General features: G+C 62.5%; 58 protein-coding genes (2 of these 58 running past the window's edge). 30 read left to right on the top strand and 28 right to left on the bottom strand.

The features are described 5' to 3' along the window. The 5 genes from AMC88_RS23320 to AMC88_RS23300 form a co-directional block, all read right to left on the bottom strand. A protein-coding gene (locus tag AMC88_RS23320; protein WP_016736966.1) for a bifunctional sugar phosphate isomerase/epimerase/4-hydroxyphenylpyruvate dioxygenase family protein crosses the window boundary here: on the bottom strand, positions 1-1,422 show its 5' portion. 468 nt of this gene lie to the left of the window's left edge; the window shows 1,422 of its 1,890 coding nt (coding positions 1-1,422); it begins with the start codon at positions 1,420-1,422; the stop codon falls past the left edge of the window. 27 nt (positions 1,423-1,449) lie between these two features. Next, positions 1,450-2,310: a shikimate dehydrogenase gene (locus AMC88_RS23315; protein ID WP_016736967.1), complete on the bottom strand. Its 861-nt coding sequence runs from the start codon at positions 2,308-2,310 to the stop codon at positions 1,450-1,452. Positions 2,311-2,375: 65 nt separating this feature from the next. After that, a complete protein-coding gene (locus tag AMC88_RS23310; RefSeq protein WP_064823414.1) occupies positions 2,376-3,392 on the bottom strand; it encodes a TRAP transporter substrate-binding protein in 1,017 nt (338 codons plus the stop codon). A gap of 65 nt (positions 3,393-3,457) precedes the next feature. Continuing rightward, positions 3,458-4,738 (bottom strand): TRAP transporter large permease subunit, encoded by a 1,281-nt coding sequence (locus AMC88_RS23305; protein WP_064826086.1) that lies wholly within the window; start codon positions 4,736-4,738, stop codon positions 3,458-3,460. A gap of 10 nt (positions 4,739-4,748) precedes the next feature. Continuing rightward, positions 4,749-5,312: a TRAP transporter small permease gene (locus AMC88_RS23300; RefSeq protein WP_016736970.1), complete on the bottom strand. Its 564-nt coding sequence runs from the start codon at positions 5,310-5,312 to the stop codon at positions 4,749-4,751. Positions 5,313-5,591: 279 nt separating this feature from the next. On the opposite strand from AMC88_RS23300, the gene AMC88_RS23295 reads away from it, so the two are divergent. Continuing rightward, a complete protein-coding gene (locus tag AMC88_RS23295; protein ID WP_004670949.1) occupies positions 5,592-6,230 on the top strand; it encodes a TetR/AcrR family transcriptional regulator in 639 nt (212 codons plus the stop codon). Positions 6,231-6,247: 17 nt separating this feature from the next. Here AMC88_RS23295 and AMC88_RS23290 read toward each other — a convergent pair whose 3' ends face one another. The 5 genes from AMC88_RS23290 to rapA2 form a co-directional block, all read right to left on the bottom strand. After that, complete coding sequence (locus AMC88_RS23290) at positions 6,248-7,270, bottom strand: sensor histidine kinase (RefSeq protein ID WP_064826085.1); 1,023 nt, start codon at positions 7,268-7,270, stop codon at positions 6,248-6,250. Beyond that, positions 7,270-7,974 (bottom strand): response regulator, encoded by a 705-nt coding sequence (locus AMC88_RS23285; protein WP_064826084.1) that lies wholly within the window; start codon positions 7,972-7,974, stop codon positions 7,270-7,272. Before AMC88_RS23285 ends, AMC88_RS23290 begins: the two co-directional genes overlap by 1 nt. 47 nt (positions 7,975-8,021) lie before the next feature. Then, the gene (locus tag AMC88_RS23280) at positions 8,022-9,512 is read right to left on the bottom strand and encodes a DUF4153 domain-containing protein (RefSeq protein WP_064826083.1); all 1,491 of its coding nucleotides are present in this window, start codon (positions 9,510-9,512) and stop codon (positions 8,022-8,024) included. Between the two features lie 374 nt (positions 9,513-9,886). Then, complete coding sequence (locus AMC88_RS23275; RefSeq protein ID WP_016736975.1) at positions 9,887-10,075, bottom strand: hypothetical protein; 189 nt, start codon at positions 10,073-10,075, stop codon at positions 9,887-9,889. Positions 10,076-10,242: 167 nt separating this feature from the next. After that, positions 10,243-10,959, bottom strand: coding sequence for a calcium-binding lectin RapA2 (rapA2, locus tag AMC88_RS23270; protein WP_016736976.1), 717 nt, complete (start codon positions 10,957-10,959; stop codon positions 10,243-10,245). Between the two features lie 637 nt (positions 10,960-11,596). Between rapA2 and rpsU the strand changes: the two genes are divergently transcribed. The 4 genes from rpsU (at position 11,597) to AMC88_RS23250 (ending at position 13,172) form a co-directional block, all read left to right on the top strand. Continuing rightward, positions 11,597-11,830 carry a 30S ribosomal protein S21 gene (gene rpsU, locus AMC88_RS23265; RefSeq protein WP_004670929.1) on the top strand — a complete coding sequence of 78 codons (234 nt, stop codon included), beginning with the start codon at positions 11,597-11,599 and terminating at the stop codon, positions 11,828-11,830. Between the two features lie 23 nt (positions 11,831-11,853). Beyond that, positions 11,854-12,048 carry a hypothetical protein gene (locus AMC88_RS23260; RefSeq protein WP_016736977.1) on the top strand — a complete coding sequence of 65 codons (195 nt, stop codon included), beginning with the start codon at positions 11,854-11,856 and terminating at the stop codon, positions 12,046-12,048. A 7-nt stretch (positions 12,049-12,055) separates the two neighbouring features. Further along, positions 12,056-12,631 carry an alpha-ketoglutarate-dependent dioxygenase AlkB gene (locus AMC88_RS23255; protein WP_064826082.1) on the top strand — a complete coding sequence of 192 codons (576 nt, stop codon included), beginning with the start codon at positions 12,056-12,058 and terminating at the stop codon, positions 12,629-12,631. 61 nt (positions 12,632-12,692) lie between these two features. Further along, entirely contained in the window at positions 12,693-13,172 is a 480-nt protein-coding gene (locus AMC88_RS23250) for a pyridoxamine 5'-phosphate oxidase family protein (RefSeq protein ID WP_064826081.1), read from the top strand. 120 nt (positions 13,173-13,292) lie between these two features. Here the strand turns inward: AMC88_RS23250 and AMC88_RS23245 are convergent, their stop codons facing one another. Next, a complete protein-coding gene (locus AMC88_RS23245) occupies positions 13,293-14,204 on the bottom strand; it encodes a LysR family transcriptional regulator (protein ID WP_064826080.1) in 912 nt (303 codons plus the stop codon). Between the two features lie 97 nt (positions 14,205-14,301). Between AMC88_RS23245 and AMC88_RS23240 the strand changes: the two genes are divergently transcribed. Further along, positions 14,302-15,177, top strand: coding sequence for an aldo/keto reductase family oxidoreductase (locus AMC88_RS23240; RefSeq protein ID WP_064826079.1), 876 nt, complete (start codon positions 14,302-14,304; stop codon positions 15,175-15,177). Between the two features lie 127 nt (positions 15,178-15,304). On the opposite strand, the gene ppk2 is transcribed toward AMC88_RS23240, so the two are convergent. The 7 genes from ppk2 to AMC88_RS23205 form a co-directional block, all read right to left on the bottom strand. After that, positions 15,305-16,219 carry a polyphosphate kinase 2 gene (ppk2, locus tag AMC88_RS23235; protein ID WP_004670916.1) on the bottom strand — a complete coding sequence of 305 codons (915 nt, stop codon included), beginning with the start codon at positions 16,217-16,219 and terminating at the stop codon, positions 15,305-15,307. A 108-nt stretch (positions 16,220-16,327) separates the two neighbouring features. Further along, positions 16,328-17,980, bottom strand: coding sequence for a GMC oxidoreductase (locus tag AMC88_RS23230; RefSeq protein ID WP_064826078.1), 1,653 nt, complete (start codon positions 17,978-17,980; stop codon positions 16,328-16,330). Between the two features lie 81 nt (positions 17,981-18,061). Then, the gene (locus AMC88_RS23225; RefSeq protein WP_064826077.1) at positions 18,062-19,141 is read right to left on the bottom strand and encodes an ABC transporter ATP-binding protein; all 1,080 of its coding nucleotides are present in this window, start codon (positions 19,139-19,141) and stop codon (positions 18,062-18,064) included. Between the two features lie 7 nt (positions 19,142-19,148). Next, a complete protein-coding gene (locus tag AMC88_RS23220) occupies positions 19,149-20,033 on the bottom strand; it encodes a carbohydrate ABC transporter permease (protein WP_064826076.1) in 885 nt (294 codons plus the stop codon). Then, positions 20,033-20,920 carry a carbohydrate ABC transporter permease gene (locus tag AMC88_RS23215; protein ID WP_064826075.1) on the bottom strand — a complete coding sequence of 296 codons (888 nt, stop codon included), beginning with the start codon at positions 20,918-20,920 and terminating at the stop codon, positions 20,033-20,035. Before AMC88_RS23215 ends, AMC88_RS23220 begins: the two co-directional genes overlap by 1 nt. A gap of 98 nt (positions 20,921-21,018) precedes the next feature. Then, positions 21,019-22,251 (bottom strand): ABC transporter substrate-binding protein, encoded by a 1,233-nt coding sequence (locus AMC88_RS23210; protein WP_064826074.1) that lies wholly within the window; start codon positions 22,249-22,251, stop codon positions 21,019-21,021. 53 nt (positions 22,252-22,304) lie between these two features. After that, on the bottom strand, positions 22,305-23,258 hold the full coding sequence (locus AMC88_RS23205; protein WP_064826073.1) for a sugar phosphate isomerase/epimerase family protein: 954 nt from the start codon (positions 23,256-23,258) through the stop codon (positions 22,305-22,307). Between the two features lie 223 nt (positions 23,259-23,481). Here AMC88_RS23205 and AMC88_RS23200 point away from each other — a divergent pair, with 223 nt between their 5' ends. From AMC88_RS23200 to AMC88_RS23160, 9 genes are all read left to right on the top strand, one after another. Next, complete coding sequence (locus tag AMC88_RS23200) at positions 23,482-24,552, top strand: LacI family DNA-binding transcriptional regulator (RefSeq protein WP_064826072.1); 1,071 nt, start codon at positions 23,482-23,484, stop codon at positions 24,550-24,552. 95 nt (positions 24,553-24,647) lie between these two features. After that, positions 24,648-24,965, top strand: a complete 318-nt coding sequence (locus tag AMC88_RS23195; RefSeq protein WP_064826071.1) for a CopG family ribbon-helix-helix protein — start codon at positions 24,648-24,650, stop codon at positions 24,963-24,965. A gap of 138 nt (positions 24,966-25,103) precedes the next feature. Then, positions 25,104-25,535, top strand: a complete 432-nt coding sequence (locus AMC88_RS23190; protein ID WP_064826070.1) for an acetyl-CoA carboxylase biotin carboxyl carrier protein — start codon at positions 25,104-25,106, stop codon at positions 25,533-25,535. Next, positions 25,535-26,929, top strand: coding sequence for an acetyl-CoA carboxylase biotin carboxylase subunit (gene accC, locus AMC88_RS23185; protein ID WP_064826069.1), 1,395 nt, complete (start codon positions 25,535-25,537; stop codon positions 26,927-26,929). The genes AMC88_RS23190 and accC overlap by 1 nt, the downstream gene beginning before the upstream one ends. Next, positions 26,926-27,351: an acetyl-CoA carboxylase biotin carboxyl carrier protein gene (locus AMC88_RS23180; RefSeq protein WP_016736993.1), complete on the top strand. Its 426-nt coding sequence runs from the start codon at positions 26,926-26,928 to the stop codon at positions 27,349-27,351. Before accC ends, AMC88_RS23180 begins: the two co-directional genes overlap by 4 nt. Then, complete coding sequence (pxpB, locus tag AMC88_RS23175; RefSeq protein ID WP_064826068.1) at positions 27,348-28,055, top strand: 5-oxoprolinase subunit PxpB; 708 nt, start codon at positions 27,348-27,350, stop codon at positions 28,053-28,055. Before AMC88_RS23180 ends, pxpB begins: the two co-directional genes overlap by 4 nt. Beyond that, positions 28,052-29,041: a 5-oxoprolinase subunit C family protein gene (locus tag AMC88_RS23170; protein ID WP_064826067.1), complete on the top strand. Its 990-nt coding sequence runs from the start codon at positions 28,052-28,054 to the stop codon at positions 29,039-29,041. The genes pxpB and AMC88_RS23170 overlap by 4 nt, the downstream gene beginning before the upstream one ends. A gap of 21 nt (positions 29,042-29,062) precedes the next feature. Further along, complete coding sequence (locus AMC88_RS23165; protein WP_064826066.1) at positions 29,063-29,830, top strand: 5-oxoprolinase subunit PxpA; 768 nt, start codon at positions 29,063-29,065, stop codon at positions 29,828-29,830. Positions 29,831-29,889: 59 nt separating this feature from the next. Beyond that, a complete protein-coding gene (locus AMC88_RS23160) occupies positions 29,890-31,092 on the top strand; it encodes a pyridoxal phosphate-dependent aminotransferase (protein WP_064826103.1) in 1,203 nt (400 codons plus the stop codon). A 6-nt stretch (positions 31,093-31,098) separates the two neighbouring features. Here AMC88_RS23160 and nac read toward each other — a convergent pair whose 3' ends face one another. After that, positions 31,099-32,004, bottom strand: coding sequence for a nitrogen assimilation transcriptional regulator NAC (nac, locus tag AMC88_RS23155; RefSeq protein ID WP_016736998.1), 906 nt, complete (start codon positions 32,002-32,004; stop codon positions 31,099-31,101). Positions 32,005-32,236: 232 nt separating this feature from the next. On the opposite strand from nac, the gene AMC88_RS23150 reads away from it, so the two are divergent. The 6 genes from AMC88_RS23150 (at position 32,237) to AMC88_RS23125 (ending at position 36,861) form a co-directional block, all read left to right on the top strand. Next, positions 32,237-33,010 (top strand): SDR family oxidoreductase, encoded by a 774-nt coding sequence (locus tag AMC88_RS23150; protein WP_016736999.1) that lies wholly within the window; start codon positions 32,237-32,239, stop codon positions 33,008-33,010. Beyond that, positions 33,007-33,714, top strand: a complete 708-nt coding sequence (locus tag AMC88_RS23145) for an amino acid ABC transporter permease (protein WP_010021593.1) — start codon at positions 33,007-33,009, stop codon at positions 33,712-33,714. The genes AMC88_RS23150 and AMC88_RS23145 overlap by 4 nt, the downstream gene beginning before the upstream one ends. After that, positions 33,711-34,469 (top strand): amino acid ABC transporter permease, encoded by a 759-nt coding sequence (locus AMC88_RS23140; protein ID WP_064826065.1) that lies wholly within the window; start codon positions 33,711-33,713, stop codon positions 34,467-34,469. The genes AMC88_RS23145 and AMC88_RS23140 overlap by 4 nt, the downstream gene beginning before the upstream one ends. Further along, a complete protein-coding gene (locus AMC88_RS23135) occupies positions 34,466-35,230 on the top strand; it encodes an amino acid ABC transporter ATP-binding protein (protein ID WP_064826064.1) in 765 nt (254 codons plus the stop codon). The genes AMC88_RS23140 and AMC88_RS23135 overlap by 4 nt, the downstream gene beginning before the upstream one ends. A 31-nt stretch (positions 35,231-35,261) precedes the next feature. Then, positions 35,262-36,098, top strand: a complete 837-nt coding sequence (locus AMC88_RS23130) for an ABC transporter substrate-binding protein (protein WP_016737003.1) — start codon at positions 35,262-35,264, stop codon at positions 36,096-36,098. Positions 36,099-36,186: 88 nt separating this feature from the next. After that, positions 36,187-36,861, top strand: coding sequence for a 4-carboxy-4-hydroxy-2-oxoadipate aldolase/oxaloacetate decarboxylase (locus tag AMC88_RS23125; protein WP_064826063.1), 675 nt, complete (start codon positions 36,187-36,189; stop codon positions 36,859-36,861). A 59-nt stretch (positions 36,862-36,920) separates the two neighbouring features. Here the strand turns inward: AMC88_RS23125 and AMC88_RS23120 are convergent, their stop codons facing one another. Then, complete coding sequence (locus AMC88_RS23120; RefSeq protein ID WP_016737005.1) at positions 36,921-37,955, bottom strand: LacI family DNA-binding transcriptional regulator; 1,035 nt, start codon at positions 37,953-37,955, stop codon at positions 36,921-36,923. A 160-nt stretch (positions 37,956-38,115) separates the two neighbouring features. Between AMC88_RS23120 and AMC88_RS23115 the strand changes: the two genes are divergently transcribed. From AMC88_RS23115 to AMC88_RS23075, 9 genes are all read left to right on the top strand, one after another. After that, positions 38,116-39,090 carry a sugar ABC transporter substrate-binding protein gene (locus AMC88_RS23115; protein WP_016737006.1) on the top strand — a complete coding sequence of 325 codons (975 nt, stop codon included), beginning with the start codon at positions 38,116-38,118 and terminating at the stop codon, positions 39,088-39,090. Between the two features lie 105 nt (positions 39,091-39,195). Continuing rightward, complete coding sequence (locus AMC88_RS23110; RefSeq protein ID WP_016737007.1) at positions 39,196-40,242, top strand: ABC transporter permease; 1,047 nt, start codon at positions 39,196-39,198, stop codon at positions 40,240-40,242. Between the two features lie 10 nt (positions 40,243-40,252). Then, positions 40,253-41,251 (top strand): ABC transporter permease, encoded by a 999-nt coding sequence (locus AMC88_RS23105; RefSeq protein WP_064826062.1) that lies wholly within the window; start codon positions 40,253-40,255, stop codon positions 41,249-41,251. A gap of 9 nt (positions 41,252-41,260) precedes the next feature. Then, positions 41,261-42,082 (top strand): ATP-binding cassette domain-containing protein, encoded by an 822-nt coding sequence (locus tag AMC88_RS23100; RefSeq protein WP_064826061.1) that lies wholly within the window; start codon positions 41,261-41,263, stop codon positions 42,080-42,082. 107 nt (positions 42,083-42,189) lie between these two features. Next, positions 42,190-43,095 carry a sugar phosphate isomerase/epimerase family protein gene (locus AMC88_RS23095; RefSeq protein WP_064826060.1) on the top strand — a complete coding sequence of 302 codons (906 nt, stop codon included), beginning with the start codon at positions 42,190-42,192 and terminating at the stop codon, positions 43,093-43,095. Continuing rightward, on the top strand, positions 43,092-44,117 hold the full coding sequence (locus tag AMC88_RS23090; protein ID WP_016737011.1) for a Gfo/Idh/MocA family oxidoreductase: 1,026 nt from the start codon (positions 43,092-43,094) through the stop codon (positions 44,115-44,117). The genes AMC88_RS23095 and AMC88_RS23090 overlap by 4 nt, the downstream gene beginning before the upstream one ends. 31 nt (positions 44,118-44,148) lie before the next feature. Beyond that, the gene (locus AMC88_RS23085) at positions 44,149-45,321 is read left to right on the top strand and encodes a Gfo/Idh/MocA family protein (RefSeq protein ID WP_064826059.1); all 1,173 of its coding nucleotides are present in this window, start codon (positions 44,149-44,151) and stop codon (positions 45,319-45,321) included. 80 nt (positions 45,322-45,401) lie between these two features. Then, the gene (locus AMC88_RS23080) at positions 45,402-46,343 is read left to right on the top strand and encodes a sugar phosphate isomerase/epimerase family protein (RefSeq protein ID WP_064826058.1); all 942 of its coding nucleotides are present in this window, start codon (positions 45,402-45,404) and stop codon (positions 46,341-46,343) included. A 106-nt stretch (positions 46,344-46,449) separates the two neighbouring features. Continuing rightward, positions 46,450-47,634, top strand: coding sequence for a hypothetical protein (locus AMC88_RS23075; protein ID WP_064826057.1), 1,185 nt, complete (start codon positions 46,450-46,452; stop codon positions 47,632-47,634). Here the strand turns inward: AMC88_RS23075 and AMC88_RS23070 are convergent. The 8 genes in view from AMC88_RS23070 to AMC88_RS23035 are tightly spaced (at most 35 nt apart) and all read right to left on the bottom strand, a layout consistent with a single transcriptional unit that may run on beyond the window. Then, positions 47,631-48,644, bottom strand: coding sequence for a succinylglutamate desuccinylase/aspartoacylase family protein (locus tag AMC88_RS23070; RefSeq protein WP_064826056.1), 1,014 nt, complete (start codon positions 48,642-48,644; stop codon positions 47,631-47,633). The two genes, AMC88_RS23075 and AMC88_RS23070, sit on opposite strands and share 4 nt — an antisense overlap. A 31-nt stretch (positions 48,645-48,675) precedes the next feature. Next, positions 48,676-49,020: a RidA family protein gene (locus AMC88_RS23065; protein ID WP_020922890.1), complete on the bottom strand. Its 345-nt coding sequence runs from the start codon at positions 49,018-49,020 to the stop codon at positions 48,676-48,678. A gap of 35 nt (positions 49,021-49,055) precedes the next feature. Then, a complete protein-coding gene (locus AMC88_RS23060; protein WP_064826055.1) occupies positions 49,056-50,366 on the bottom strand; it encodes an alanine racemase in 1,311 nt (436 codons plus the stop codon). Beyond that, positions 50,359-51,315 carry an amidohydrolase family protein gene (locus tag AMC88_RS23055; protein ID WP_064826054.1) on the bottom strand — a complete coding sequence of 319 codons (957 nt, stop codon included), beginning with the start codon at positions 51,313-51,315 and terminating at the stop codon, positions 50,359-50,361. Before AMC88_RS23055 ends, AMC88_RS23060 begins: the two co-directional genes overlap by 8 nt. Continuing rightward, a complete protein-coding gene (locus tag AMC88_RS23050) occupies positions 51,312-52,253 on the bottom strand; it encodes an ABC transporter permease (RefSeq protein WP_016737019.1) in 942 nt (313 codons plus the stop codon). Before AMC88_RS23050 ends, AMC88_RS23055 begins: the two co-directional genes overlap by 4 nt. After that, positions 52,250-53,212 (bottom strand): ABC transporter permease, encoded by a 963-nt coding sequence (locus AMC88_RS23045; RefSeq protein WP_064826053.1) that lies wholly within the window; start codon positions 53,210-53,212, stop codon positions 52,250-52,252. The genes AMC88_RS23050 and AMC88_RS23045 overlap by 4 nt, the downstream gene beginning before the upstream one ends. Beyond that, positions 53,209-54,723: a sugar ABC transporter ATP-binding protein gene (locus AMC88_RS23040; protein WP_064826052.1), complete on the bottom strand. Its 1,515-nt coding sequence runs from the start codon at positions 54,721-54,723 to the stop codon at positions 53,209-53,211. The genes AMC88_RS23045 and AMC88_RS23040 overlap by 4 nt, the downstream gene beginning before the upstream one ends. A 21-nt stretch (positions 54,724-54,744) precedes the next feature. Then, positions 54,745-55,379, bottom strand: partial view of an ABC transporter substrate-binding protein gene (locus tag AMC88_RS23035; RefSeq protein ID WP_064826102.1) — the 3' portion only. Its footprint extends 439 nt past the window's final position; 635 of the gene's 1,074 nt are visible here — the last part of the coding sequence; the start codon falls outside the window, past its right edge — the gene reads right to left on this strand; the stop codon is at positions 54,745-54,747.

The raw sequence follows: 55,379 nt of genomic DNA, 5'->3' as shown, positions 1-55,379 counted from the left end.
GGGATCGACGATATCGATCATCGGCGTCTTCTCGGCCTCGACCAGCGCGGTGTAGAACAGCAGCCAGGTCAAAAGCTCCTCATATTTCATCGTCTGCGCCATATGGTCGATCGCTTGCAGCCCGGCTGACTGCGGCGGCATCGCGTCGTCGATCGCGTCGAATTCGATCTCCCAGATGCGGCCGAGTTGGCTCTGGCGGTCGAGGAAATAGAGGATGCCGCCGCCGACGCCGCGCACCGCCGGCATCTCGATCTCGCCGGCATCGAGGGCTTGTTCGAAGCGTTCGGCGCCGAGCGCGACGGCCCGCTGCAACGCCGCCCTGGCATCGTCGACCATCAGCCCGGCGGCATAGGCCGAGGCGCCGTGCACGGCATAGGAGGCGCTGGCGAAGCCCTTGCGTTCGGTGTTGACGACGAGGTTGATGGCACCCTGGCGAAACACCGTCACCCGCTTGCTCTTATGTCTGGCCGCCTTATGGAAGCCGAGGCTTGCAAACAGCGCCTCGAGTGCTGCCGCCTCGTCCTCGTCGGCGGTGAACTCGATGAAGGCGATGCCTTCGACCTTGGCGCGCGGCGGCATCACCGGCACCGGCAGCGCGCTCTCCGGCAGCTGGCGCTTGACCTGATCGCCGAGATAGATCAGCGAACGGCGGCCGTCGACGGCAATGGCACTGGCCGATCCGCCGCGGAACTGATCGTTGAAGATCTCCAGCGACAGATAGCCGTCATAACCGGTGGCGGCGACCGCCTTCATGAAGTCGAGCACCGGCAGGTCGCCTTCGCCGGGCATGTTGCGGAAGTGACGGCTCCAGTAGAGCAGATCCATGTCGATCAGCGGCGCATCGGCAAGCTGGATGATGAAGATCTTCTCCTTCGGGATAGAGCGGATCGAATTGACGTCGATCTTGCGCGACAGCGTATGAAAGCTGTCGAGGATCAGGCCGATATTCGGATGATCGGCCCGCCGGACGATCTCCCAGGCATCGCGATGATCATGGATGTGACGGCCCCAGGCGAGCGCCTCGTAGCCGACGCGCAGGCCGCGCCTGGCGGCGCGCTCGCCGAGGTCATGAAAATCGGCCGCCGCCCGGTCGAGACCGCCAAGCGCAGCGGGCGAGACGTTCGAGCAGACCAGCACCAGGTCGGTGCCCATCTCCTGCATCAGATCGAACTTGCGCTCGGCCCGGTCGAAGGTGCGGCTGCGCAGCGGCTCCGGCATGCCTTCGAAATCCCGGAACGGCTGGAACAGCGTGATCTCCATGCCGAGATCGCGCACCATGCGGCCGACCTCCCTCGGGCTCTCGTCGAAGATCAGCAAGTCGTTCTCGAAAATCTCCACCCCGTCGAAGCCGGCCTTGGCGATCGCCTCCAGCTTGTCGCTGAGGTCGCCGCTCAGCGAAACGGTCGCTATCGATGTCTTCATCGCAGTGGTCCTTCCGACTAGCGGTGTTTATGTTGTCATCGTCTTGAAATGCATCAGCATGCGGCTGGCATCAGGCTCCCTGGCGGTGATCAGACGAAAGGCGCCGACGGCCTGGAAGACCGCCATGCCGCCGCCATCGAGCGTTCGGCAACCGCGCGTTCTTGCTTGCCGCAGTAGTTCGGTTTCCAGGGGGAAATAGACGATCTCGGCGAGCCAATGCCGCGATTCCAGGAGTTCCGGTGGAAGCGGCACGCCAGGGTATTTCGCCATGCCCGTCGGCGTCGCGTGGATCAACCCGGACGCGCCCTGCATCGCGACGGCAAGGTCGCGGCCGGCAGCAATCGCCGCGCCGGGAAAGAGCGCGGACATCGCTTCTGCCAGATCGACGGCGCGCTCATGCTCGCGATCGAAGACGGTCAGACGCTCAAGGCCGAGTGTCAGGATCGCATAGGCGGTCGCGACACCCGCTCCGCCGGCACCGAGTTGCACGGCAGCGGAAAGGTCGGCCTGCGGCAGCCCGCGCCGAAAACTTTCGGCAAAACCCCACCAGTCGGTATTGTGGCCGAAACGCCGGCCGCCCTTCAGGACGACGGTATTGACGGCGCCGAGCGCGCGGGCCTCGGGCGACAAGTCGTCGAGCAGGGGAATGACGAGCTGCTTGCAGGGATGGGTAATGTTGAGGCCGGCAAGGCCGCGCGCCTCGGCATCCTCGATGAGCCTTGAAAGATCGGCCGGCGACGCGTTCAGCCTGGTGAGGTCGATCAGTTCATAGGCATAGTCCAGCCCCTGCGCCGCACCTTCCTGCATATGCATGGCAGGCGTCAACGAGGCCTGGATGTCGGCGCCGATCAGCCCGGCCTTCAATGGTTTCAGCAGTGTCTCGGCCATAGACCATTTCCCATTTCTTGTCGTGCTGGGAAGGCCCGCAGGGTCGCTGCGGGCCCGCGATTTGCCTACTTGCCGCGAACCGTGTCGAGCTCCTTGAAGAGCTGCGTGACGGTCTCTGCGCCAATCTGGCCGGCGAACTTGTCGATCAGTGGCTTGACGGCGTCGCGCAGTTTCTGCGTTTCTTCGGGGCTGAGTTCGGCAACCTCCATGCCGGTTTTCTTGATCTCCTCGATCGCCTTGGCATCGAGCTCCCTGGAAACCTTGCGCTGATAGTCGCGGGCTTCCGTCGCGGCCGACTGGAAGACAGCCTTTTCCTCATCATTCAGGCCGTCCCAGAACTTCTTGCTGATGAGCACGATCTGCGGATTGTACTGGTGACGGGTCACCGTCATGTACTTCTGCACCTCGAAGAACTTCGCGTTGATGATGTTGGCGGCCGGGTTCTCCTGACCATCGACGGTGCCGGTCTCGAGCGCGGTATAGAGCTCGGTGTAGGGGAGGGGTACTGCATTGGCGCCGAGGCTGTTGAAGAGCTCGATCGGGATCGGCGACTGGATCGTGCGAATCTTCAGGCCCTTGATATCCTCGAGTTTGGTGACGGGATGACGGTTGTTGGTCAGGTTGCGAAAACCGAGCTCCCAATAAGCGAGGCCGACGAGACCGGTATCGGGCAGCAGCTTCATCAGGCCGGTGCCGAAGGCGCCGTCCATCACCTTGTCGGCCTCTTCGCCGCTGTTGAAGAGGAAGGGCAGATCGACGGCACCGAACTGCTTGACGTTGCTAGAGAGAATGCCGGCATTGAGCACCGTCATCTCGATGACGCCACCCTGCAGAGCCGATACCGTCTGGACGTCGCCGCCGAGCACGCCGCCCGGAAACAGCTTGACCTCGATCTTGCCGCCGCTCTTTTCCTTCACCAGCTCGGCGAATTTCTCCATGCCCATGACCTGGGGATGGCCCTTGTTGTTGGCGGCGGCGAATTTGAGGCTGTGCTCGCGGATTTCGGCCATAGCAGGGCCGCCTGTCAGCAAGGCGATCGGCAGGGCCAGTCCCAGCGCCAGTTTCGTCAATCTATTCAGCATGTTTTCCTCCCAGGATTAGGCCGGCGTCTCCCTCCGGCCGTGTTTCATCGCCGTTATCGGCGAAGTCAGTGTCCGAACCAGGCGACCGGAGCGGTCACGAGCTCAGGAAAAAGGACGAGCAGAAACAGAACGACCAGCTCGGCGATCATGAAGGGGATCACGCCCTTCATCAGCTCTTCCATCGATAGCTTCGACACGCCGCAGATGACGTTGAGAACCGTGCCGACTGGCGGCGTGATCAGCCCGATCGAATTGTTGATGATGAACAGCACGCCGAAATAGACCGGGTCGATGCCGGCCTGCTTGATGATCGGCATCAGCACCGGCGTCATCACCAGGATCGTCGGCGTCATGTCCATGGCGGTGCCGACGACGACGATGAGCACCATGATGGCAAGCAGCAGCAGCGTCTGGTTGCCCATCAACGGTTCGACGAGGCCGGCGAGTTCACCGGGCACATCGGCAACGGTGATCAACCAGGCGGAAACGGCGGCGCAGGCCACCAGGAACATCACCACCGAGGTGATTTTGGCCGCGGCGACGAAGACCTCGAACAGCCGCGACGGCGGCAGTTCGCGATAGACGACCATCGACACGAAGAGCGAATAGACCGCGGCGACGACGCCGGCTTCCGTCGGCGTGAACACGCCGAATTTCAGGCCGACGATGATGATGACGGGAAGCATCAGCGCCCAGATGCTGTCGACGAAAGCCTTCATCCGCACCGCGCCGCTTTGCTTCGGCGGCAGGGCGAACTGCTCCTTGCGCGCCACGATCAGCCAGGTGATGCAAAGGGCAGCACCGATCAATAGGCCCGGGAAAATGCCGGCCAGGAACAGCTTGGTGATCGAAACGCCGCCGATGACGCCATAGAGGATGAAGCCGATCGACGGCGGGATGATCGGGCCGATGATCGAGGCCGAGGCGAGCAGGCCGCCGGCGCGGGCCGGATCGTGGCCGGATTTCAGCATCATCGGAAAGAGCAGGGCGCCAAGCGCCGCTGCATCGGCGACCGCGGAACCGGAAAGGCTGGAGAGTATGCAGGCCGCGAAAATTGCGACGAAGCCGAGACCGCCCCTGATATGGCCGACCATGGCCATGGCGAGATTGACGATGCGGCGCGAAAGGCCGCCGGTGTTCATCACCTCACCGGCCAGCAGGAAGAAGGGCACGGCCATCAGCGGGAAGCTGTCGGCCCCGTTCAGTACATTCTGCGCGACGATCTGCGCATCGAACACGCCGAGATACATCATCAGCGCCACGCCGGTGATGATGAGAGCAAAGGCGATCGGCACGCCGAGCGCCATCGGACCGAGAAGAGCGCCGAGGAAGATGGTGACGGTCATGACGGCGGCCTCAGTGCTTTGGCTTCAGAACGGAAAAGGCGGTCTGCGCGGGATCTTCGAGTGCGGCCTGTTCCTCGCTGTCACGTACGAGTGCGGCGGTCGTCACATCGATGCGATCGGTCGCGATCGCATAGGCGTCCCAGAGCAGGATGAAAAAGGCCGGCACGCCGAAGGCGAGCCCCGCGCCGTAGAAGACGCCCATCGAAATGCCGGTCGCCGGCGCCGAGACGTGAAGATTGATCAGCGTCTGGGCCCAGCTGCCGCTGATCATCAGCCAAGTGGCGACCAGCATCATGCCGTAACCCAAGAGCACCGCGAGCTTGGCGACAGGTTTCGGCAGGCGGGTGATGAGGGAGTCGACCCCGAGATGGGCGTGCTCACGCATCGCCACGACGGCGCCGAGGAAAGTCAGCCAGATGAAGAAGATGCGCGACAGCTCCTCGGACGAGGTGATGCCCTGATTGAAGGCGTAACGAAGCACGACATTGCCGAAAACGAGCACGACCATCCCCGCCAGCAGCAGAGCGATCGTCACCTTCAGCGCGTAGAAATAAAAATCGATGATACGGGTCATTCGCTCCTCCCAAGCGTGGCCTTTGCTGCACAGGCCATCGACCGTCACCGGACAAGCTCTTGCATGTCCGACCAAGATATTGCGCCGCGATCAACTCCCTTACCGCTGCCCATTAAAAATGTACTAACTAGTTCGTATGTCAAGCGCCATCTATTGAAACCTGCCGCCAACGTGAATAAGACTGGTGAGCAGTGAGACCGGAGCATCTGCTTCGAATGCCTCTGAAGGCCGAAATTCCGACGGCGAAACAAAAGTTTAGAAGGGCTGGCGACCAGGCTTATGGCGGAACGGGGCGAGAACGGCCGGAAGAATGATCCGCAGCAGACGAGGGAAGACATCCTCCTTGTCGCGACTGAGGAATTCTCGACCCATGGGCTCGCCGGCGCCCGTGTCGACTCGATCGCGGAAAAGACGCGCACGTCGAAGCGGATGATCTATTATTATTTCGGCAGCAAGGAGGGGCTCTACCTTGCCGTCCTGGAGCAGTCCTATCGCAAGATTCGCTCGCTGGAAGCCGATCTGCATCTGTCCAATCTCGAACCGGAAGAGGCGTTGCGGACTCTGATCTCAACGACCTTCGATCATGATGAGGCCAATCCGGATTTCGTCCGCTTGGTCAGCATCGAGAACATTCATCACGCCGCGCATATGCTTCGTTCGGAGGCGATTCGCGATCTCAATGTTTCGGTCATCGAAACCATCGCCGGCATATTGGAGCGTGGCTTCGACCGCGGAGTCTTCCGGCGCAAGGCCGACCCGATCGACATTCACATGATGATCAGCGCCTTCTGCTTCTTCCGCGTTTCCAACCGGTATACGTTCGGCACGATCTTCAGGCGCAATCTCTCGGACGGCGATACCATCGAGCGCCATCGCGGCATGATTGCCGACGCTGTCGTCAGCTATCTGAAAAGCTGAGGGCAGAAAGTTCCACCTCAACAGCGCCGCGATGGCACGGGCAGCGTGATTTCGAACTCGGCGCCGGCGCCAACCGTCGGTCGTAGGTGGATCTTGCCGCCATGAGCACTCAGCATGGCGCGGATGATACCGAGACCCATGCCTGTGCCGCCCTGTTCGCGGCGGGTCGAGAAGAACGGTTGAAAGATGCGTTCGCGATTTGCCTCGGAAATACCGCTGCCGTCGTCCCGGACGAGAAAGACGACATTGCGGTCGTCGGCCGATATCGCGAATTCCAACAGCGTGGCGCCGTGCTGTAAGGCGTTTTCGGCCAGGTTGGCGAAGACAATGACGGCTGCTTCATTTGGGAGCGCGATCGATATTTCCGCATCTCCGGCCGCCGAAATATCAAGGGCGGGAAAGCGCGTGCGCAGTGAAGTCATGATGCTGGCAACACTGCTTCTGCCCTCGTTCACAGGCGTTTCCGCCTGCGCCAGTTCCCGCAGCCGCTGCAGTAATGCGTCGAGCCGGACAGCGTCGGCGACGATATTGTCGAGAAAATGCAAGCGCTGCGCTGTCGTCATCGGCGTCTCGGCATCGTCATCGCGCAGAAGTTCCGCCGCCCCCCGGATGGCGGTCAGCGGCGATTTCAACTCGTGGGAGACATGGGCGGCAAAGGAGCGGACATAGTCCGTGCGGTCGACCAGTTTTCCGGCAAGATCGAGGAAGCTTTGCGACAGCACCGCGATCTCCCGTGTACCATAGCTGTCGAGCGGACGGATTGCCGCCTTGCCGCCGCGAGCGATCTCTTCCGTGCGGGCGATCAGGGCCTCGATCGGCCCGGTGATGGTGCGCGTCAGCACATAGGCAATGCCGAGCGTCAGGATTGCGACAATGGCAAGCGCTCCGATTTCCGCCGGCGCCATCCGGTCGGAACTCGCCTCGACGGCGCGAAACCAGACGACGATCAGGATCGGCAGCGCCATCACGGCGAGCAGCACGGCATAGACGATCAGCGCCAGCCTCGGCCGCCATTTCACCCTGACTTTCATCGCCGGCATCAGGCCTTCCTCCCGATTTCACCGCTTAGCTTGAAGCCGATGCCGTGAACAGTCGCGATGATCCCGGTACCGCCGACCGCCGTGAATTTGGCTCTGATGTTGCGGATATGGCTGTCGATCGTCCGGTCGGCGACGTAGGTGCCTGCGCCATAGGCCGCTTGCATCAATTGTTCGCGGCTGAAGACCATACCGGGACGCGACAGCAACGCTTCCAGGATCGCGAATTCCAAGGCCGTCATCGCGAGGGCGCTGTCGCCGAACATGACGGTCCGGCCGTGGCGATCCAGGCTGATCTCGCCGGCGACAAGGGCGGCATGGCGTCTGTCGGGCGCCGCCCCGTTGCCGCTTCGCTTCAATATCGCCTTGACCCTCGCGATGAGTTCACGCGGGCTGAAAGGCTTGGTGACATAGTCGTCGCCACCGATTTCGAGCCCCAATATCCTGTCGATCTCCTCGTCGCGGGCGGACAGAAACAGGATCGGCAATCCCGATGTCTTGCGGATCTGGCGGCAAACCTCCAGACCATCCATATCGGGCATGCCGATATCGAGAATGATCAGATCGATATTGCCGCGGCGGAAGACCGCCATCGCCTCGGAGCCGCTGCGAACGGCCGTCGGTGTCAGACCAGCGCGCTCAACAGCAAAACAGATCACATCGCGAATGTGAGGTTCATCATCGACGACAAGAATGCGGGGCGCCATCACCGGTCCTGTGTTGGTTTGTCGTGCCTGTTGTCGTCGTTCTCGTCCTATCTTGCAATGGTCGCAGAAGACAGGAGATAGCTCTCCAGCCGTGCGGAACGGAAGGTCCAGTTCCGCCAGTCGCGCCGGCGGATCTCAAAATTCCTGGAGAGACGGTAACGAACAGTCATCGCTTCGCTCTTCTTGTCGATCAGGTGATCCGGCAGCATCTGGATATAGCGATCGAGCGCCGGAATGACGGAAGGGCCGAGCGAAGAGAGATAGGCAAGATCGAGCGGCGGGCCTTCCTGGCTGACCTCCTGGCTATGGGCGACATTGAAGCGGGCGATGAAAGCCGGAAAATCGATGAAGGAACTGATGTAGAGAGCGATAAGGAGCGAGGCGAGGTTCGTGGCGATCAGCCACGCGTTGGAACGGTTGAACAGAATCCGCAGCAGGATCAAGACAAGGCCGATGGCGACGAGGCCCATCCAGAGACCGGCAGCGACACGCAGTTCCGTTAGCGAATAGACCTCGACGTAAAGCCCGAGCCGCAGCATCGACGACAGGCAGAGCAGAACATTCTGGCCGATCCAGGCATGGACGAGGCCGCGGATCAGTGCGCTATGATCGCCGGGGCCGCCGCGGCGCATGGCGACGAGCACGAAACCGGCAGCGAGAAGTGCTGTGGCAATCAGCGGATAGGCACCGCGATGCGCATATTCGGCGTGACTCATATGCTCGGGCAGATCGGCGCCGCCCCAGAGATAGACGAGATCGAGAAGCGTCTGCACGGCAAAAATTGCGTTGAACAAGATGAGCGATCGCAACAGCGAAGCTTGGCCGAGCGGCGCATACCTGGTGGGTACGATCATGAAAGATCTGCCGGCTTGCGATCTTGCAACGCGACGCTTCAGGCGCGGCCGCAGCATCGCCCAGACCACCATAGCGGTCATCGTCCAGAAGCCGATCCGCCAAAGATCGAGGAACTGCAGCAAAACGGCAAAATTGATGCTGCGCAGCGCGATCTCGATCAGCGGATTGGCCGCAGCAAAGAGAGATACGAAGATCGCAGCGAGAACGAGCGGCATGATCCAGAGGCCGACGCCTTGTCGGACCACGGCAAAAGAAAATCGTTTGGCCGGGGTGGTAAAATATTTTCCGATACTCTCGGCAAGCCGTAGGGGAATGACGAGGGCGAAGCGCAAAGACACCAGGGGCAGGCCCGTAAGGCGGCGAGGCATCAATCTGGCGCGGACGAGAGCAACCGACATCAGTGCGCAGAAGCAGAGGACGAGGCCCGTGAGCGAGGCCGCTTCCACAAGGGGCGCCGACGACAGGACCAAAAGACCGAACAGGAAAGCCGCCATTGAAAACTGCGGACCCCGCCTGGCCGAAAACAGAATGCCGGCGCAGACGGCGAGCGCAAATAGGAAGAGGTTTATCCCGAGCTCCTGGCCAAAGATCAGAAAATCCGCAAGCGCCACCAGCGCAAGCAGCGTCACGGTCCGGCCGCTGCCGCGGGTCATCGGCTCTGTCAAAATATCGGCTGTATCCATTGCTGCTCCTTTTGCAAAGGCCGCGTTCTGATCACGATCAGCTGGGTGTCCGTCGCGGCAGGGGTGTGTTGAGATTCTTCCGTCAGCCACCATCCGTCATTGCGGAGGCGATCCGGCAAAGCGGGGAGTGCGGGGCGGGGCGGGCTGGCGTTCTTGCTCATGGCGGGAAGATGCCGCGCCGGCTTGCAGATTTTGTGCAGAAAGCGAGGAGCAATTCAGGAAATTGCCGCAAAGCGCCGCGCGTCTGTTCAGACGCGCGGAACACACTGCAACATTAGGCAGTCGCCCGCGAACGCACGGTCAGAGCCCAACCCCGGGCGTATGTCGGAACCGTTCCTCTTCGGCAGAGAAGAGCGAGGGAAGAATAGAGGATTTTATCTGAATCGCTGAGCACGTCTGGCATTGTGCAGCAGTTCGCAGGCGGTCGCGAACGGCCCGAAAAGTTTGAGCAGCTGCGCCTGTTCCTCGGTATCGATATGGTGACGAGCGCAGAACTCGGTGACGGACCAGACTTTCGTCAGGTCGTCCGTTTCGATTTGGCTGGGTTCGATGTGTTCGGTCAACGGCGTGTCCTCCGAACATCAAGACTACGCCCCCGAGGATTTTATAAGAACTAGCTAAAAAGGATTACGAGCAACTATATGCAGAAAGCATGTGTCAAGAAAGCGGATGCGAAGACGCCCGCCGATTGTGCGGCGGGCGTCTTGTCTCACTGATCTATTGCTTCGGATTAAACACCGACGCCGTCGGGATGAGCGTCCGTGCCGAGGATGTTGAGCGTCACCTTGGCAGTGTCCGTATGGCCTTCGCCGTCGGAGATCTTGTAGTAACGAAGAACTTCCGTGTAGGTCACGCCTGCATCCAGATCGGCCGTCAGGTCGTAGGTGAACGTGCCATCCGACTTGACATGGAACGTGCCATAGGTGCCGGCAACGTCGGTTACGGCGTCCGCAGCGGCGTCTACCTTGGTGCTCAGGAACTGGCGCAGGAACATCTTGCCGTTGTCGCCGGCAATGTCGTTGTCCAGAACGTTGCCGCCGATGGCATGGCCTTCGGTGAAGCTGTAGGTGTCATCGACCGCGACCGGCTTGATCTGGGTCACGCCCTGGATGTTCAGGGTGAACAGGCCGAAGTCGGTGTGGCCGGCGCCGTCGGAGATCTTGTAGGAAACCTTTTCCACCAGCGTCTCACCATTGGTGAAACCGATCTTGGCAGCGTCGCTCAGAACATAGGTATAGCTGCCGTCGGCCTTGACGAAGAACGTGCCGTAATCGCCATGGATTTCGGTGATCTGACCGGCCTGCTTGGCACCGACTGTCTGCTGGTCAAAAGCGCGCAGGAACAGGTGACCGTTGTCGGAGGAATCGTTGGAAAGAAGATTGCCGGAAATTACGTCGGTTTCTTGAAAAGTTGCACTATCGTCAGTTGCGTGAATCGGGGAAGCCATTAGTTTCTCCTAAAATTGTTTATCAGTGGGTCATTTTGACCTTCGCGAGCGGCTTCTTTAACAACTTATTAATCATGCAAGTCAATGGGGTATTTAGCGCAAGGTTAACATTCATCCATAACGTGTATGCGCGCTCATAAAGCGACCAATACGTTATCTGCACCAATCAAATTTGAAGAAATTTCGACCAATTTACACCCGGTAAACTTGAAAGAACCTGCCCCGTGACTATGTTGCCGACGCTCTTCTGACGCTTGCTTCTATGCCGGCTGCACGGCATTGCAATCCGTGACACCGGCACCTACCTTAAGGCCGCAGCCGATCTGACCGGACCCTCAAAGCGGTGCCGACAGGTGAATGAACGCAATAGGATCGGCGGCATGCGCCATCCGGGCGGCCCATGGACAATCCCAGCAGCGAGCTGATTCCGCCGACCGCCGTCAGAGGATTTCTTTGAACCACGAAAATTGCGACTGCGGTTGCGGCCGCTGATCGGCCGGCGCAAGGGTCGGGATCCCGTCCGAGACTGCTCGAGCGTGAAAGGTATTTCCCTTTTTAGCCGCCATGAATGCAGGTCTGATTTACCTGATAACGCGGCTGACGGAGATCGACCCACCATCCAACAAGGAGAATGCGAATGCAGGTACTCGTCAGAGACAACAACGTCGATCAAGCCCTGAGGGCGCTGAAAAAGAAAATGCAGCGCGAAGGTCTGTTCCGCGAAATGAAGGAACGACGCGCCTATGAGAAGCCGTCCGAACGCCGCGTCAGAGAAAAAGCCCAGGCGATCAGCCGGCAGCGCAAGGCCGCACGCAAGAAGATGCAGCGCGAAGGACTGCTGACCGGGCGCAAGCAGACGGCAACACGTTAATAGCTTTCCCGAAAGGATAGACAATGGACGAATTGAATAGTCTTGCCGTTTCAGAAGAACGCCTCGAGGATTGCCGTGACGTGGTCGAGCCGGATCTGCAGGACCTGATCCAACGTGCGCTGACCTCCGGCTTTTCACGGGAGGAAATCCTCATAGCCGTCAGCGAACTGGTCGCAGAAGACTTCGCAATGGTCATGGAAACGCCAAGCGTGCATTGAGGAACGAATGGTGACGGCGCAACAGGATCTCTTTGGTGTGGCCGACGACCGCTTTCCGGAGGGGTTCCGATATTCCCCTGATATCGTTCTCCCGGATCTGCAGCGCGTCGTTCTCGAAGCGATACCCGCCCTGCCGTTCAAAGCCTTCGACTTCCATGGGTTCGAAGGCAAGCGCAGGACGGTTTCCTTCGGGTGGAAATACGACTTCGACAGTCAGAGCATCAGGAAAACAGAACCGATACCGTCATTGCTGCTTCCCATTCGTGAGGTCGCCGCAGGTTTCGCTGGAATCGCCGCGGAGGCGCTCGAGCAGGCTCTCGTGACCGAATACACACCCGGCGCTCCAATTGGCTGGCACAGAGACAAATCCGTGTTCGGCCGGGTCGTTGGCATTTCGCTGCTTTCGTCCTGCACCTTCAGGCTGAGACGCCGGACCGGCGACAAATGGCAGCGGCAGTCGTTCGTGCTTGATCCCGGCTCAGCCTATCTTCTGGCCGGCGCGTCAAGAAAGCTCTGGGAACATTCGATCCCGCCCGTCGACCGTCTGCGTTATTCGGTCACCTTCCGAGAGTTACCGCAGTAAGCCACGGGAACATCGACGCCAGCAGATGGTTACTCCGTCTTTTGTACAGATGGAGATAATAATGGTCGAGCATGACGATGTAACGCGCGTGTGGGAATTGATCGACAGGATCGGCTTCTGCATGCTGACAACCCGCAACGGCGACGGCCTGCGCGCCCGCCCGATGTCAGCCTATAGCGCACAGCTTGAAAACGCGGTCTATTTTCTGACCGATCTTGCCAGCCACAAGGACGATGAGATCGCCCGCTGGCCCAACGTCTGCCTGGCCTTCGCCGACACCAAGGGACAGAAATATGTCTCCGTATCGGGAACGGCCGAGGTACAGAACGATCGCGAGAAGATCAGGGATTTGTGGTCGACACCGGCAAAGGCATGGTGGGATAACCCTGACGACCCCTCCATCCGTATTCTAAAGATTACCCCGTCTTCGGCCGAATATTGGGACAGCCCAGGCACGATTGTCAGCTACATCAAAATGGCGGCCGCAGCGGTCTCCAACAGCAAACCGGACATGGGCGACAACGTCGAGGTCAAGCTCTAAAGCATGCCGGGCAAAAGTGTGCAGCGGTTTTGCCTCAACGACATGCGAGAAAATAAAGAACTAACGCGCAAGGAGCGTGCCTGAAAGATCGCGACGCGGTTTAACGCCGGGCAACTTCGTTCAAGCCGGACTGGCTGACGCCTTGACGAAGTCGATGAAGGCGCGGAGCGGTGCGGGCACCAGGCGCCGTCCGGGATAATAGAGAAACGGCCCGGAAAAGCGCTGCCACCAGGGCTCGAGAATTGGCTCGAGAACGCCGCTGTCAAAATACGGGCGCAGCCAGTCTTCGAAAATGCTGATTACGCCCGTGCCCGCTATGGCGGCGTCGACAGACAGATCGGTCGCCCCGCCGACTTTGACGATCAATGGTCCCGATGGTTCGACCCGCACCACTTCGCCGTCCCGCTCATACTCCCAGGGCGTCGTCAGCGCACCGCTGTCAAAACGTCCCAGCAGGCAGGCATGGTCGAGGAGTTCGCTCGGATGTTGCGGCCGGCCATGACGGTCGAGATAGGCCGGCGACGCGGCAGTGGCAAAACGCTGCCGGCGCGGCCCGATCGGTATCGCGATCATATCCTGCTCCAGCCGCTCGTCATAACGGATGCCGGCATCGCATCCGGCAGCAAGCACGTCGACGAAGCTCTCCTCGGCGACGATCTCGAGGCGAATATCGGGATAGGCGGCGAGGAATGGCGGAATGATAGCTGGCAGCACCAGGCGCGCCGCGCTGACCGGTACATTGAGCCGCAGCGAACCGGCCGGCCTGTCGCGAAATCCGTTGACCACGTCGAGCGCGGCCTCCACCTCAGTCAAGGCAGGGCCAAGCCGTTCCAGCAGGCCCTTGCCTGCTTCCGTTGGAACGACGCTGCGCGTCGTGCGGTTCAGCAGTCTGACCCCGAGCTCAGCCTCGAGGCGACGCACCGCCTCGCTCAAGAAGGAGGCGCTGCTGCCGCTGCCCCGCGCCGCCTCGCGAAAACCGCCGGCCCGCGCCACGGCGACAAAGGCATTGAGATCGCTCAAATCTGCTTTCACTGTTCGCCACTCCGCACGGCCTGTACTGATTGTAGCCGATTATCATACGACCCGCCAAGGCGTAGTCTTGGCCGCATCTCTTGAAAGGAGTGAGATCATGTCCATTATCGATCAGGCCGGCAGCTTCAATCTCGGCGACCGCAACGTCAAGCGGCTCGGCTATGGCGCCATGCAGCTTGCCGGGCCCGGAGTGTTCGGCCCGCCCCGGGATCATGGCGCGGCCTTGGCCGTGCTGCGCGAGGCGGTTGAGAGCGGCGTAAACCACATCGACACGAGCGATTTCTACGGCCCGCACGTCACCAACCGGATAATCCGCGAAGCGCTCCATCCCTATCGCGACGACCTCGTCATCGTCACCAAGATCGGCGCGCGGCGCGGCGCCGACGGATCCTGGATTCCGGCCTTCTCGCGGGAAGAGCTGACGCAAGCCGTACACGACAACCTCCGCAACCTCGGCCTGGATGTGCTTGACGTCGTCAACCTCAGAATCATGTTCGACGTTCATGGCCCGGCCGAAGGCTCGATAGAAGCACCCCTGACGGTACTTGCCGACCTTCAGCAGCAGGGTTTGGTCCGTCACGTGGGTCTAAGCAACGCCACATCGAAGCAGATCGCCGAAGGGCGCGGGGTCACCGAGATCATCTGCGTGCAGAACCAGTATAATCTAGCTCATCGGGCCGACGATCGCCTGATCGACGAGCTCGCCCGAGACGGCACCGCCTATGTGCCCTTCTTCCCGCTCGGCGGCTTCAGCCCGCTGCAGTCATCCACCCTGTCCGATGTCGCCGCACGCCTTGATGCGACGCCCATGCAGGTGGCGCTCGCCTGGCTGCTGCGCCGAACGCCGAACATCCTGCTGATCCCCGGCACCTCGTCCGCCGGCCATCTCAAGGAGAACCTTGCCGCTGCCGCGCTTGTTTTGCCGGATGAGGTTATCGACGAGCTCAATCAGATCGGAAACATTGCCGCCTGATCGCATTCAAAGGCCAAGAGCTATTGCTAAACGACGCTCACACGTGGTGTAGCAATAGCCGAAACCACCAGCGAAGTTTGCGTCCGCTCGTCATCTGCGGCCGTGAAAGTCCGTTGCGGCTATTGCTTCAATAACGCTCCGGGACGCACATTTCAGGCGGCACCGGCGCCCTGGTGTAGTCGGCGTGGCGGATGCGGTCCGGCAGCTGGATTTCCGGTTTCGGAACATCCTCGTAGGGAATCTGCTCGAGAAGATGGGCGATGCAGTTCAGCCGCGCCCGTTTCTTGTCCACGGCCTGCACCACCCACCAAGGCGCTTCCTTGGTGTGCGTGCGCGCCAGCATTTCTTCCTTGGCCTTGGTATACTCTTCCCAATGGACGCGGCTTTCCATGTCCATCGGTGAAAGCTTCCACTGCTTCAGCGGATCGTGGATACGCATCTTGAAGCGAAATTCCTGCTCTTCGTCGGTGATCGAGAACCAGTATTTGATCAGCACGATGCCTGAGCGGACCAGCATGCGTTCAAATTCCGGGACCGAGCGGAAGAACTCCTCGAGTTCATCGGGGGTGCAGAAGCCCATCACCCGCTCGACGCCGGCGCGGTTGTACCAGCTGCGGTCGAAGAGCACGATCTCGCCGGCAGTCGGGAGATGCGGTACATAACGCTGGAAATACCATTGATGACGCTCGCGCTCCGTCGGGGCGGGCAGCGCGACGGTCCGGCAGACGCGCGGATTGAGCCTCTGGGTGACGCGCTTGATTGCGCCGCCCTTGCCGGCCGAATCCCGGCCTTCGAAAAGCACCACCACCTTCAGCTTCTTGTGCTGGACCCAATCCTGCAGCCGCACCAGTTCGTGCTGCAGCCGGAAGAGTTCGCGGAAGTAGATCTTTCGCTCGAGCGTCTGCTCGGCCGGTTCTGACATTCCCTCGGCGACCAGATCGTCCAGCCGGTCCTCCTCCATCTGCATTTCCAGCTCCTCATCGAAGCTGTCGGCGATTTCGGCCTTTATCCGGTTGAGCTGGTCCTGATGTGTCTGAGACATGGGTTTTCCTTCCTGCTTTTGTTGACAGGAGCATGTCAGTGCGAAGGTTATATGACGACCACTGATCGAGCTGAAACGGTTACCCGCGTCTCTCGTTCCAAGCAGGCCTTAAAGCTGGCCGGCCCGGTACCGGTCGACCAGGTTTCGGCAAGCGCGGATCGTCAGGGCCATGACGGTAAGCGTCGTGCCGGCGATGCCGCTGCCGGGGAAAGCGCTGGCGTCGGTGACAATGAGATTCGGCGCATCCCAGACCTGGTTATAAGGGTTGAGCACCGATGCCTCCGGGCTTTCACCCATGCGCGCACCTCCGGTTTCATGAATTGCCGCGCCCATGCACATGGTCTTGCGGAACCATGTGCGGAACATGAAACGGCTGAAGGCGTCCGCATCGGGGAAGGCGCCCTTGCCCATCTCCTTGAGGCCAGTGGGCGAGCCGATGAATTCGAGTTCGCCGCCGACTTCGCGCACCATGGCGATCAGCGTCTCCTCCTGCCGGCGAAGCAGCGCCTGCTCCTCCGCCTGCATGACGCAGCGGATATGCGGCACGGGAATGTTCCAAGCGTCCTTGCGCCTGACATCGAGGGTGATGCGGTTGTCGGCATAGGGCAGCATGCGGCCGAAGCCGAAGAAGGCGAGACGCGCATCGGTGTCGCCGGAGACCGGCGCCCGGCCGACGCTGCCCTGGTAGTCGAAATCGCCGCGGGCGGCATCGCCCTCGCTGAAGCGGGGGATGAAGATCCCGCCCGACGGGTTGTAGAACGGGTCGGCCGGAGCGGATTCGTCGACCGCCCAACCTTTCGCCTTTGAAAAGGAGCCGAAGGCGAGGCAGGGAAGCTGATCCATGAAATAGCGGCCGAGGAGACCCGAGCTGTTTCCAAGGCCGTCGGGATGTTGGGCTGAAGCCGAATTGAGGAGCAGCCGCACGCTCTCGATCGGCGAGGCCGACAGCACCATCATTGCGGCGCTGGCCGTCGATACTTCCCCTGTATTCCGGTCGATGAATTCCGCGCCGGTGGCGCGGCCGCTTTTCTCATCGATAGTGATGCGGCGAACGACAGCATCGTAGCGCACCGTCAGCCGGCCGGTGGCCTTGGCATCCTTCAGCGGCCGCGGCATGCGTTCGGCGTCCGGCGCGATGTAGCGCCAGGAAACGACGCGCCTCTCCGGCCAACGGCTTTCAACCGCTTGCTTGAAGATCTGTTCGGCGGGCGTCAGGCTTGCAGGCTTGGCATAGATCCCGTCCGGCAGGGTCGGCGCATCGTCCTTGTTGCCGTAGAGCCCGAGATAGGTCTCCACCTCGTCGTAGAAAGGCGTGAGCTCGTCATAGGAGACCGGCCAGTCCACGCCCTTTCCAGAGCGTGACCGGATCTTGAAATCGTCGTCGGTCCAGCGCAGCAGCACCCGCCCAAAACTATGCAGACGTCCGCCGCCCTGGCGGCCGCGGATCCACAGGAAGGGCTCGCCCTTCGGCGTCGTATAGGGGTTCTTGCGGTCATTGACGAAGAAGTGGCTGAAGCGCTCGGTGAAAAAGGCCGCGCGCGCCTGGATCGGCTGACCCTTGATCGTGGCGCGGGCACGCTCCCAGATATTGATGCTGCTGGCGGGCGCCTTCTTGCGCGCCGGGTCAAAATCCCTGGGACCCACGGCCGGACCGGCTTCGAGCAGCAGCACGGACAGCCCCTGGGCCGTCAGCTCTTTGACCGCGAAGGAACCCGCCGCGCCGGAGCCGATCACCAGCGCATCATAGACGATCTCAGACATGTCTTTCCAAATCCTGTGCTTGAGCGATTGCTCAAAACGGCGCGCAGCACGCCGGCAATTGCGAGAAAACCAATGGGCGCATCACAGCCGCGCCCCATCGGCGCCGAAGAGCGACGCCTTGGCGATATCGAGCCCGGGAGCCACGGCGTCGCCCGGCTGCAGGGCGACGTCGCCCATCAGCCTGAGCGAGAGGCTTTGATCGGCCCAGTCGAACCAGACAACGGCATCGGACCCCATCGGCTCGACGACCGAAACGCGGCCGGGAATGGTGGGCAGGCCACCTGCCCCGTCGAGCACCAGATGCTCAGGGCGAAAGCCGAGGGTTGCCGGTCCCTCCGCCGCAGCTTCTTGAAAGGGATAACAGGAGAGATCGACGGCAAGCCCCTTGCTCCGAAAGATTAGCGCGCAGTCGCCGCGCTCGATCCGGCCCTCGACGAAGTTCATCACCGGCGCGCCGATGAAACCGGCAACGAAGAGATTGGCCGGGCGGCGATAGATCTCGGCCGGCGAGGCAAGCTGCTGGATGACGCCGTCGCGCATGATGGCGATCCGGTCGGCAAGGGTCAGGGCCTCGACCTGATCATGGGTCACATAGATCATGGTGTTGCCGAGGCGCTGATGCAGCTTCTTGATCTCGACGCGCAATTCGTTCCGCAACTTGGCATCGAGGTTCGACAACGGTTCGTCGAAGAGAAAGACATCCACTTCACGCACCAGCGCCCGGCCGATGGCGACACGCTGCCGCTGGCCGCCGGACAGTTCGGCAGGGCGGCGGTCGAGCAATGTGTCGAGACGGAGGAGAGCGGCCGTGCGGGCGACACGTTCCTCGATCTCGGCTTTCGGCAGACCGGCGACGCGAAGGCCGAAGGAGAGGTTCTTGCGAACCGACATGCGCGGGTAGAGTGCGTAGGACTGGAACACCATGCCGATGCCGCGGTCTTTCGGCTCCGCCCAGCTGACGTTCTTGCCCGAAATCCAGACTTCGCCTGCGGTAATGTCCTGCAGGCCGGCAATGGCGTTCAACAGTGTGGACTTGCCGCAGCCGGAAGGGCCGAGCAGGACCAGGAACTCGCGCGGCGCGATGTCGATCGACATTTTCTCGATCACCGTATGGTCGCCATAGGCGATCTTCAGGTCCTTGACGGAGACGGCGGATTGCATCGAAACGTTACCCCTTGACTGCGCCGGCGGCGATGCCGCGCACGAACCAGCGGCCGGACAGGAAATAGATGGCAAGCGGGACGATGGCGGTCAGGATTGTCGCTGCCATGTTCACATTGTAGGTGCGCTCGCCCATCGTGGTGTTGACGATATTGTTGAGCTGGACGGTCATCGGCAGATTGTCGCGGCCGGCAAAGACGAGGCCGAGCAGGAAGTCGTTCCAGATACCGGTGAACTGCAGCATCGAGACCACCACCACCATCGGCACGGCGATCGGCAGCATGATCTCGAAGAATATCCGCCAGAAGCCGGCGCCGTCGACGCGCGCCGCCTTGCAGAGTTCTTCCGGCACACTGACGAAATAATTGCGGAAGAGCAGCGTCACCAGCGGCAGGCCGAAGATGACATGCACGAGAATGATTCCGGCAAGCGAATTGTAGAGTTCGACATTCGCCATCACCCGGACCATCGGATAGAGGAAGATCTGGTAGGGGATGAGACCGCCGGCCATCAGCAGGCCGAAGAGCAGGTTGGCCCCGCGCGGCCGCCAGAGCGACAGCGCATAGCCATTGACGGCGCCGATAAAGACCGAGAGTGCGACCGCGGGAAGGGTGATCGCCACCGAATTCCAGAAGCCGCTGCGAATGCCGACACAGACGGTTCCCATGCAGGCGCCCGACCAGGCGGTCGCCCAGGCGGAAAAATCGAGCTTGGCCGGCAGCGCGAAGATCTGCCCAAGCCGGATCTCGTCCATCGATTTGAGCGAGGTGACGACCATAGTATACAGCGGCAGCAGGAAGAAAAGTGCGGCGACGATCAGGAAAGCGTAGAGGCCGATGCGTCCGGGGGTGAGCCGGGCCGGCTTCGGACCGTTCGGATAAGGACCGGCCATCACGCGGCTCCCTTCGCTCTGTTGCGCATGTGCATCGCATAGCGGAACGGGGCGACCGCGATGACCACGCCGAGGACGAGCACCGTCGCGCCTGCCGTTGCGAGGCCGAGGTTCTGGCGGCCGAACAAATTGTCCATGATGAATTTCGCCGGCACCTCGGTCGCATTGCCAGGGCCGCCATTCGTCATAGCGACGACGATGTCATAGGTCTTGATCACGCCCATGGCGAGCAGCATTCCGGCCGCCGCCAGCGCCGGCCCGAGCTGTGGCAGGATGATCGAGACATAAATCCGCCAGACGGGAATGCCGTCGATGCGCGCCGCCTTCCATTGCTCGGCCTCGATGCCGCGCATGCCGGCAAGCGCGATGACCATGACAAGTCCGGCACCCTGCCAGACGCCGGCAAGCACCAGCGCATAGATCGCCATGTCGCGATTAACCACCCAGTCGAGCACGAAGCTTTCCCAGCCGAGCGAGCGTATACTGGCCTGGATACCGAGCGTCGGATTGAGCATCCATTGCCAGATCAGCCCGGTGACGACGAAGGACATGGCGTAGGGATAGAGGAATATGGTTCGGAAGGCGCTTTCGAAGCGGATCTTGCGGTCGAGGGCGGCGGCGAGCAGGAAGCCGAGCAGCAGGCATCCTGCGACGTAGAGCACGCCGAAGATCAGCACGTTCTGCAGCGATGCGAGCCATTTGGCGGAGGAGAAGAGCTTCGAATATTGCGCGAAACCGACATAGGTCGAGGAAGGAAACAGCGTCGAATTGGTGAAGGACAGGCGGATCGACCACGCCATGGTGCCGATGAAGACCACGACCGCAACGAACCATGTCGGCAGCAGGGCGATGGTGGCGGAAAGGTTAGGCTTGCGTTTGAAGGACATCGGCCAGCTCGTCGACGAATGAAAGGAGCACGCCGCCGCCGCACAATGGCGGCCTGCGACCGTGGCGTCGGCATCAGACCGACGCCACCGGCGCTATCCTATTCGAAAATGGCGAAGAAGTTCGCGGCGGCGGAGGCTGCGTCGTTCGAGCCGCCGCTCCAGTATTCGTCGACGTAGTCGTCGAGCGCGCCGACTTGCTGGGGCGTCAGCACAATCGCCTGATCGGGCACGATCGCGCCCGCAGCCATCAGCTCCGCACCCTTCCGGGCACAGATATCGAGCTTCGATTTGTCGACGTCGGTGCGCATGGGCACCGCGCCCTTCTTCAGCGCGAATTCGACCTGGACGGCCGGATCCATGACGACCTCGGCGAGAAGTTTCTGCGCCTTGTCGGTGCCGGCATTGCCGGTCTTGGGGAACCAGAGGGAGTCGGCGATATAGACCATGCCCTTGGATTCCGGGGCGATCATGCAGCCATAATCCTTGCCCGGCTCCTTGCCGGCGACGGTGAATTCGCCCTTGGCCCAATCGCCCATGAACTGCACGCCGGCCTTGGCGGTGATCAGCATCGCCGTCGCATCGTTCCAATTGCGGCCGGCAGCACCGGCATCGACATAGCCGCGCAACTTGCCGAGGATTTCGAGGGTCTTCTTGACGCCGTCGACGGAGGCCTCGCTCTTGTCCTTGTCGACATAGATCTTCAGGAAACCGTCGATCCCGACCTGCGAGAGCAGGATCATGTTGAAGACCTTGGTCTGCTGCCAGGGCTGACCGCCCCAGGCGACGGGAACGATGCCGGCGGCCTTCAGCTTGTCGAGATCGGCGAAGAATTCGTCCCAGCTCTTCGGCTCTTCAGCGATGCCGGCCTTGCTGACGGCTTCCTTGGAATAGAAGACCCAGCTTTCGCCATGGGCGCCGGTCGGCGCGAGATAGACCTTGCCGTCATAGGAGATGAGATCGGTGATCGATTTCGGCAGGACGCCGGCCCATTTGCCGGCGGCAGCGACGTCGTCGATCGGGTTGAACAGGCCCTGGCTAACGAAATCCGCTGCCGCAAGACCGATGACGCCCTGCTTAGCGCCTGGCGCATCGCCGGCGACGATACGGTTCTGGAAGGCGGCATCGGCAGCGCCGAAGCCGGCGATCGAGGAATCCTCCCAGACGCCGCCGCGCTTTTCGAATTCGGTCTTGATGACATTCAAGGCCGCCGCTTCGCCGCCCGACGTCCAGGACGACATCATCTCAATCGTCGGCTTGTCCTCGGCATGGGCCGCGGCGAAGAAACCGGCGAATGCCACGCCGGCCAGAAGAAGTTTCATCATGGTCTTCATAGTTCCACCTCTTGAAAATGCCCTCTTGGCGGGGCGTTTGTTCGGAATGATGATCAGCGATAGATCGGCAGGAGCGCCTGCCGGACGAGCGTCAGCCCGTTGGCGATGTCGCGGACGGGATCCGGCGCAGCATCGAGTTCAAGGATCGCCCAGCCTTCATAGGCCCGGTCGCGCAGCAGCCGGATCCAGGCCGGCCAGTCGACCCGGCCGAGGCCGAAGTCGCAGAAATAGGGCTGGTGGCGTTCGTGGATGTGTCTGTCGATCGGGGTGTCGGCGGGCATCGGGCCGATCGCATCTTTCCAATGAGCGATGATCATCCGCTCGTGATGACGATCGACAAGCTGGACGGGATCGGAGCCGGCAACGATGATATGGGCGGTGTCCGGGCACATATGCACATAGGCCGGATCGGTCAGAAGCATCAGCAGATCGACGTCGCGTGCGCCGGCAAAAATCGAATGCGCCTCGGTATGCAGCGCCAGCCGCACGCCTTTGACGTGGAGGGTCGCGCCGAGCCGGTTCAGAAAGTCGGCAATCACCTTGGCGCGGTCGAAATCATAAAACTGCACCGGCTGGGCGCCGAGCGTCTGGCGAAGCGGGGCGCCGATCACCATGATGTCGCTGCCGCAGTCCTTCAGGAAGTCGGCATAACGTTCCGCCTTGTCGATCAGCGCGCGCTGGGCCTCAGGGTCGGTAAAGTCGCCCGCTGCTTCAAGCTCCGCGAAGAAGCCGCTGCAGAGCGTCAGGCCGCGGCTTGTCAGCTCGGCTGCGAAAGCGTCGATAGAACCATAGGTCTTGATCGCATCCTGCCAGTTGAAGGGAGAGAAGGTCAGCTCGACACCGGTGACGCCGGAGGCCTGGACGCCATCGAGGATCTTGTCCCAGAAGGCGCGCGGTTCGGCGCGCGCATAGGCGACGATCGCATCATGGCCATCAACGCCCCAGAAGCCCGGATGAAAGAACGTCACGAGATCGACGCCGAAGCGCAGCCTGTCGCCAGTAGCCATAATCTATCCCACTTCTCGAGGCACGACCCATCTGTCTGCGGAACGGTAGCTCCGCATCCAATAAGCCATTGATTTTCAACGCATTAAAAAATGGCAATCGTTTGCCATTGGAAGATGATAGCCAAGCTGGTTTTTTTGGCAAGCGATTTTTGGCAAACGTTTGCTATAGACCATTGCCTGTCTTAAAGTTGCAAATCGAAGCATCCGAGGGAAAGAAATAAACGTGAATAAAAACAAGGATGTGGTCGGCGAGGATCAATCCGGCGCGTTGATGGCCGATGTCGCGCGGCTCGCCGGCGTTGCGATATCGACGGTCAGCCGTGCGCTCGCCAATCCCGGGCGCGTCAACGAGAAGACCCGCGCCAAGATCAACGCGGCGGCCAAGCAGCTCGGCTATACGCCCAATGCAATGGCGCGGGGCCTCAGGGTCGGGAAATCCAACATCATCATGATCATCCTGCCCGGATCGCTCTATTACGGCGTCTCGCAGATCATTCCTCAGGTCCTGCAGAGCATCAACAAATCGCTGATCCAGGGCGGCTACAATCTGATGATCGCCAACCTCGATCGCGACGAGATTTCCGAGCGGCACATTCTCGATCTTGCCTTCGGCGGCAGTGTGCGCGGAGCCATCATTCTGTCGTCGAAGCTTCCGGAGGTCGATGGGCGCTCGCTGGCAAATTCCGGCCTGCCGATCGTTTCGATGCTGCTCGACATGAGCGATGCGGGCCTGCAAAGCGTCGTTACCAACGACCGCGAGGCCGTGCGTGACGTCACTGCCGAACTGATCCGCTTGGGCCATCGGCGGTTCTTCTATCTTGCGGGACCGGAAGGCAATTATCATGACGTCGAGCGTTATGGCGGCGTGCTGGAGGCGCTTGAGGCGGCCGGCCTGTCGAAGGAGGCAGTGCACCGCTCGGGGGGCCGTCTCGATTATCAGCGCGGTTTCGATATCGGCGTGCAGGCGGCAGACGATTTCGCTGGATTGGCCGAGAAACCGACGGCGGTCATCGCCACCAGCGATGACATGGCCATTTCATTCGTCAGCCGCATCCAGCGCGCCGGCTTGGGCATTCCCGACGATCTTTCCGTCGTTTCCTTCGACGGTTCCCCGGTCTGCGAATTCTCCTCGCCGCCGCTCTCGACGATCGAACAGCCGGTGGAAGAGATGGGGCGCGCGGCGGTGGAACTCCTGCTCGACGCCATCGGCCAGAGGCAAAACCCGGACTCCGCGCGCACCGTCGTCCGCAGCAAGCTCATCCTTCGGGAGAGCATCGCCCCTCCGAAGACTTGACGATGCCTGAACCGCATCATTGAATTCATTCATGGATAAATACAGCGAGAAAGCCTAAATTAGCGCCAGGTATTACCTCTGACTAAGGAGGCCTCATGACATCGCCGACCTCGCTCAACCTCGATGACGAGCTAAAGGGCCGCGTTCAACAATTGGCCGAGGCGCGCCGCCGTTCGTCCCACTGGATCATGCGTGAAGCCATCGCGCAATATGTCGAGCGCGAGGAGAAGCGCGAGGCGCTGCGGCAGGAGACGCTTGTGGCCTGGAATGAATTTGAAGCGACGGGACTGCACGTCACCGGCGCCGAGGTCGAAAAATGGCTTTCGACCTGGGGAATTGACGACGAGTTGTCCGCCCCCGAATGCCACAAGTCACGCCTGGCGGCTGGGCATTTCGCGAGCGTCCAGCGATAGGGCCGACAGGGCGCTGACTGCACTCCATCAAAACTTCGTCTGACCCCATCAGTCAGCGCGTCGTGCTACGAAAATCACGACGCCGGGCGATCCGAACCTCAGGTCTGCCCGGCGGAATTTGAAATTCCGAGCACACACATGGACCTCTCGAAGATCAAGACGCTGATCGACTTTGTCGGACGATCGAACATTACCGAGCTGACCGTGACGGAAAAGGATGTGACCGTTCGGATTTTCCGCACGTCGCCGGGAGAGGCCGCTGTCGCCAAGCCCCCGAGAGAGCCGGGTTCGACGATAGGCCTTGTCTCCGATGCGCCGTCGAGGGTCGAGGAAACCTCCCATGCGGTGAAAGCGCCCGTCTTTGGCGTTCTGCACCGGGCCCCGGCGCCCGGCGAGCCGCCGTTCGTCACGATCGGCGACGCGGTGGAGGAGGGGCAGACCCTATTCATCATCGAGGCAATGAAGGTCTTCAACACGATCGCCGCGCCACGGTCCGGGCGCATCGCGCACCTGACCGACATCGACAATGGCGAGGTCGAGACCGGCGACCTGCTGGCGGAGATCGCCTGATGCCGGAAACGCCGAAACAATCCGCTGCCTCGGGACGCGGCTTCGACACCGTCCTTATCGCCAATCGCGGCGAGATCGCCGCCCGGATTCAGCGCGCCTGCCGCGAACTCGGCCTGAAGACGGTGGCCATCTGCTCCGAAGCGGACAGGCAAGCGCCATACATCAAAACGGCAGACCATTTTCTCTGCATCGGCCCGTCGGCTGCGGGCAGGAGTTATCTCAATCAGGATGCCATTCTTCTCGCCGCACGCCTGACGGGGGCGGGCGCCATCCATCCCGGTTACGGTTTTCTGTCTGAGAATGCCGCATTCGCCGACGCCATCGAAAAGGCCGGGCTGACTTTCATCGGGCCGACCGCTTCGTCGATCGCGACCATGGGCGACAAGATCGCGGCGAAGCGGGCGATGGTGGTGGCCGGCGTTCCCTGCGTTCCCGGTCCCGACAGCGCGCTGCCCGACGACCCGGCCGCAATCGAGCGCATCGCGCTGGAGATAGGCTATCCCGTCATCGTCAAGGCGTCCGGCGGCGGCGGCGGACGCGGGATGCGCGTCGTGCCGAAAGCCGATCAGCTGCATGAGGCGATCGCGCTGACCCGGGAAGAGGCGCGCAAGGCCTTCGGCTCGCCCGCCCTCTACATGGAGAAATTCCTGGAGCATCCGCGCCATATCGAGATCCAGGTTCTTTGCGACGATCACGGCAATGCCGTGTGGCTTGGACATCGCGATTGCTCGATGCAGCGCCGCCATCAAAAAGTGGTGGAGGAGGCGCCGGCGCCCGGGATCGCGCCTGAAATCATCCGGCCAGTCGGCATGGCCTGCGTCCAGGCCTGCCGCCAGATCGGCTACCGCGGCGTCGGCACCTTCGAATTCCTCTATGAGGACGGCGCTTTCTATTTCATCGAGATGAATACGCGGCTGCAGGTCGAACATCCCGTCACCGAATTGACGAGCGGGGTCGATATCGTCCAGGCGCAGATAAGAGCGGCCCAAGGTGATGTTCTGGATCTCGCCCAGTGCGAGGTCACCTGCGAAGGCCACTCTTTCGAATGCCGCATCAACGCCGAGGATCCCGACACTTTCCTGCCGTCGGCCGGCGTCGTCACTCATCTGACTTTGCCGCAGGGGCCGGGCATCCGGGTCGATACGCATATCCATCCCGGCTACAGGGTCTCGCCCTATTACGACTCGTTGATCGCCAAGCTGATCGTCCACGCGCCGACGCGGGCGAAAGCGATGGCCAGAATGTGCGAGGCGCTTGCCGGCATCGAGATCGAGGGCATCGCCACCAATATCCCCTTTCTGCGCGCCCTGTTCGAGGACCACGCATTCGCGCGCGGCGAGACCGATATCCACTATCTCGAGCACTGGCTGAAGCTGCGGAGGGCGGCAGCATGAGCGTCATCGACTTCAGCGATCCCGCCACCATTGCATTCCTCACCGACGCGCTGACGGCCGCCGGCGTGGCGGGCCTCGAAATCTCCCGGCCGGATGGGCAGATTCGCATCGTCGTTTCAGGGGAGGGCGGCGCCCGCATCAGCGTGCCGGCAGCCACACCCCGCGCTTCGAACTCTGCAACTGTCGTCGTGAAGGCACCGCTGGCGGGGCATTTCTGCGCCGAACATCCGGCCGCCGCTGTCACGCCCCAAACTCTGCCGCGCTTCGTATCCGATGCCGATATCCTCGGCTTCATCAGGGTAGGGCATGTACTGCTTCCCCTTCGCGCCGGCCATTCCGGTGCCTTGACCAGACTGCTCGCCGAGCCCGGCGCCCTGGTCGGCTTCGGTGACCCTCTGTTCGAAATCGAGCTGCCATCATGATCGCCACCACGAACAGACATGCCTCGCAACGCGAAATCGTTCCGGCCACCCGAAGCCGGGCGCGCGTTTCCTCGATCGGCGCTAGATCCTTCCTGCTGGAGGCGCCAGGCGATTTCAATCTCATCGCGCAGCGGCGGATCTGGGCGCTGTCCCGGACGGTGAGGGGTTGGGATGACCTTGCCGAAAATATTCCCGGGATGACCAATCTGTTGGTGATCTTCAAGGAGACGCCCGAAGATCCCGATGCGGTGGTCGGCCGGCTGCTGGAGGCATGGGAGAATGCGCAGAGCATCGATCTCAACGGCAAGACCATTGAGGTCCCCGTCCATTACGGCGGCGAACATGCGACCGATCTTCCGGCCCTTTGCGATCTCTCCGGCTTGAGCGATCACGAGGTCGTCCGCATCCATCATGAAGCCACGTATCGTGTCTTCGCCTTGGGCAGCGCGCCGGGTTTCGGTTATCTGCATGGCCTCGATCCGCGCATCTACATGCCGCGAAAGACCGTGCCGTCGCTGAAGATGTCGAAGGGCTGCGTGACCATCGGCGGCATGCAAACCGGCGTCGCCATGCTGACCGGCCCCAATGGCTGGAATTCCATCGGCTTCGCGACGCTTGAGATGTTCGATCCGACCGCGCCGAACCCTGCCATGATGGCGCCCGGAGACACGGTGCGGTTCCTGCCGGCGAGGATCGAGCTATGATCGAGATCTTGGAAACCGGGCCCTTCAACACGGTGCAGGATCTGGGACGCCCCGGCTATCGTGATATCGGCGTGTCGGCGAGCGGCGCGATGGATCCGCTTGCGGTCAAGATCGGTAATATTCTCGTCGGCAATGACGAGAATGCCGCGGTTATCGAGGTGCAGACCTTCCCGTTCAGCCTGCGTTTCGAGAGCCGCACCGTCTTTACCGTGACCGGTACAGACGGCAATCCTCACCTTAATGGATCGGAACTCATTCCCTGGTGCGCCTATGTGGCAGAGCCCGGACAGGTTCTCGAATTGAAGCAGCCCCCGCGGCTGGCGCGCGCCTATATTTCGGTCGGGGGCGGGCTGGACATTCCCGTCGTCATGGGGTCGCGAAGCACGTCGCTGCGCGGCGGCTTCGGCGGTAATGCCGGCCGGCCGCTGGCGAAGGGCGATCGGATCGCGGTCGGCGAGGACTTGGAGATTGCCATGCTGCCGGGCCTCGCCGTCATCGAGCCGGCCGTGGCACTGCGTGAGGTCTTCCCGGCGCCCGTCGATGGCGTGCTGCCGATCCGCGCCCTGCCTGCCGGCGAGCATGGTCTTTTCGCCGGAGACGGCGAAGCCTTCTGGAGCCAGACCTGGCGGATTTCCTCGCGCAGCGACCGCACGGGCTACCGCCTCTCCGGTGAGCCGATCACGCCGACCGCCGCCATCGAGATGCGCTCCCATGGCGTCGTGCCCGGCGTCATCCAGGTTCCGCCAGGCGGCGAACCGATCGTGCAGATGAGCGATGCGAATACGGCCGGCGGTTATCCGAAAATCGCCGGCGTGATCGAATGCGACCTCTGGCGGCTCGGGCAGGCTCGCATCGGCGCCCGCCTGAAATTCGTCCGCTCGACGCATGCGGAAGCGCGCGCGATCGAACAGGCCGTCACCCGCTATATCGAGGATGTCAGGCTGACATCCGGGATGGTCAAGCGTGCCCTGAAGGCGATGGCCTAAGCGAAGTGAAAGGACGAACTGATGAAGATCGATCTGAATTCCGACATGGGCGAAGGATTTGGTCCCTACCGGCTCTGCGACGACGAAGCGATGATGAAAATCGTCTCCTCGGCCAATATCGCCTGCGGTTTCCACGGCGGCGACCCCGATACAATGGGGCGCATGGTGCGGCTGGCAAAGCTGAACGGCGTCGGCATCGGCGCCCATCCCGGCCTGCCCGACCGGCTGGGCTTCGGCCGGCGCGAAATGTCCTTCCAGGCGGACGAGCTGCGCCAGCAGATGCTCTATCAGCTCGGTGCGCTGATGGCGATCGCCAGAGCCGAGCGGGTCACCGTCTCCCATATCAGCTTTCATGCGGCCATGGGCAATATGGTCAACCGCGACCCTGTCCTTGCCGATTTGATGATGGATGCGATCGTCACCGTCGACGCCGATCTCGTCGTCTTCGTCACGTCAGGCAGCGAGATCGAGCAGGCGGCGAAACGCGCGCGCCTGAAAACGCTGGCACTTTTCCTCGCGGACCGGGCCTATGACGCCGGCGGCAAGCTTGTTGCGCGCGGGCTGCCGGGCGCCGTCATCAAGGACGAAGCCGCCGTGCGCGCCCGTGTGCGGAAATTCCTCCTCGACAGCAGCGTCGAGACAATCGACGGCGGCGTGATCGCCATGCCGGCGCGCTCGATCCTCGTCCACAGCGATACGCCGGGCGCCCTCGAGCTTGCCGGCATCGTGCGTGGTGAGATCGAAGCCACCGGCGCCACCCTCGCACCTGCCACCGAACTCGCCGAATAACGCAATCCCGATCGCCTGGGGGCGGTCTTTATCCAATCCCTCATCGAAAGACCATGCTCATGTCCGTCATCGCCGACCGCCTGAAAAACGTCTCCATTTCAGCATCCGCCGCCATGACCCAGCGCGCCCGGGAATTGGCCGCCAAAGGGATCAAGGTGGTCAGCCTCTCCTCCGGTGAGCCGGATTTCCCCACCCCGGCACACGCGATCGAGGCGGCCCATGCGGCTGCACTTGCCGGCGATACGAAATATCCGCCGATGGACGGCACGCCGGCGCTCAAATCCGCCATCATCCGGAAGTTCAAGCGCGACAACAATCTCGACTATGATGCCAGCCAGATCGTCGTCTCGGGCGGCGGCAAGCAGGTGATCTTCAACGCCATGCTGGCGACCTGCAATCCGGGCGACGAGGTCGTCATCCCCACACCCTCCTGGGTCAGCTATGCCGACATCGTCAAATTCGCCGGCGGCGTGCCGGTCGCCGTGCCCTGCCGCGAGCAGACCGGCTTCAAGCTGCGCCCGGAGGATTTGGAGGCGGCGATCACGCCGCGCACCAAATGGCTCTTCCTGAATTTCCCGAACAATCCGACGGGGGCAGCCTGCTCCAGGGCGGAGATGGCCGCCATTGCCGATGTCATGCTGCGCCACCCAAACGTCTGGATCATGACCGACGATATCTATGAACATCTGGTCTATGACGACTTCCAGTTCTGCACGATCGCGGAAGTCGAGCCGAGATTGTACGATCGCGTCCTGACGATGAACGGCGTCTCCAAGGCCTACGCGATGACCGGCTGGCGGCTCGGTTTCTGCGCCGGATCGAAAGAGATGATCTCGGCTATCAGCAACGTCAACGGCCAGAATGGCGGCGGCATCGCGACGCTCACCCAGGCCGCAGCGACCGCAGCGCTGGACGGGCCCCAGGACCTGCTGAGGGAGCGGGCAGCGATCTACAAGACGCGCCGCGATTTCGTCCTCGACAAATTGTCGGAGGTGGAGGGCCTGCGCTGCCATCGGCCTGAAGGCGCCTTCTATATCTATCCCAACATATCGGGGCTGATCGGCAAGACCAGCAGGGGCGGGCGAAAGATCGAGACCGACGTCGATTTCGTCATGGGCCTGGTTGAGGAGCATCATGTCGCGACCGTGCAAGGCGCGGCTTACGGAATGAGCCCCTTCTTCCGTATCTCCTATGCGACGAGCATGGAAAAACTCGGCGAAGGCTGCGCGCGTATCGCCCAGTTCTGCAAGGAGATGCGCTGACCGCTTTTAACCCTTCAGCCGCGCCGTCAATTCGAGAAGGATGTCGCGGACAGCAAGGGCCGGTTCCGACAGGGGATTCTGGTCGGAAACGCAAAGCGACAGGGTTTCTTCGATCCGCGGTGAGACGAGCCGGCAGATCAGCGGCTCGCTCGATTCCGAGACGATGCGATCGGCAATCGCCTTCGGCATGATCGTCGCGCCGAGGCCGCTGCCGACCGCGCGGGCGAGCGTGCGCACGATCTCGACCTCCGCCACGACCTTCAAATTGGTGCGTGTGCGGGTGAAGGCGGTATCGACCGCACGCCGGACGAAATTATAGGCCGGCGGCAGAAGCAGCGGTATGCCGTCGAGAGCGTTGACCGCAACGGGTTTCGTATCCGCTTCGATGGCAAAGTCGCGATGGGCGACCAGAAAAAACGCTTCGCTGAGGATCGGTTCGAAACGCACGCCTTTGATCGGTCCGGTTCCATGCAGAAGCGCCATCTCCAGCCGGCCGTTCATGATCATCTGGCTGTAGGTCTGGCCGACACTTTCGGTCAGGTGCAGCAGAATACCGGGATGCCGCTTCCGGGTTTCCGCCAACAGATCGACGGAGAGCGTCGCAGCACTGCTGAACGGGACGAGGCCGACCGAGACGCGCCCGGCAAGCGAATTGCCGGCGGCGGACGCATCGGCCTGGGCCTGCTCCATCTGCCGAAGGATGATCTGCGCATGGCGATAGACCGCGTGTCCGGCATCGGTCATGCTGACGCCCTGCTGGCTGCGGATCAGCAGCTTGTGGCCGAAATGCTCTTCCAGCGCCGCAAGCTGCTGGCTGAGCGCCGGCTGGGCGATATGCAAGAGATCCGCCGCTCGTGTGATGCTGCCGCTGTCGACGATCACGATGAAAGATTTGAGGCGTCTGATGTCCATGGGGATCGGGGTACCATTCTGATCTCAGGACGGCATGTTTGCAGAGGCGCATTGCTTTTGCAACGCGGCGCGGCCTGACGCGAGGACGCGAGAGAATACCGGCATCGCCGCTTTCTCTTCTTCGGCAGACCGCGCCGGCTCCATAACCGTTGCTTATTGCTCCAGAGATAATCGGTCTTAGGCAAGGGGTTAAAGCTTCGCTACTGTCTCAATCAACAACAAGGGAACGACAATGCCATTCTCCGACTACAAGACCGCCCTGGTGACCGGCGCCTCCTCCGGGATCGGCGCAGCCGTGGTTGAGCGGCTTCGCCGGGAGAATATCGAGGTCCATGCCGTTGCCCGCAGCGCTGAAGCTCTGCAGCAGCTGGCCGAACGTACGGGCTGTATCGCCCATGCCATCGATGTGACCGATCGGCCGGCGATCGCCGCGCTCGCGGGCCGGGTGGAGTTCGACATTCTCGTCAACAATGCCGGCGTCGACCGTCCGAAGAAGTTCCTGGAAGCCGACGAGGGCGATATCGATCTCCTCGTCGACGTCAATCTCCGCGCGGTTCTGCACATCTGCCGCCTCATCGTGCCGGGCATGGTGGCGCGCGACCGCGGCCACGTCATCAACATCTCGTCGATCGCCGGCGCGTATAATTTCGGCGGCAACTCCTCCTATCACGCCACCAAGGCCGGCGTGAGCATGCTGTCGAACCAGCTGCGCATCGACGCTTTCGGCAAGCGGGTGAGGGTGACCGAAATCTGCCCCGGCCGGGTCGCCACGGATATTTTCAATCACGTCCACGGCGATGATCCCAGCATCCGGGAGCGGTTCATCGATGGCTTCGAGCTGCCGCAGGCAACCGATATCGCCGATGCGATCGCCTTCGCCATATCGGCTCCCGTCGCCGTCAACATCGGACATATGGAGATCACGCCGACGCTGCAGGTCATGGGCGGCCTGCAGACCGCAAGGCCGCAACCGAAGACGGATCCATCCGGGGAGCCAGGCTCGTGAGCGGCTTCGACCTTTCGGCAATCCTCGGAAATCCCGAATATGCGGCGATGCTGCTGCACGGCATCGAGATGACCTTCATCATCTATGCCGGGTCCTGGTCGCTGGCGATGGCGCTCGCCCTGCTGCTGCTCGGTATACGCCTGTCGCCCTTTCGCTTCGGCGATCCGTTGGTCGCCGCTTACGTATCCTACCACCGCAACGTCCCCACCCTGGTCCAGCTGATGCTGTGGTATTTCGGGATCTTCACCCTGATGCCGAACGGGGTAGCGACATGGCTCGCCAGCCATAATGCCGAGGCGATTTTCGCGGTGATCGGGCTCGGCCTCTGCCAGGCAGCCTATTTCAGCGAGGACCTTCGTTCCGGCGTGCGCTCGGTCGGTCCCGGCCAGATGGAGGCGGCCCGCGCGCTCGGCCACGGTTACGTCTCGGCGATGCGTTTCGTCATCATGCCGCAGGGCGTGCGCAACGCGCTGCCGCCACTTATCAATCACAGCGTCTCGCTGTTCAAGAACAGCAGTCTCGCCGTCGTCATCGGCGCGTCGGAACTGACCCATGCGGTCAAGGAAATCGAAAACCTCAGCTTCCGTACCTTCGAGATCTACCTGATCGGCACGGTTCTCTACCTCGTTTTCTCGCTCGTGATCATGAGCATCGGCGCCTATCTGTCGATGCGCGCGGATCCTGCCAGGAGTGCGCGCGCATGATCCAGGACATGATCGCCATCGTCCGCGACTACTGGCTGCTGCTCTTGATCGGCCAATATCCGAACGGGCCGCTCGGCGGGCTCGCCAATACGCTGATCCTGTCGGCGCTCAGCATCACCCTCGCTTTTCCGGCGAGCATTCTTTTCGCATTGGCCCGGCTTTCCAAGTCGCGGGTGCTGCGCTGGCCGGTCACGGCCCTTGTCTATTTCACCCGCGGCGTGCCGCTCTTGATGCTCATCCTGTGGAGCTATTTCCTGGTGCCGCTGCTGACAGGCGCCGACGTGCCGAGCTTCGTCACCATGCTGACGACGCTGGTGGTCTATCAGAGCGCCTTCCTTAGCGAAGTCGTCCGCGCCGGCATCGTCGCCCTTGGGTCCGGCCAGATGGATGCGGCACGTGCGCTCGGCCACAGCTATATCGGCGCGATGCGCTACATCATCCTGCCGCAAGCGCTCTACAATATGATCCCGAGCATCCTTTCCACCTTCGTCTCGACGATCAAGGATACCACGCTGGGTTACGTGATCAACGTGCCCGATCTGACCTTTGCGGCAAGCCAGGTCAACAACCAGCTCCTCACTCAGCCCTTCCAGGTCTTCCTCATCCTGGCCATCGTCTACTTCGCCATCTGCTGGACGCTGACCTACTTCGCCAATCGCCTCGAGCGGCGCATCACCCGGCGGCGTGCGGGACTTCTCAATGTCCCCGCCGCCGCCCTGGCCGCACCGTCGAAAATCGTATCGGAGCAGCTATGACCATGTCCGTTTCAACGCAGGAATCGCAGACGATCCGGCTTTCGCAGGTCTGCAAGAGCTATGGCGACTATCCGGTTCTGAAGGATATCGACGCTGAGGTGGCGCGCGGCGAGGTCGTGGTCATCTGCGGACCGTCTGGCTCTGGAAAATCGACGCTGATCCGCACGATCAATCGCCTCGAAGAGATCAACAGCGGGGCGATCACGCTCGACGGGCAAAATATTCACGCCTCGATGCGGGCGCGGGAACTCAACGCGATGCGCAGCCGGATCGGCTTCGTCTTCCAGAACTTCAACCTGTTTCCGCATCTTTCGGTCGCCGAAAACGTGTCGATGTCGCCGATCCGGGTGAAGGGCGTGGCGCCCGATGTCGCCCACGAGAAAGCGCTCAAGCTTCTCGACCGGGTCGGGCTTGCCGACAAGGCCCGCGCCTATCCCGGCCAGCTGTCGGGTGGCCAGCAGCAGCGGGTGGCGATCGCCCGTGCGCTTGCGATGGAACCGCCGGTGATGCTGTTCGATGAGCCGACGAGCGCGCTCGATCCGGAAATGGTCGGCGAAGTGCTGGCCGTCATGAAGAGCTTGGCCGCCGAAGGCATGACCATGCTCTGCGTCACCCACGAAATGGGTTTCGCGCGCGAGGTCGCGGACCGGATCTGGTTCATCGATGCCGGCCAGATCATCGAAACGGCGACCCCCGAAGACTTCTTCAGCAATCCGCGCCATCCCCGGGCTCAGCGTTTCCTCGCTGATCTCAGGCACTGATACCAACGATCAAAAACAAAGGAGAACAGCAATGAACTGGAAATACCTGAGCCTCACCGTCGCAGTTGCCGGCATGGCGGCCGCTATGCCCGCAAAGGCCGATCAGCTCGACACCATCATGTCGGCGAAAACGCTGCGTTGCGCGACGTTCGCCGACGTTCCGCCCTTTGCCTCGCCCGATCCGAAGACCCGTGAGATGGCCGGTTTCGACGTTGATCTGTGCGGCGCCATCGCCAAGGAACTCGGCGTCAAGGCCGAGATCAAGCCGGTTTCGGTCGAAGCGCGCGTACCCGAAGTCAAGCTCGGCCGCGTCGACATCACCGTTGCCAACCTTGCCTATACGCTGAGCCGCGCCGAGCAGATCCAGTTCAGCGATCCCTATTATCTCGCCAAGGAAATGCTGATCGTGCCGGCCGACGATGCCGGCAAGTCGAAGGCCGATTACGCCGGCCAGCGCATCGCCTCGACCAAGGGCTCGACCTCGGAAATGTCGATCAAGCTCAACAAGTCCGAGCCGCTGACCTTCCAGGATACCGCCTCGGCCTATCTCGCCGTTCAGCAGGGCAAGGCGCGCGGCATGGTGGCCAACACCATGACGACGACCAAGTTCGTCAATGAATCGAAGAGCAAGGGCAAGGAAATGCGGATGATCGAGGAGCCGATGCTCTACCAGCCGATCGGCATCGGCATGGCCAAGGATCAGCCGGCGCTGACCGCCAAGATCAACGAGATCCTGCACAAGCTCGACGAGTCCGGTGAAATCAACAAGATCTGGGACAAGTGGCTCGGTCCGAACACCGAGTACAAGATGACCCGCACCGACAAAGTCGTGCCGCTCGCGCAGCTGAAATTCGACCCGATCCCGTAGACCGACCGGTCTCGGAACCTCCCGAAGACATTCAACCGAGACAAGACGGCGGGATTTGCCCGCCGTCTACCAACGATGTGAGGCACCCATGATTCATATAAAAGACATCGCTGAACGGCCCAGCAAAGCTGACATCGAGGCCGTTTCGAAATTTTCGCCGGCGACCATCCACGAAGCCCAGGGGCGCCGCGGCGCACTTTCCTCCCGCCTCAAGCCCGTCGACTGCCGCATGAAACTGTGCGGCCCGGCATTCACGGTCAAATGCGCGCCGCGCGACAACATCATGCTGCAGCTCGCCATCAACTATGCAAAGCCCGGCGACATCATCGTCGTCTCCGCCGGCGAATACGAAGAGGCCGGCTCCTTCGGCGACGTGCTTGCCAATGCCTGCCTTGCCAAGGGCATCGGCGGTCTCGTGACCGATACCGGCGTGCGCGACACGCTGCAGCTGCGGGAACTCGGTTTCCCGGTCTTTTCGCTCAGCGTCTGCATCAAGGGCACGGTAAAGGAAACCATTGCGGCGGTGAACGACCCGATCATCGTGGGCGGCGAAACCATCAATCCCGGCGACATCATCGTCGGCGATGCCGACGGCCTGGTGGTCGTGCGCAGGCAGGAAGCGCAGGAAGCCGCCAGGCTTTCGCAGGCTCGCGAAGATGCCGAAGCCGGTTACATCGCCGCCTACAAGGCGGGCAAATCGGTCATCGAGGTCAGCAATCTGGCGCCGGTGCTGAAAGCCAAGGGCCTTGTCGTCGACATCTAAGAAGGTAGAGATCGCCTTATTCTCAATTCTCAGCCCGCGCCGGCTTTCCGGTCGTGGGCTCAGATATTCTCAGGCGTCACGATTTCAAAGGTAATGGTCCGCTGAATCGTGCCGCCCGAGGCACCCTGCGTGATCGTTTCAATCATCGTCTCGACCAGCGCCGTGGACGTCTGTTCCAGCGGATGACAGAGAGCCGCGGTAATCATCCCCTCTGACAGGCCCTTTCGCGTCTCCGGGCCGATGTCCCGGCAGACGAGGCGGATGCTTCGGCGCCGCTCCTGCGGCACTTCCCTCAGCGCCCGCAAGACCCCGGAGATGCCGCCGCCGACAATCAGGATGCCGGTGAGGTCATCCGTCGTCGCCAGCAATTCCTTGACCATCCGATAGGCCTCGTTCGGCTCCTCATGCGTGGGACGGCTGTCCTCGATGGTCAGATGCGGCGCATGTTCGCGCACATAGGAGCGGAAGCTCGCATCGGAGACGTCCTGACACTGGTAACGGTGGTTGCCGATGAAGACGGCAATCCGCCCCGGTCCGTGGGTCATGTTCGAGATCAGCCATGCAGCCGTCCGCCCCATTTTCCAATTGTCGGCGCCGACATAAGCGGCCCGTTCCCGGGCGGATTGGTCGGTAATATAGGCGATGACCGGCTTTCCCTTCTCGTGCAGCTCGCGGATGGCCTGGGCGATCACCGGGTGATCGGCGGCGACCACGGCGACGGCGTCGCAGTTTGCACCGAGCGCCTTGAGCCGGCCGGCAATATTCTCCGGCGTCAGGAGATCCACAAAATCGACCACCGGGTCGATCACCTCGTCACGCCTCGCGCGGCATGCCTCGACGATCTTCTTGCCGAAGAGCTGGTAGAGCTCGCGGCTGGATTGCTGCAGCAGAAAGCCAAGCCGGTATTTCGGCACCGACTTGCGCAGCCGGTCCTCGATTGCCCCGGCGCCGTAAAAGCCGATCCGCTCGGCGGCGGCCTGGACGCGCTGCACGGTCGTACCTTTGACGGAGGCGGTGCCGGCCAGAATCCGATTGACGGTCGCGATGGAGACATCGGCCTCCTTGGCAAGGTCGGAGATGGTCGGCCGCCGCATGATTATTCTCCTCCATCGTCAGAGCGTTCGTATCATTATGATTGATACTTCGTGATATTTTATGAATGTTTAGTATGATTCCACATTTCTGGAATTTCAAGCAGTGATATGTTTCTCTTCACGGTCACGCCAGGGAGGCGGGCCAAGGGAGGAGATAGAAATGATTAAGTTGCGCCGCCTCGCGGCAACCGTATCGATTGCCGCCATCATGACCTGCGCTGCCACGGCCGTCATGGCCGCCAACATTTTCGTCGTGGGCGGTAAGCCGGACGATCCGTTCTGGTCGATCGTCAAGCGGGGCGCCGAGGATGCCGGCAAGGTCGCCGAAGCGCAGGGCGGCAAGGTCGTCTGGCTCGGGCCGCAAAACTACGACAATCTCGGTGTCGACGCGGCCGAGCTGATCCGCCAGGCCATCGACCAGGGCGCCGATGCGATCGTCGGCCCGGACTGGGTGCCGGAAGCGATGGACCCTGCCTTCAAAGCGGTCGTCGACAAAAAAATTCCGCTGGTCATCTATAATGCCGGCGGCATCGAAGCAGCCGATCGCCTCGGTGCGATGAACTATGTCGGCTCCAACGACTATCTCTCCGGCAAGGCTGCGGGCAGCTACTTCGCCAAGCATGACCTTAAGAACGCCGTCTGCCTCAACACGCTTCCAGGTGCGGCAAACATCGAAGCTTTCTGCAAAGGCATGACCGACGGCGTGACCGAAGGGGGCGGCACCGGTTCGTCGCTGCCTCTGCCCGCAACGTCATTCGGTTCGGCGACCGCCGTCGCGCAGGCGCTGAAGGCGCATCTTCTGCAGCATCCGGAAATCAAGGCCGTCTTCGCGATCGGCAATGTCGATACCAATTCGGCGGTCAACGGCGTCACGCAGGCCGGCAAAGCCGGACAAGTGAAGGTCTGCGGCATGAACATGGATGAAACCGTCCTGAACAACATCAAGAGCGGCAGCCAGCTTTGCGCCATCGACCAGCAGGGTTACCTGCAGGGCTACCTGGCCGTTTCGATCCTGAACGGCAACGTCAATTACGGGCTCACCGTCCCGACCCGGGAGATTCTGACCGGGCCCGGCGTCATCGACGCGTCCAACGTCGACGCCACCTTGGCAGGCGTGAAGGCCGGCGCCCGGTAAGGGATCGGCCGAACGTGGTGAAGCTGCCTGCCCCTCACGCGGGCAGCTTCCATTCTTTCAAAGCGCCGACCGCTACGGGTCACGCGACTTTATTGGTGGAATCAAATGAACGCGAGAAACGATGTCCTCGCCCCGTCGGTTCCCTCGGGCGGCCATGCCAAAGCGACCATCGGTCAGCTTTCCCGGCGCCCCGAGGCGGGGTCGCTGCTGGGCCTGATTGCGGTGTTCGTCTTCTTCGCCCTGCTGGGCGGCAAGGTCTTCCTGTCCGCTGCGGGCTATGCAAGCTGGCTCAACGTCGCGGCCGAGATCGGCATTGTCGCGCTGCCGATCGGGCTGCTGATGATATCAGGCGAAATGGACCTCTCGATCGGCGCGGTGATCCCGGCATCATCGCTGACGGTGGCGATCATTTCAGGCCATTATGGCCTTCCCGAAATCGTCGGGATTTCCGCCGGCCTCGGCGTCGGGCTCCTCGTCGGACTTTTCAATGGTTATCTCGTCAACCGCACCCGCGTCCCGTCCTTGATCGTCACCATCGGTTCGATGTTCGCCGTCATGGGGCTGACGCTCGGCTTCACCGTGCTGATCGCCGGCAGCACCGGCGTATCGCTGGTGCCAAGCCCGGCCGTCAAAGCGATCCTCGGCGATTTCATCGGCGGCATGTTCCAGGTAACGATCTTCTGGTGGATTCTGTTTGCGGCGGCGTTCTTCTGCCTTCTGCACGTCTCGCCCGTCGGCAACTGGATCTTTGCTCTCGGCGGCGACAAGGTCTCGGCCCGCAACGCCGGCATTCCGACGGAAAAACTGACCATCGCCCTCTATATGCTGTCGGGCTTTTCCGCCGCCTTCGTCGGCGTCAGCCAGGTGCTTGTCTATCAAAGCGCGCAGGTGCTCGGCGGACAATCCTTCATCTTCAATTCGATCATGTGCGTGGTCATCGGCGGCGTGCTGCTGACCGGCGGCGCCGGATCGGTGGTGGGCATCGTCTTCGGCACGCTCACTTTCGCGATCGTCAATCAGGGCATTTATTTCACCGGCATAGACCCGAACCTCGGCAGTGTCATCATCGGCGCGCTCCTGCTGTTCGCCGTGATGATGAACGACAAGTTCCGGCTGATGGCGATGTCCCACGCCGCGAAAAAGAAGAAGTGAGGGCGGGTAGATGAACGGCTTTTCCATTGGACACTTCGTACGCCGCCCGGAATTTGGCGCCGTGTTGAGCTTCGTGGCGGTGATCGCTTTCTATGTCGCCTTCGGCGGCGCCAGCCTCGGCGCGCTCTTCGGCGCGGCCAGCTGGATCAATTTCGCCGCCAATCTCGGTATCGTCGCCCTGCCTGTCGGCCTTCTGATGATAGCAGGCGAGCTCGATATCTCGATCGGCGCGATGATCCCGGCGGGCTCGATGACGATCGCCATCCTCTCGGGCTATTACGAGCTGCCGATCGTCATCGGCATGCTGGGCGTGCTCGCCATCGGCGTCGCCGTTGGGCTGGTCAACGGTTTGCTGGCGGTGCGCACCAGCGTGCCCTCGCTGATCATCACCCTCGGCACGCTGGTGGCGGTGCAGGGGCTCGTGCTGGCGGGATCCGTCATCCTGACCGGGGCGGCTTCCGTTCCGCTCAATGCGCCTGGCTGGGCCAAGATGGTGTTCGGAGACCTCATCCACGGCAAATTCCAGGTGATCATTCTGTGGTGGCTGGCGCTGACCGTGGTCTTTGGTTTCGTGCTGCACGCGACCCGCTATGGCAACTGGATCGTCGCCATGGGCGGAGACGAGGTCAGCGCGCGCAATGCAGGCATTCCGACCGACCGGCTGCGGATCGTCCTCTTCATACTGTCGAGCACGGCTGCCTCCTTCGTCGGAATGTGCGGCGCCATCCTGTTCAATTCCGCGCAGGTCTCGGGCGGCATGAACTACATCTTCAACACCGTCGTCTCGATCGTGGTGGGCGGCGTGCTGCTCACCGGCGGCTTCGGTTCGGTCGCCGGGATCTTTCTCGGCGCGCTGACCTTCGCCGTCGTCAGCCAGGGCATCTACTTCACTGACATCGACCGCAATTGGTCCAACCTGATCATCGGGGTGATGCTGATGGCCGCCGTTCTGATGAACAACACGTTCCGGCAAATGGCGTTGAGCTTCGTGCCGAAGAAAAACAAGTGAGCGTCAACCATGTCCGACAATGTTCCAATTTTTGAACTCCAGAATGTCGACAAGAGCTTCGGCCCGATCGACGTGCTGTACGATATCTCGCTCAAGGTCCGCGCCGGCGAGGTGCTCTGTCTGCTCGGTGACAACGGCGCCGGCAAATCGACGCTGATCAAGACGCTTGCCGGCGTCCACAAGCCGACGCGCGGCACCATCCTGATGGACGGCCGTCCGGTCGAATTCAGCGGGCCGCGCGATGCGCAGGAAAAGGGCATCTCGGCGGTGCACCAATTCGGCGGCACATTTCCGCTGATGTCGATCGGCCGCTCCTTCTTCGTCGGCGTCGAGCCGACCAAAGGTTGGGGCCCTTTCAAGGTCTACGACCGCAGGAGGGCCAATGAGATTGCCGTCAAGGCCGTCCAGGATTTCGGCATCACCCGGATCGACGATGGCGACCGCCTTGTCGGCGGGCTATCGGGCGGCGAACGCCAGTCGCTCGCCATCGCCCGGGCCGTGCATTTCGGCGCGCGCGTGCTGATCCTTGACGAACCGACCGCCGCTCTCGGCGTGAAACAGGCGGCACACGTGCTGCGGATCGTCAACGAGGCGAAGCGGCGGGGCCTGGCGGTGGTCTTCATCACCCACCAGGTCATGCATGCGATGGCGGTGGGCGACCACTTTGCCGTTCTCATCCGCGGGGCGATCGCCGCCGATTTCCGCCGGGGCGAAAAAACCCGCGAGGAAATCACCGATTTGATGGCCGGCGGGGAAACCATGGCGGATCTCGAGGCCCAGATCGATACATACATCGCAAGTCATGAGAGCCATTCGCCGCCGGCCGAATAACCGCTGACGGCACCACAAACGACACAGCGCAAACACACGACGTCCGGCAGCGGCAGAACTGACCGCCGCCGGGGAAGGAAATTCATGTCTGGAATCCGGAGGTCAAAATGAAAATCGCAATCGACCCGTTCATGCACCGGCACCTCTCGCTTGAGGAACTGCCGGGGAAGGTCAAGGAACTCGGCTACGACTGGATCGAACTCTCGCCCCGCGGCGATTTCCTCGAATGGTTCAAGGCGCCGCGTGTCTTTCCCGAGCGGATCAGAAGTTTCCAGAAGGCCCTGAAAGCAGCGGATGTTGGCATCGCCTCGCTGCTGCCGATGTATCGCTGGGCCTCCAACGACGAGACCGAACGCCAGGCCGCCATAAAGCACTGGAAGCGCGCCATCGAGATCGCGGTCGAGCTGGAAGTCGACACGATGAATTCCGAGTTCGGCCGCGGCCCGCATCCTGACAAGGGATCCTGCTACTGCTGTCACACCGGCTCGATGATCGAGGCCTGCGAAGATGCCTGGTGGCGCTCGATGGAGGAGCTGGTGCCGATCTTCGAGCGCGAGGGCATTCAGCTCAATGTCGAACCGCATCCGGAAGACTGGTGCGAGACGCTGCAGCCGGCGCTCGACATCATCCGCACGGTCAATTCGAAGAGCGTCAAGTTTCTCTATTGCGCGCCGCACACCTTCTATTTCGGCGACGATACCAAGGCGATGCTGCGCGAGGCGAAGGATGTGCTGGCGCATGTCCATGTCGGCGACACCTTCAACCACAAAGCCTCGTCCGGCCTTCGTTATATCCTCAACCCGCCCGGAACCAAGGCCCGGGTGCACCAGCACCTCAATATCGGTCAGGGCGAGGTTCCGTGGGACGAGTTCTTCGGCACGCTCGGCGAGATCGGCTTCGACGGCATCATGACCGCCTGCGTCTTCGCCTGGGAGGACAAGGCAGATCAGAGCGGCACCTTCATGCGCGCGGAAATGCAGCGCTACATCGATAAGCACTGGGGGGCGAAATGACCCTTCAGGTTGGCGTCATCGGCACCGGCATGATCGGTCAGGATCATATCCGCCGCCTGACGAACGTCGTTTCCGGAGTCGAAATCGTCGGTGTCACCGATATCGACCAGGCACGCGCCGCCGCTGCCGCCCCCGCGGGAGCGGAGGTATTCACCACCCCATCGGCGCTGATCTCCTCAAAAAAAGTGCAGGCCGTGATCATCTGCTCCTGGGGGCCGGCCCATGAGGAACAGCTGCTCGCCTCTATTGCCGCCGGCAAGCCGGTCTTCTGCGAAAAGCCGCTGGTGACCTCCGAGGCGGCCGCACTCCGCGTCATGGAGGCGGAAGCGGCCTTCGGCCGGCGGCTGGTACAGGTAGGCTTCATGCGTCGTTTCGATGCCGATTACCGCCGCCTGAAGGCGGTCATCGACGGCGGCAAACTTGGAGCGCCGCTGCTCTTCCATTCCGTGCATCGCAACGCTTCCGTTCCCGAAGGGCTCTACACCTCGGAGATGCCGCTGAACGACACGCTGGTGCATGACGCAGACATTTCCCGCTGGCTCCTGTCGGATGAAGTCACCGGAGTGGAGGTGCGTGTGCCGCGCCGCTCCACGCGCGGCGGCGCGTTGCGCGATCCGGTGTTCGTTCTCCTGCACATGGCCTCAGGCGCACTGGTTGACGTCGAGATCTCGGTGAACATCGCCTATGGCTACGACATCCGCGGCGAGATCAGCTGTGAGGCGGGCGTTGCCGCCCTTCCGAACCGCCCGGCGACCGTGATCTCGGACGCGAGCGGCATCCGTCAAGCGATCCCCGAGGATTGGCGCGAGCGCTTCATCGAGGCTTACGACCAGGAATTCCGTGAATGGATCGTCGCCGCCTCCAAAGGCACGGCCGGCGGTCCTTCCACCTGGGATGGTTACGCGGCCACGCTGGTCGCCGATGCAGCACTCAGAGCCGTGACCAGCGGCGGCCTCGAACCCGTCAACATGATACCGAAACCCAAGCTTTACGCAGCGCCGACCGCCATGGCGGCGGAATGACGCGGCAGGCCATTTCAGGAGCAATGATCAGATGATCAACGGAGAAAGATCCATCGAGCGCCCCTTGCGCTGGGGCATGGTCGGCGGCGGCCGCACCGGGCAGGTTGGCTACAAGCACAGAACCGGCGCCCAGCGGGACGACACCTATCGGCTCGTCTGCGGAGCCTTCGATCTCGACGCCGAGCGCGGGCGCGATTTCGGCACGAAGATCGGCGTCGCGGCCGACCGCTGCTACGGCGACTACAAGGAGTTGATCGCCGGCGAAGCCGGGCGCGAGGACGGCATCGAGGTCGTCTCGATCGCCACGCCGAATTTCACCCATTACGAGATCACCAAGGCGTGCCTGGAAGCCGGGCTGCATGTGATCTGCGAAAAGCCGCTGTTCTTCACCGTTGCCGAATGCGACGAGGTGGCGAAGCTCGCCGAAGAGAAGGGCCTGATCGTCGGCGTCACCTATGGTTTCACCGGCCATCCGCTGGTCCAGCAGATGGCGGCGATGGTCAGGAAGGGCATGCTCGGCGATATCAGGATCGTGGACATGCGCTATACCCACGGCTTCAATTCAGGCGACGATGTCGGCGCCGGCGAGGCGGTGAAGTGGCGCACCAATCCGAAGACGGCCGGCCCGACCTTCGTCCTCGGTGATATCGGCACCCACCTCTACTATCTCTCCGAAGTGGTGCTGCCGCATCTGAAGATCGAAAAGCTGCTCTGCGACCGCAAGGCCTTCATTCCGACCCGCGCGCCGCTCGAAGACCATGCGACCGTTCTCATCCATTACGACAACGGCGCCCGCGGCCGTCTCTGGGTGTCGTCGGTCGATGCCGGCAATATGGGTTCGCAGCGCTACCGTTTCGTCGGCTCCAAGGCCTCGATCGAATGGTCGGATGCCCATCCCGACCAGCTGATCTACGAAGTGCAGGGCGAGCCGAATCGGATCCTGCACCACGGCATGCCCTATCTCGAAGAGGAGAGCCTCGCGGCCGACCGCATGGGCGCGCTGCATACCGAGGGCCTCGGCGACAGCTGGGCGAACATCTACCTGTGGATCGCCCAGGCGATCGACGCAAAGCGCCGCGGCGACGAAGCCTTCCTCAGGAGCCACCATTATCCCGGCATCAAGGCCGGCACCGAAGGCGTGCGCTGGCTGGAAAACTGCGTCCGCTCGGCTGATGCGGGCGCGGCCTGGGTCGACTTCAAATAGCTCCCTCCGAGGGCGCGTCGGGATCTCCTCCACCCTCTCACAAAGGCGCGCCCTCAATTTTCATAGGAAAGATCGAGACGATGAAACTCTCCATTTGCACCGACGTGATGGGCAACCTGTCATTTACCGACATGCTCGACAAATGTGTTGAACTCGGCGTCGAGGGCATCGAAATGACGGGCGGCGGCTGGTCGCGTGCCCCACATTTCCGCGCCGACGAACTGCTTGAAGACAAAGGGCTTCTGAAAACGAAACTCAAGGAAATCGAAGCGCGCGGCCTTGAAATCGCGGCGCTGAACTGCTCGGCAAACCCGCTCGATCCCGGCGAGATGGGCAAGCGTCACCGCAAGGAGATGGAGCAGACGATCCGTCTTGCCGGCGAAATCGGCGTCAAGACGATCGTCACCATGTCCGGCCTGCCGGAAGCCGCCCCCGGCGACAGCGTGCCGAACTGGCTCGTCTACACCAAGAGCTGGCCGGACGAGATGCCGGAACGTGACCGCTATCAGTGGGAAGATCGCGCTTTCCCGCTCTGGCACGATCTGGTGAAGCTCGCGAGAGAAGTCGGGGTCGAGCGATATGCGCTCGAAAACTTCTCGGCGATGTTGGTCTGGAACCCGGAAACCCTGTTCCGTCTGCGCAACGAGGTCGGTCCGGCGGTCGGCATGAACCTCGATCCGAGCCATCTGTTCTGGAAGGGCGCCGATCCGATTGCCGCGGCACGCGCGCTGGGCAACGCCATCCATCATTGCCACGGCAAGGACACGCGCATCGAGCGGGGCCTTGCCGACGTCAATGGCCTTCTGGAACTGAAGGACGTGACCGACGTCGCCAACCGCACCTGGAATTACGTCGCCGTCGGCGCCGGCCATGACCTGCAGTGGTGGAAGGAATTCTTCTCGGTCGTCAGGATGGTCGGCTACAACGGTTGGGTCAGCCTCGAAATGGAAGACTTCACCATGTCGACCGAGGCCGGCATCCAATGCTCCATCGACGCGCTGCAGGCAACGATCAGTCGCTGACAGGCAAGGCGGGCGGCTTTCGCGCCGCCCTCCGCGTTCAAATCAGCCTGGACACTATTATGGACACATGTTCTATAAAGTGGACAGACTTGAACCGGAGCGCGCCATGCACCTTTCCATGTGGACTTACCCCTGGGATATCCAGGACCAGGGGCTCGACGTGATCGCTGCCGAGCTTCGCAACCGGGCAGGTCTCAACACGATAAGCATGGCGACCTCCTATCATGCCGGCCGCTTCCTGCAGCCGCGCAGCCCGCGGCAGAAGGCCTATTTCCCCGAGGACGGGACGGTGTACTTCCGGCCGGACGAGAGCCTGTGGCAGGACAAGCTGATCCGGCCGCTGATGGCGGAGAATGTCACCGAGCGCGGCGACATGCTGGAGGCGCTGACCAGGGGACGCGACGCGACCGGTCTGCGGGTCTCCTGCTGGACGGTCTGCCTTCACAACAGCCGCCTCGGCATGCTGCATCCCGATCACGTGACGCACAATGCCTTCGGCAATCCCAATTATTATAATCTCTGCCCCTCCAGCCCGGCGGCGCGCGCCTATGCCGTCACCCTTGTCCGCGACATCACCACCAACTATCGGCCGAATATGGTCGAGCTCGAAAGCCCGAACTTCATGGGCTTCGCGCATGAATACCATCACGAGAAAGACGGCGTCGGCCTCAATGCCGAAGACGATTTCCTGCTGTCGCTCTGCTTCTGCGATCATTGCACGGCGCGCGCGGCAAAGGCCGGCGTGCCGGTCGAAGGCGCACGCCGATCGGTGGCGCGCTTCATCTCCGAATTCTGCGAACGCCCCGTGCCGGAACGGCAGTTCCCGGATTTTCCGGCAGCAGGCATCGATGCCTTCCGCGACCATCCCGATCTCTATGCCTATCTCGCCTGGCGCAGCGAACCGGTGACCAGCCTGATCGGCGAGATCAAGGCGGCGGCCGATCCGGCGAGCCGGATCGTGCTGATTGACCTGAAGGACGGCTGGCTCGGCGGCGTCGATCTGACTGCCGTCGGCAAGCTCTGCGACGGGGCGATCCTCTGCTGCTACGACATGACGCCGGATGCCATCGGCGATGTCATCCGCACCGGCCGGGCGGCGATCGGGCCGCAGAAATTCCTCGGCGTCGGCCTGCGCGTCTTCTATCCTGAGGTCGGTGACGCCACGGTGCTGGCGGCCCGCGCCAAGGCGGCCGTCGACGCAGGCGCTGACGGCGTGAACTTCTACAATTACGGCCTGATCCCGGCTAAACGTCTCGACTGGGTCAGGGGGGCGGTCGACGGGCTTCTCTAAGCGGCAATCGGTTCGGCCACCTGGATCAGGCAATCGCCGGCCTGGCTGTCGCAATGCAGCCGGTGGGAAATAACGATACCGCCCTCGGCAAAGTGCAGCTCTTCCTCCGGCTGCTCCAGGCGTTCCAGGTCATGATACCATCCGGCCAGGTCGCCGGCCGAAACCATGGCGCCAAGGGCTGCGGCCGGCTCGAACCAGCCTCTGCGATCGGCGTAGATGCCTTGCCTGTGCCGGGACAGCGAGAGGAGTTGCAGCGGCCCAGGCTCACCCAGTGGCGTGCGGGAAAGGACCGGACGCCCAATAATGCCGAGCGCCAAAAGCAGCCGATCAATCGCTGCCGCCGTGAAGGCCATCGCCGCAGGCGTCACGGTTCCACCGCCGCCGAACTCGCCGGAAAGACCGACGATACCGGCCCTGGCCGCAGCCCCCATCGATGTCGGCGCCGCCGGGCCATTGTCGGCGATGAAGGCATGCGACGCGCCCATCGCTCGCATCAGCGCGACCGATCGTTCGAAGCGGGCGGCGTCGGCCTGACGCTCGATCAGCGTGCAGGGGAGGTGCGCCATCGACGTGCCGCCCGAATGCAGGTCGAGCATGACGTCATGGCGCGGAAAAAGTTCGTGTTCGAGGAAATGCGCCAGGCGCGCCGTCGGCGCCCCCGCGGGATCGCCGGGAAAGGCCCGGTTGAGGTTGCCGCCGTCGAAGGGCGAGCAGCGTTTGGCCGCCATCACCGCCGGCAGGTTCGCCATCGGCAGGATGGTGACGGCGCCGTGAATCTCAGCGACATCAAGCAGGCGCATCAGCCGGCCGAGCTGCAGTTCGCCCTCATATTCGTCACCGTGGTTGCCGGCCATCAGCAGCAAAGACGGCCCTTCGCCATTCTTCAGGCGAAGGATCGGAATGCGGATCTGATAATAGGGCGAACGGTCGATCGAATAGGGAATGGCGAGATAGCCGGCCTGCCGGCCCTTACGCGAAAAGTCGATCGGATTGACGAGGCCGCTATGCATGGTCCCTCCAGTGCGGGGCGGTGCCGCGCAGTTACAGCGCCGCGACCGCGGTCATTTCGACGCGCAGGTCCGGGTCGGCCAGGCGCGCTTCGGTGCAGGCGCGGGCTGGCGGGTTTTCGATGTCGATCCAGCTGTCATAAACGCCGTTCATCGCCTCGAAATCGGTAATCGCCGGCAGGAAGACGTTGACGGCGAGGAGACGCGAGCGATCGGTCCCGGCTTCCTTCAAAAGGGCGTCGATCTTGCCGAGCACATCGCGGGTCTGCTCCTCGATATCAGCCTTGCGATTTTCCGCGACCTGGCCGGCAATATAGACGAGACCTCCGTAGCTGACGGCCTGGCTCATACGCGAGCCCTTCTGATAACGCTGGATCATGCAGCTTTTCCTTTTCTTGGTTTTACAGGGAGAATTCAGCCGAAGCTGGTCAGATAGGCTGCCGTCACCGAATGATCCGGATCGAGGCCGTAAAGGATTGCATGCCGGTCAAGGCAGGTGCAGGGATGAGAGATGCCGAACTCCATGACGTCGCCGACGGCGACGTCGCTGTCATCGGCAAGCGTTAGGAAGGCATGCTGATCGTTGAGGCGGAAAACTCTGGCGCCCTCGAGATCGGCAAAGTGCGCGCCTTTGCGATAAAGCGCCAGCGGCCGCGGCAAGTCCTGGTCCATGGCCACGTCGCGCATGCCCATGCCTGCGATCGCAAGCCCTGGCTCCGGCCGCGACAGGACCTCGGCCCAGACCCTGAGCGCCGGACGGAAACCCGCCGCCGCGGAAACGATCTCGCCACCGATGCGAAAGCCGCCGCGCGCATCGAGACCGGCAAGGCCACGCTCATAGACGCCATGATCGTGGAAGAAGATCGCGCCGCTTCGCAGCACGAGCCGGCAGGCGGGATCGGCCGCGACGACGGCCGAAAGCCGCGCGACGACAATGTCGAAAAACACCGAACCGCCTGATGTGACGAGAAGCGGCCGCTCTCTTCCGATGCGGGCGCGGATCTTCGGCAGAAAATCTGATGTCATCGCCATCAGCCCGTCGATGCGAAGCCTGGTCTCCTCCGGATCGGCGGTCGCGGCCGCACCCTCATAGGCGGCGATGCCGCTCAACCGAAAGCTCGGTGTCTCCACGGCAAGGATCGCATCCAGGATCGCGGCGGCGGCAGCGGCGCTGCGAAGACCGGCGCGACCGGCGCCGAATTCCACCAGCAGGCCAAGAGGCGGCAGATCGGCGCACTCCTGCCAGGCGAAGGCAAGCGCCTCGACGAGCGCTGTCGAATCCACGAAGACATGGAGCTCCGCATCGGGATAATGGCCGAGCAGGGCCGCCAGCCGGCGGGCCGCGGCGACCCCGCCGATCTCGTTGGCGAGGATCAACCGGCGCTGTCCGGCCTTGAGCAGCACAGCGGCCTGACGAATGTCGGCGACCGTCGTGCCCCAGGCGCCTGCCGAAAGAAGGGTGGCGGCCAATGCCGTCGACATCGGCGTCTTGGCGTGCGGCGCGATCTCGGCCCTATTGCTCTTCACATAGGCCATCATCAGCTCGACGTTCCCGGCGAAGGCCTGCCGGTCGAGCGAGATCAGCGGCAGCGCCATCCTGCCGTCATAGGGCTTCCATCCCCGGGTTCCGATGGCCGCGAGCGGCAGCGGCGGATGGCCGGGCGGAAAGCCCCGCACCCGCTCGTCGATCAGGACGTTTTCGGTCGCAGTGTGAAGATCAGACATGGAGCCCTCTCCCGATCTCGGCCGGATCGGCCAAACCAAGGCGATAGGTGTCATTGGCAGTGGCAAAAAACAGAGCGCGCTGCTCGTCGAGAGAGAGCGCGGCGGCGACCGTGCGGAACACCTGATAGATCTCGTCGAAAGACGCATGCAGGCGGGCGACCGGGAAGTCGCTGGCAAACATCGCGCGTTCTGGGCCGAAACAAGCGAGACAATGGTCGATCACCGGCCGCAGGCTTGCGAGCGTCCACGCATGGTCATAGGCAACGAGGTCGGAGATCTTCAGGCGAATGTTCGGCTCTTTGCCGAGCGCCTGCAGGCCGCGGCGCCACAGCGACATGCCGTCCTCCGTCCGGTCGATGGGGCTGCCGCCGTGGTTGAGGACGAAAAGTGTTTGCGGAAACGCCCGCACCAGATCGAGCGCCTCGTCCATCTGCCAGGGATAGAGCATCAGGTCGAAGACCAGCCCGAGCCGCGTGGCATGGGCAAGCCCGGCGCGCCAGGCGCGATCGCCCATGCGATCCGGGCGCGACGCAAAACGCTTCGCCGTATCGGGATGCCAGCTCAGAATATCGCGGATGCCGACGACGCTGGGATTTTCCACTTCCGCCTCGAGCAGGCGCGCGGCATCCGGACCGTCGAGCGGAACGCGGGCGACATAGCGGCGGGCCACGCCGGAACTGCGGTCGAGGCCGTCGAGCCAGCGGCTCTCTTCCAGCGGGTAGGCAACCGACCAGCCGGCCTCCACGTGCACCGTCGCAACGATGTTCTGTCGCGCGGCATCGGCGCGATAATCGTCGATGCCGTAATCACGCAAGATCGGCGCGAGACTGCCGACCGCCGCCTCCTCGCCAGTCTTCCGCGCCTTCTGAAGCCAGGGATGGCGCTGCAGGCTAAGGTCCCAGAGATGGTGGTGCGGGTCGATCACCGGCCCATCATAGCGCTCGGTCATCGGCGCGCCTCGCGGCCGGAAACGAGCAGCAGGGCGAGGATCAGCGTGCCGAACATGATCGAGCGCCAGCCAGGCGAGGCGTTGACGACGGTGATCAGCGCCGTCGTGGTGACGAGCAGGATCGCCCCCGGGATGGTGCCGGCATAGGTGCCGCGGCCGCCGAGGATGGAGGTGCCGCCGAGCACGACGGCGGCGATCGAGGTCAGCAGATAGGGGTCGCCGATGCCGACATAGCCTTGCCGATTCATGCCGAGCACGAGAATGCCCGCAAGCCCGGCGAAGAAGCCGGACAGGGTATGGACGATCAGCGTATTGCCGGTGATGCTGACGCCGGAAAGCCGGGCGGCGAGCGGGTTGGCCCCGAGCGCCAGGAACCGGGCGCCGATCGGCATGCGGTGGACGAGCAGCAGGACGACGATCGAGACGGCGAGCCACAGCAGAATGCCCGAGGGAATGCCGAGCGGCCGTGCCTGCCCGAGCAGGATGACGGCCGGATTGCTGACGGTGACGGCGCTGCCGCCGGCGACAATGACGAGCAGACCCTGCAGGAAGGTCGCCATGGCAAGCGTCATGATGATCGGCGGCACGCGCAGATAGGCCGCACCCGCACCGTTCATGAGGCCGATGCCGGTGGCGATGGCAAGGGCTGCCGCGATGCCGGCAAGTCCGGTCGGATCCCAGGCCGGCGAGATCAGCGGCAACAGGATTGCCGTGACGGTGATGACGGCGCCGACCGAAAGATCGATGCCGCCCATCAGGATGACGAGCGTCTGACCGGCCGCGACGATGCCGATCACCGCGGCGAGTTCAAGCAGATAGCGCAGATGGCCATAGGCGCCGAAACCACGCAGCGTGAAGCTCGCGACGATCCAGACGAGCGCGACCAGAAGGAAGGTCAGCAGCGGCGGATTGCGAAACGCGGACCGGATGATGTTCATCCTCTTGCCCTCCAACCCTTAAGAAGTTCCGGAACGGCGACCGCGCCGACGATGATCAACCCCTGCGCGATATATTGCGCAACCGGCGGAAAGCCGAGGAAAAACATCACGTTGATCATCACCGAGAGCAGCAGGCTGCCGCAGATCGCGCCGCGCATCGTGCCCTTGCCGCCGAGGAAGCCGACGCCGCCGAGCACGGCGGCGGCGATCGAGTTCAGCGTGAAGGGTGTGCCGATCACGGGATCACCCGAGCCGGTCTGCGCCGCGACGAAAAGGCCGGTCAGCGCCGCAAGCAGACCGGAGAGCGCGAAGGCTGCGACCTTCACCTGCTCGACCGGGACCCCGGAGCGGAAGGCGCCGACCGGATTGTCGCCGGCTGCATAGATGCCGAGGCCGAGCGGCGTGGCCAGAAAGGCTTTCCAGAGCACGAGGATCACGACCAACAGCAGGAAGGCGACGGGCGTGTGTCCGGCAAGCACCGTCGACAGCCAATCGGGAATGGACCCACCGGGCCGCGGCAGCAGGATCAGCGCGACGCCGCTGATGATGAAGGAGCCGGCCAGCGTGACGATGATCGCCGGCAATCTCAGATGCGTCACGATGGCGCCGATGACGGCGCCGATCGAAAGGCCGGCGAGCGCGACAGCGACAATGCCGCCCGGCACCCCGAGCACCCCTTGCATCGTCGTCGCCGCGATCACGGCGCCGAGACTGACGAGCGGGCCGATCGCCAGGGTGATGCCGCCGTTCAGCATGAGCAGCGCCTGCGCCATGGTGACGAGCGCCAGCGGAAACCAGTTCTGCGTGAATTTGGAGAAGCCGCCGACGGACAGGATGCCGGGAAAGAGCACCGCATAGAGGATGAGAAAGCCGGCGACGACGAGATAGAGGCCGGTGAGGCCGCGGTTGCGGCGGAGCTGGATCGAACCGTAGAGCCAGGATGGCGAAATCGTGCTCATGCCGCCTCTCCCTGCGTCGCAGCCGTAATACCCATGGCCGCACCGACGATCGCGCCTTCGCTGATCGCATCCTGCGACAGTGTTGCCGCGACCCGCCCCTCGCGCAGAACCACGACGCGGTCGCAGAGATGGACGAGCTCCGGCGTATCGGAACTGACGAGAATGACGAGCCGCCCCTCGGCGGCGAAGGCGCGCAGCATCAGGTAGATTTCCCGCTTGGTCTCGATGTCGACGCCGCGCGTCGGATCGTTGAGCAGCAGAATGGACGGGTCGAGCGGCAGCCATTTGGCGAGCGCCACCTTCTGCTGGTTGCCGCCGGAAAGCGCCTGCACCGGGCGGGCCGTATCGCCCTTGATCGTCAGCCGGCGGGCGAGATCGGCGACAAGGCCATTTTCCGCCGTCAGGTCGCGCAGCCCCTGGCGGGCGAGCCGTCCGAGCGAGGGCAGGATGAGATTGGCGGCGATGGAGTGGGGCAGCACCAGTCCCTCATGTTTGCGGTCGGCCGGCACATAGACGATGCCCGCCGCATTCGCCGCGCCGACATTGGCGGGCAGGCCAGGATTTCCCGATACTTCTGCCCGGGCGGCAGACGCGGGAATCGCGCCATAGAGGCCGAGCAACAGGTCTTCCTGCCCCTGTCCCACCAGCCCGCCGATACCGACGATCTCGCCGGCGCGGGCGGAAAAACCGATATGGCGCACCATGCCAGCGGAAAAATCCTCGACGCTGATGCGCATCGCGCCGGGCTTGGCGGCGACACGCGGCGGGAACAGGTCGCCGGTCTCGCGGCCGACCATCAGGCGGACCAGCCCCTCGCCATCGATGCCGGAGAGCGATTGGTCGGCCGTGACGCCGCCGTCCTTCAGTACCGTGACATGCGAGCAGAGCGCCTGCACCTCGTTGAGGCGGTGGGAAATATAGAGAAGGGCGGTGCCGCGGCCCTTGAGCGTTTCGATGAGGCGGGCAAGGATGCCGGCTTCATGGGCGGAGAGCGATGAGGTCGGTTCGTCCAGAATGAGCACGCGCGGCTTGCGGAACAGCGCCTTGGCGATCTCCACCATCTGACGGCGGCCAAGCGCGAGATCGGCGACCGGCATGTCGAGCGGTTCGGTGAGCCCGACCATGTCGCAGACCTCTCGCACGCCGCGATGCAGCGCTGCGTAGTCGATCAGGCCGAACCGGCGCGGAAAGGCGCCGGTTCCGATGTTTTCGGCAATCGAGAGATTGGCCGTCAGGCTCAGCTCCTGCTGAACCACGGCGATGCCGGCCGCGCGCGCCGCCGCCGGGCTGAAGCGCCCGACAGGCTTGCCGTCGACAAGGATGGCCCCGCTGTCCGGCTGGAGGGCGCCGGACAAGAGATTGATCAGCGTCGACTTGCCGGCGCCGTTTTCACCGAGCAGGGCGTGAACCCTGCCCGGCAGAAGGGCGATGTCGACGCCCTTCAAAACCGGATTGCCGAAAAATCCCTTGAACACCTGCCGGGCTTCCAGCAGGGGCCTTTCTTCCGTCATGACGGCATCCCTCAATCCGGATTACTTGGACGCAAGCAGCTTGTCGAAGAGCGCCTTGTCGTAATCCGAATAGATATAGCCGTCGGCCGGGAACTTGTCGGCGCGGGCGAGATAGCTGCCGATGGTGCTGTCGTCGATGACGGGCAGCGGCACCTTGACGAAGGCAGGGACATCCTTGCCTTGCAGCGCCTGCACGGCGGTATACACGGAAAGCGCGCCGAGCCAGTTCGGCTGCATGGTCGCCCAGCCCTTCAGGCCCTTCTCCTTCCAGAGTTCCAGGAACTGCCGGGCATTTTCGCCTGACGTCGGCACCTGATCGCGGCCCTGGCGCTCGAAGGCCAGGACCGAGCCGGCCGACAGCGCGCCGCCGAGCGACAGCACGCCGTCGATCTCGGGATTGGCAAACAGCAGGCTGGTCATCGCTTCCTGTGCGGGCGCGACGTTATATTCGGTATTGGTCTCGGTGATCACCTGGAGGCCCGGATTGGCATCGAGGACCGGCTGGGCGCCCTTGCGGCGATCATCGCTGACCGAGATGCCGGCCGGGCCGTTCATGATGATGATCTTGCCCTTGCCGCCGAGCTGGCTGACCATCCACTTGGCAGCAGTCGCACCCCATTCGCTGGAATCGGTGTTGATCTTCGCCGTCACCTTGT

Source organism: Rhizobium phaseoli (genome assembly GCF_001664385.1).
In the GTDB taxonomy this organism is placed as follows: domain Bacteria; phylum Pseudomonadota; class Alphaproteobacteria; order Rhizobiales; family Rhizobiaceae; genus Rhizobium; species Rhizobium phaseoli.
Note: the sequence above shows the minus strand (reverse complement) of the source record. Positions and strands in the feature narration are given on the sequence as shown.

Excerpts from the sequence above, each read along its gene's own strand:
- AMC88_RS23055 (WP_064826054.1), bottom strand. The coding sequence starts at position 51,315 with ATGACCGAGCGCTATGATGGGCCGGTGATCGACCCGCACCACCATCTC.
- AMC88_RS23180 (WP_016736993.1), top strand. The coding sequence starts at position 26,926 with ATGAGCGTCATCGACTTCAGCGATCCCGCCACCATTGCATTCCTCACC.
- AMC88_RS23210 (WP_064826074.1), bottom strand. The coding sequence starts at position 22,251 with ATGAAGACCATGATGAAACTTCTTCTGGCCGGCGTGGCATTCGCCGGT.
- rapA2 (WP_016736976.1), bottom strand. The coding sequence starts at position 10,959 with ATGGCTTCCCCGATTCACGCAACTGACGATAGTGCAACTTTTCAAGAA.
- AMC88_RS23095 (WP_064826060.1), top strand. The coding sequence starts at position 42,190 with ATGAAAATCGCAATCGACCCGTTCATGCACCGGCACCTCTCGCTTGAG.
- AMC88_RS23140 (WP_064826065.1), top strand. The coding sequence starts at position 33,711 with ATGATCCAGGACATGATCGCCATCGTCCGCGACTACTGGCTGCTGCTC.
- AMC88_RS23220 (WP_064826076.1), bottom strand. The coding sequence starts at position 20,033 with ATGGCCGGTCCTTATCCGAACGGTCCGAAGCCGGCCCGGCTCACCCCC.
- AMC88_RS23150 (WP_016736999.1), top strand. The coding sequence starts at position 32,237 with ATGCCATTCTCCGACTACAAGACCGCCCTGGTGACCGGCGCCTCCTCC.
- AMC88_RS23290 (WP_064826085.1), bottom strand. The coding sequence starts at position 7,270 with ATGCCGGCGATGAAAGTCAGGGTGAAATGGCGGCCGAGGCTGGCGCTG.
- AMC88_RS23050 (WP_016737019.1), bottom strand. The coding sequence starts at position 52,253 with ATGAACATCATCCGGTCCGCGTTTCGCAATCCGCCGCTGCTGACCTTC.
- AMC88_RS23110 (WP_016737007.1), top strand. The coding sequence starts at position 39,196 with ATGAACGCGAGAAACGATGTCCTCGCCCCGTCGGTTCCCTCGGGCGGC.
- AMC88_RS23160 (WP_064826103.1), top strand. The coding sequence starts at position 29,890 with ATGTCCGTCATCGCCGACCGCCTGAAAAACGTCTCCATTTCAGCATCC.
- AMC88_RS23315 (WP_016736967.1), bottom strand. The coding sequence starts at position 2,310 with ATGGCCGAGACACTGCTGAAACCATTGAAGGCCGGGCTGATCGGCGCC.
- nac (WP_016736998.1), bottom strand. The coding sequence starts at position 32,004 with ATGGACATCAGACGCCTCAAATCTTTCATCGTGATCGTCGACAGCGGC.
- AMC88_RS23135 (WP_064826064.1), top strand. The coding sequence starts at position 34,466 with ATGACCATGTCCGTTTCAACGCAGGAATCGCAGACGATCCGGCTTTCG.
- AMC88_RS23080 (WP_064826058.1), top strand. The coding sequence starts at position 45,402 with ATGAAACTCTCCATTTGCACCGACGTGATGGGCAACCTGTCATTTACC.
- AMC88_RS23205 (WP_064826073.1), bottom strand. The coding sequence starts at position 23,258 with ATGGCTACTGGCGACAGGCTGCGCTTCGGCGTCGATCTCGTGACGTTC.
- AMC88_RS23240 (WP_064826079.1), top strand. The coding sequence starts at position 14,302 with ATGTCCATTATCGATCAGGCCGGCAGCTTCAATCTCGGCGACCGCAAC.
- AMC88_RS23090 (WP_016737011.1), top strand. The coding sequence starts at position 43,092 with ATGACCCTTCAGGTTGGCGTCATCGGCACCGGCATGATCGGTCAGGAT.
- AMC88_RS23165 (WP_064826066.1), top strand. The coding sequence starts at position 29,063 with ATGAAGATCGATCTGAATTCCGACATGGGCGAAGGATTTGGTCCCTAC.
- AMC88_RS23255 (WP_064826082.1), top strand. The coding sequence starts at position 12,056 with ATGGTGACGGCGCAACAGGATCTCTTTGGTGTGGCCGACGACCGCTTT.
- AMC88_RS23195 (WP_064826071.1), top strand. The coding sequence starts at position 24,648 with ATGACATCGCCGACCTCGCTCAACCTCGATGACGAGCTAAAGGGCCGC.
- AMC88_RS23190 (WP_064826070.1), top strand. The coding sequence starts at position 25,104 with ATGGACCTCTCGAAGATCAAGACGCTGATCGACTTTGTCGGACGATCG.
- AMC88_RS23100 (WP_064826061.1), top strand. The coding sequence starts at position 41,261 with ATGTCCGACAATGTTCCAATTTTTGAACTCCAGAATGTCGACAAGAGC.
- AMC88_RS23125 (WP_064826063.1), top strand. The coding sequence starts at position 36,187 with ATGATTCATATAAAAGACATCGCTGAACGGCCCAGCAAAGCTGACATC.
- AMC88_RS23310 (WP_064823414.1), bottom strand. The coding sequence starts at position 3,392 with ATGCTGAATAGATTGACGAAACTGGCGCTGGGACTGGCCCTGCCGATC.
- AMC88_RS23040 (WP_064826052.1), bottom strand. The coding sequence starts at position 54,723 with ATGACGGAAGAAAGGCCCCTGCTGGAAGCCCGGCAGGTGTTCAAGGGA.
- ppk2 (WP_004670916.1), bottom strand. The coding sequence starts at position 16,219 with ATGTCTCAGACACATCAGGACCAGCTCAACCGGATAAAGGCCGAAATC.
- AMC88_RS23295 (WP_004670949.1), top strand. The coding sequence starts at position 5,592 with ATGGCGGAACGGGGCGAGAACGGCCGGAAGAATGATCCGCAGCAGACG.
- AMC88_RS23065 (WP_020922890.1), bottom strand. The coding sequence starts at position 49,020 with ATGATCCAGCGTTATCAGAAGGGCTCGCGTATGAGCCAGGCCGTCAGC.
- AMC88_RS23070 (WP_064826056.1), bottom strand. The coding sequence starts at position 48,644 with ATGCATAGCGGCCTCGTCAATCCGATCGACTTTTCGCGTAAGGGCCGG.
- accC (WP_064826069.1), top strand. The coding sequence starts at position 25,535 with ATGCCGGAAACGCCGAAACAATCCGCTGCCTCGGGACGCGGCTTCGAC.
- AMC88_RS23115 (WP_016737006.1), top strand. The coding sequence starts at position 38,116 with ATGATTAAGTTGCGCCGCCTCGCGGCAACCGTATCGATTGCCGCCATC.
- AMC88_RS23120 (WP_016737005.1), bottom strand. The coding sequence starts at position 37,955 with ATGCGGCGGCCGACCATCTCCGACCTTGCCAAGGAGGCCGATGTCTCC.
- AMC88_RS23215 (WP_064826075.1), bottom strand. The coding sequence starts at position 20,920 with ATGTCCTTCAAACGCAAGCCTAACCTTTCCGCCACCATCGCCCTGCTG.
- rpsU (WP_004670929.1), top strand. The coding sequence starts at position 11,597 with ATGCAGGTACTCGTCAGAGACAACAACGTCGATCAAGCCCTGAGGGCG.
- AMC88_RS23280 (WP_064826083.1), bottom strand. The coding sequence starts at position 9,512 with ATGGATACAGCCGATATTTTGACAGAGCCGATGACCCGCGGCAGCGGC.
- AMC88_RS23260 (WP_016736977.1), top strand. The coding sequence starts at position 11,854 with ATGGACGAATTGAATAGTCTTGCCGTTTCAGAAGAACGCCTCGAGGAT.
- AMC88_RS23105 (WP_064826062.1), top strand. The coding sequence starts at position 40,253 with ATGAACGGCTTTTCCATTGGACACTTCGTACGCCGCCCGGAATTTGGC.
- pxpB (WP_064826068.1), top strand. The coding sequence starts at position 27,348 with ATGATCGCCACCACGAACAGACATGCCTCGCAACGCGAAATCGTTCCG.
- AMC88_RS23075 (WP_064826057.1), top strand. The coding sequence starts at position 46,450 with ATGCACCTTTCCATGTGGACTTACCCCTGGGATATCCAGGACCAGGGG.
- AMC88_RS23250 (WP_064826081.1), top strand. The coding sequence starts at position 12,693 with ATGGTCGAGCATGACGATGTAACGCGCGTGTGGGAATTGATCGACAGG.
- AMC88_RS23230 (WP_064826078.1), bottom strand. The coding sequence starts at position 17,980 with ATGTCTGAGATCGTCTATGATGCGCTGGTGATCGGCTCCGGCGCGGCG.
- AMC88_RS23045 (WP_064826053.1), bottom strand. The coding sequence starts at position 53,212 with ATGAGCACGATTTCGCCATCCTGGCTCTACGGTTCGATCCAGCTCCGC.
- AMC88_RS23225 (WP_064826077.1), bottom strand. The coding sequence starts at position 19,141 with ATGCAATCCGCCGTCTCCGTCAAGGACCTGAAGATCGCCTATGGCGAC.
- AMC88_RS23085 (WP_064826059.1), top strand. The coding sequence starts at position 44,149 with ATGATCAACGGAGAAAGATCCATCGAGCGCCCCTTGCGCTGGGGCATG.
- AMC88_RS23060 (WP_064826055.1), bottom strand. The coding sequence starts at position 50,366 with ATGTCTGATCTTCACACTGCGACCGAAAACGTCCTGATCGACGAGCGG.
- AMC88_RS23300 (WP_016736970.1), bottom strand. The coding sequence starts at position 5,312 with ATGACCCGTATCATCGATTTTTATTTCTACGCGCTGAAGGTGACGATC.
- AMC88_RS23130 (WP_016737003.1), top strand. The coding sequence starts at position 35,262 with ATGAACTGGAAATACCTGAGCCTCACCGTCGCAGTTGCCGGCATGGCG.
- AMC88_RS23305 (WP_064826086.1), bottom strand. The coding sequence starts at position 4,738 with ATGACCGTCACCATCTTCCTCGGCGCTCTTCTCGGTCCGATGGCGCTC.
- AMC88_RS23170 (WP_064826067.1), top strand. The coding sequence starts at position 28,052 with ATGATCGAGATCTTGGAAACCGGGCCCTTCAACACGGTGCAGGATCTG.
- AMC88_RS23285 (WP_064826084.1), bottom strand. The coding sequence starts at position 7,974 with ATGGCGCCCCGCATTCTTGTCGTCGATGATGAACCTCACATTCGCGAT.